Consider the following 56,245-nt stretch of genomic DNA (forward strand, 5'->3'; position numbering starts at 1 on the left):
GGCCGGGGGCGAATCCACCCGGACCGCCCAGAGCCGTGCCCGCGAATGGCTGAAGGATGTCCTCGAGATCCAGAACAGCGTGGGCAACTCGATCGAGTTCCTGGAGAACGTGAAGGTCGACCTGTTCCCCGACGAGGTCTACACCTTTACCCCCGGTGGCGACATCATGGTCCTGCCGCGCGACGCGACCCCGATCGACTTCGCCTACGCAGTGCACTCCGACGTCGGCAACCGCTGTGTGGCGGCCAAGATCGACCGTCAGCTGGCGCCGCTGTCGGTGCGCCTGCAAAGCGGCCAGACGGTGGAGATCGTCACCTCCCCCGGCGCGCGCCCCAACCCGGCCTGGTTGTCCTTCGTGGTCACCGGCAAGGCCCGTACCGGCATCCGCCACTGCCTGAAGTCGATGCAGTCCGAGGAGGCCCGCACCCTGGGCGAACGCCTGCTGGAGAAGGCGCTGGAGTCGCTGGACACCAGCCTGCCGCGGATCTCGCCGGCACGCCTGGACCAGATGCTGGACGCGATGCAGCTGAAGGACCTGGACGCACTGCTGGTCGACATCGGCCTGGGCAACCGCATGGCCTCGCTGGTCGCCCGCCAGATGGCCGGCAGGGACGCCCCCGAGCCCGCGGCCGACGAGGCACCCACCACCCTCGCGGTCAGCGGTACCGAGGGCCTGGTGCTGAACTACGCCCGGTGCTGCCACCCGATCCCGGGTGACCCGATCATCGGCCAGCTGAGCGCCGGCCGCGGCCTGGTGGTCCACCGGGAAAACTGCCGCAACGTCCTGCACGAAAGCCGCGACCGCAGCGACCGCACCATCACGCTGGAATGGTCGCACGAGCCATCCCTGCAGTTCACCGCCGCGGTGCGCACCCGCACGGCCAACCGCCGCGGGGCCCTGGCCGACATGGCTGCGGTCATCGCCGACCATGGCTCCAACATCGAGCACATCTCCTTCAACGAGCAGGATGGCCACTCCACCGCGATGACCTTCCTGCTGACCGTGCGCGATCGCCAGCACCTGGCCCAGATCATGCGCGGTCTGCGCCGCCTGCCCGACGTCCTGCGCATCTCGCGCCAGCGCGGCTGACGCCCGAGACCTCGGCCGAACCGTCCGCCCGCGGGCGGGCTTCTTGCAGTTGCCCCCGCCGCGACGGAACATCGGGCCATGATCCTCGACATCCTCAGGCAGACGCTGAGTGTCGCGTTGACGGCGGCGCCCTGGCTGCTGCTGGGCCTGCTCGCGGCCGGCGGCGTCAAGGCACTGATTCCGGAGGCTGCCCTGCAGCGCTGGCTGGGCGGCTCGGGCATTCCCGCCACCGCGCGGGCCGCCGTGGTCGGCGCCCCCCTGCCCCTTTGTTCCTGCGGGGCCATCCCGACCGCGCTGGCCCTGCACCGCGGCGGGGCCGGGCGGGGCCCCACCACCGCCTTCCTGATCGGCACGCCGGGCGTCGGCGTCGACTCGCTCGCCATCAGCTATGCCCTGCTGGGCCCCATGATGGCCGTTGCCCGGGCCCTGGGCGCCATTGTCACGGCCATCACCACAGGCCTGCTGGTGGGCCGCACCCGCGCCGCGACCGAGCGTCCGGACCCACCGCGGGGCGAACCGGACAGCTGCGGCGGATGCTGCGGGACCGCCGACGGCTGCGCCACACCCGAGGCCCCGGAGCGTTTGTCCGCACGTCTGCGCGCGGGCCTCGCCTATGCCTTTGGCGACGTGCTCGACGATATCCGCCTGTGGCTGGTGATCGGCCTGCTGGTCGCCGGCGCCCTGCTCGCCCTGGTCCCGCCGGCCACGCTGGCCGCCTGGGGATCGGGCCTGCCGGCCATGCTCGTAATGGCCGTCATCGGCATCCCCATGTACCTCTGCGCGACCGCCGCAACACCGATCGCCGTGGGCCTGATCGCGGCCGGGGTCTCCCCCGGCACCGTGCTGGTGTTCCTGCTGGCCGCACCGATCACCAGCCTGGCGACCCTGGGCGTGTTTCGCCGCGAACTGGGCACGCCGGCGCTATTGCTCTACCTGACCGGTATCGCGGTCACCACCATCGCGCTGGGGCTCGCCCTGGACGCCGGACTCGCCCACACCGGGGTCGACGTCGCCACGCAGATGGGCACCGCCGGCGAGATGCTGCCCGCCTGGCTCGAGTGGAGCACCCTGGTCATCCTGATCGTCCTGGCCACACCGGTCCTGCGCCGATGGCTGGACCGTCTGATCCCTCACCCACAACCCCGGAGCGCGTGATGTCCAATCGTTCCATCGGACTCGATGGCCCCCTGTATGACTACCTCCTGGAGCACTCGCTGCGCGAGCAGGAGATACTCGCCGAGCTGCGTGCCGAGACCGCGAACCTGCCCGAGGCCAACATGCAGATCGCCCCGGAGCAGGGCCAGTTCATGGCGCTACTGGCGCGGCTCATGGGGGCGCGGCGCTATCTGGAAATCGGGACCTTCACCGGCTACAGCGCGCTGGCCATCGCGCTGGCCCTGCCGGAGGACGGCACGGTCGTTACCCTGGACAAGAGCGCGCAGTGGACCACCACGGCCCGGCGCTACTGGGAACGCGCCGGGGTCAGCGGTCGCATCCGGCTCGAGCTGGGCGAGGCCGGCAACACGCTGCAGGCACTGGAGGCCGAAGGCGAGACCAGCCGCTTCGACCTGGCCTTCATCGACGCGGACAAGACCGGCTACCCCGACTACTTCGAGCACTGCCTGCGCCTGGTCCGTGCCGGCGGCCTGATCCTGGTCGACAACACCTTGTGGCATGGCAGCGTCGCCGACCCGGACGACACGCGCGAAGACACCCGCGCGATCCGCGCCTTCAACGATGCCCTACACCACGACGAACGCATCGACCTCTCGCTGGCCCCCATCGGCGACGGCCTGACCCTCGCCCGCCGCCGCTGAGCAAGACCCGGCTCTGGATTCACCACGGAGGACACAGAGAGCCCGGAGAAGGGACCGGTCAAGGTCAAGGTCAAGGTCAAGGTCAAGGTCAAGGACGATCTACAGGAAGACGTGAAGAGTGGAAGCCGGAATGGGTAGCCCAGGGACCACCAACGCATTGCTCATTCAGAATTTCTTCCCGTCTTCCCATCTTCCTGTAAATCGCTTTTCTGGGCTCGAAGATTGCCAAGGGCCTCGGGAAGCGTTACAGGCAGAGGCCGCTGTCGGCGAGGCCGCGGCGGCAGATGGCCCGGCGTTCCACCGTGCGCACCACCCAGCCCGCCTCCGTCTCGTCCAGCTCCAGCCGGAATTCGTAGGCCTCGACGGCATCATCACGCAGTCCGGTCAGACGGACCTCCGCGCGTTCCGGGCGCGGCTGGTCGATCTCCAGCCCCGCGTAGTCGACGGCCAGGCCGGATTTCCAGCCACTGGCCGCGAACCACTCCATCACCGCGGAACCCGGCATCACCCTCGGCTCAAGCGATGGCACCGCCTGGGCCTCGAAGGCCGTCGGCGCGGGTTCCCATCCTTCGGGCAACACCGCGGACGTGCCGTCATCGCCCGGATCCGGGGTCGACGTGGCGCAACCCGCCAGAAGCAGCGCCAGCACACCCCCTGCAACCTGCCTTCTCCAGTACATCACGTGGACTGCCTCGCAAATCATCCGCTCCCTGGAAACATACCGGAGCGCGAAACGTCCTACCATGAGAGATCAACATCATTGGTCTGCCGCCCCGCGGCACCCCGGAGGACCCGACATGAACCTGCTCGAACTGCGCCCCATCCTGCTCGCCGGGCTGTGCGGCCTGATGCTGGCCGCAAGCCCCCTGTATGCCGCCGATCACGACACCCACGCAGGGGACGAACCCACGGCCAGCGACGAATCGGATGCCGCCATGGAGGACGATGCCACCGCCAGCGAGATGGAGGAACTGCGCGAGTCCTGGGCCGAGACCCGCGAGGAACTCCAGGAGGAAGGCGAGGAGGCCGGCGAGGCCACCAGCTCCCGTACCCGCGAGACCCTGGACGCGATGGACCGCGAGCTGAGCCGCCTGGGCAACAACATCCGCGAGGGCTGGGACGACCTGAGCGACGCCACCCGCGAACGCCGCGAACGGGCCTATGACGGCCTGGTCGAGGAACGGGACCGCCTGGCCGAATGGTCGAGCGAGATGCGCGAGCGCTCCTCCGGCGCCTGGGGCGGGGTGCGCGATGGCGCCCGCGACGCCTGGGGCGGCATCCGTGACGGCTCGCGCAAGGCCTGGGGCTCGGTACGCGACGCCTTCCGCGGGGACGACACGCCGGCCGACGGTGCCGGCGAGCCGGACGTTCAGGACTGATGCCGGACCCGCGTACCCTCCGTGCCGGTTTCGCCGGCGCGGTGCTGCTTCTGTCCGCTGCCACGCTGGCGGGCTGCGACGGCTTCGGCGGGGCCTCCGGCACCCCCAACCACCTCGAACGCACCACCGACCCGGAGATCCTGCAGCGCGGGGAACGGCTCTACCAGGAGCACTGCATCGCCTGCCACGGGGCCCAGCGCGAGGGCGCCGAGAACTGGCGCCAGCGCAACCCGGACGGTACCCTGCCGCCGCCCCCGCTGGATGGCAGCGCCCACACCTGGCACCACCCCTACTGGCAGCTGAAGGACATGATCCGTTATGGCGCCGAGGCGCGCGGCGGCGCCATGCCCAGCTTCGAGGACACCCTGTCGGAGGAGGACGTCGAGGCGATCATCGCCTGGCTGCAGTCACACTGGCCGGACGAGATCTTCGAGGCCTGGAAACGCTACGACCGCAACCACCCCACCCAGGCAGACTGGGAGGAGGCCATGGGCGAACCCTGGGTCACCCATCCCGACGAATGATGCAGCGCGCATGCCGGGGCCCTACAATGCGCACGGAATGGCACGGGACTCGGAGGCGTCTTCCGGATGAGACGCCACCGCGCATACCGGCTGGCAAGGGACGCAGCGCACCATAACGGCCGGGAGTGGCCCATGCAGTACACCCAGACGCGCAGGCCTCGGACGCGCACAATTTGCCTCGCCCACGGGGGGTGCGCGTGAACCGACGCGCGCGCGACTTCGCGACGGATAGCGAACGCGACCGCCTGCAGACCCTGGTCGAGCAGGAACGCGCGGCTCGCCGCCGCGCCGAGGCGCTGGCCGAGACCCGCCTGCAGGACGTCTACGCCAAGCAGCAGCAGATCGAGCTGCTCAACACCATTGCCTCCACCGCGAACCAGTCCGACTCCATCGCGCATGTACTGCGCGCGGCGCTGGCCGCGATCGGACGCTACCTGGACTGGCCGGTGGGGCATGCCTATCTGGCCCGCCAGAACGAGCGCAGTGGCCACAGCCAACTGCACCCCACCGGCATCTGGCATCTCGCATCCGCGGAGCCCTTCACCGCCTTTCGCGACAGCACCGAGAACACGAGCTTCGGCCCCGGCGAGGGGCTGCCCGGCCGGGTGCTGGACCACGGCGAGCCCGCGTGGATCGAGGATCTCGCGGCGGACGACAACTTCCCGCGCGCGCCTCAGGCAACGGCCAGCGGCCTGCACTCCGGCTTCGCCTTCCCGGTCATGGTCGGCCACGAGGTGGCCTGTGTCCTCGAATTTTTCGCCACCGAGCCCACCACCACCGACCCCGACCTGCTCTGGCTGATGTGGCAGATCGGCGTGCAGCTCGGCCGCGTGATCGAGCGCAACCGCCACGAGGAACGCCTGCTCCACAACGCCTCCCACGACCAGCTGACCGGCCTCCCCAACCGGCGCCTGTTCCACGACCGGCTGGCGCACGCGATCGCCCGTGCCACGCGAGAGCCCTTCAACCTGTTCGCGGTGCTGTTCGTGGACATCGACCGCTTCAAGGTCGTCAACGACAGCCTGGGCCATCCGGCCGGCGACGAGCTGCTGGTACGCGTGGGCCAGCGCCTGCTGACCGCGCTGCGCCAGAACGACACGGTCTCGCGCCCCAAGGGGGACGAGACCAACCGCCCGGACGATACCCTTGCGCGGCTGGGTGGCGACGAGTTCACCATCCTGCTGGAGGGCCTGCACGAGCCGGTGGATGCCCTGCGCGTGGCCGAGCGCCTGCAGGCCGTGCTGCACGAGCCGTTCTCCATCGCCGGGCAGGACGTCTACGTCACCGTCAGCATCGGCATCGCGACCCGGCCCTACGGCCAGAGCTGCCCGGTCCAGGGACCCGGCCAGCCAGACGACCCGGCCCGTCCGGCCACACCGGATGACCTGATGCGCGAGGCGGACATGGCGATGTACCGCGCGAAGTCACTCGGCAAGGCCCGGTGCGAGTTCTGCGACCCGGGCATGCAGACGCAGGCCCTGCAAAGCCTGGCGCTGGAGACCGACCTGCGCCTGGCGGTGGAACGCGGCGACTTCCGCGTCCACTTCCAGCCCATCATGTCGCTCGGCGAGGAGCGGATCACCGGCTTCGAGGCCCTGGTACGCTGGGAGCGCAACGGGGAACTGGTGCCGCCCGATCATTTCATCCCGATCGCGGAGGACACCGGGCAGGTGCACCTGATCGACATGCAGGTCCTCTACACTGCCTGCCGCCAGCTGGTGGAGTGGAACGCGGACGGGGCGAGAACGCCCCTGACCATCAGCACCAACCTCTCCGCCCGTCAGCTCACCCGCCCGGAACTCGTGGGGGACGTGCAGACCATCCTGGAAGGCACCGGCGCCCCGGCCGCGCAGGTGCGCCTGGAGATTACCGAGACGGCCACCCTCGGCAACCTGGACGAACTGATCGAGACCCTGCACCGGCTGAAGGCCCTGGGCATCAGCCTGGCGATGGACGACTTCGGCACCGGCTACTCCTCGCTCAGCTACCTGCACCGCCTGCCACTGGATATCCTCAAGATCGACCGCAGCTTCGTGGCCGGCCTGGATCGCGACGAATACAGCCAGCGCCTGGTGCAGACCGTGATCCACATGGCCCGCAATCTCGGGCTCGAGGCCGTGGCCGAGGGCGTGGAAAGCCACACCCACGCCGCCACGCTGCGCGCCCTCGGCTGCTCGCTGGCGCAGGGCTATTACTACTCGCCCCCGGTGGACGCGACACAGGCAACCGCCCTGCTCGGCGGGAAACTGCCGGCCCGGCCCACCCACTGAGCCGGGGCTCCGGGAAACGCGCTCTGCCCGACCCACGCGCGTTCGGTCAGACGGCGCGCGGCAACACCCCGCGCCGGCGTGCCAGCACCTGGCGCACCACCAGCTTTTCCAGTTCCACGATCACGAACACCGCCAGGCCAAAGGCCAGGATGCGCGCCCAGTCGTCCGCGCCGATGGCGGTGGTCCCGAACAGGGTGTGCATTACGGGCACGTAGGTGAACGCCAGCTGCAGCAGCACCAGGACCCCGATGGCCAGCCACATCGCGCGCGAGCGGAACAGCTCGCCGCCCGGCAGCACCGGTTGATGGATCAGACGCAGATTCAGCAGGTAAAAGGCCTGCCCGGCCACCAGGGTATTGATCGCCACGGTACGCGCGACCTCGTCGGCCACCCCGGCCAGGGTCTCCATGTAGACGAAATGCCCGAAGGTCCCGGCCCACAGCAGCAACGCCACGAACGGGATGCGCCAGAGCAGGAACCCGGACAACAGGGGCGTGTCCGGCGCCCGTGGCGGGCGCTGCATAACACCCGGCTCGGCCTTCTCGAAGGCCAGCGCCATGGCCAGGGTCACCGAGGTCACCATGTTGACCCACAGCACCTGCACCGGGGTCAGCGGCAACGCCAGCCCCATCAGGATCGCCATCATGATGGTCAGCGACTGCCCGGCATTGGTCGGCAGCATATGCAGGATGGCCTTGCGGATGTTGTCGTAGACCGTCCGGCCCTCCTCCACCGCATGCGCGATGGAGGCGAAATTGTCGTCCGCCAGGACCATCTCGGAGGCCTCCTTGGCCGCCTCGGTCCCCTTGCCCCCCATGGCCACGCCAACATCCGCCCGCTTCAGCGCCGGGGCATCATTCACCCCGTCGCCGGTCATCGCCACGATACGCCCGCCCTGCTGCAGGGCACGCACCAGGCGCAGCTTGTGTTCCGGCGAGGTCCGCGCAAAGACGTCCGTACGCTCCGCGGCGTCGGCCAGCGCCGCCTCGTCCAGGGCATCCAGCTCGTGACCGGACCGCGCCTCGGCCTCGCGGCCCAGGCCCAGCTGCTCGCCGATCGCCCGGGCGGTCGCCAGGTGGTCGCCGGTGATCATCTTGACGTCGATCCCCGCCGCGCGGCACTCAGCCACCGCGCGGATCGCCTCGTCGCGTGGCGGGTCGATGATCCCCAGCAGGGCGAGCAGGGTAAAACCGCCAGCCTCGACATCATCGAAACGCAGCTCGCCGTGATCGGGTTCGGTGTCGCGCACGGCCACGGCCAGCAGGCGCTGACCGCGGGCCGCCACGGCCTCCATGGCGACGTGCCAGCGCTCGCCATCCAGCGCCTCGCGGGTCTCGCCATCTACCTGCTGCTCGCTGCAAAGCTCCAGCACGCGCTCGGGCGCCCCTTTCAGGAAGATGCGGGCGTGACCGTCGTGGTCGTGGTGCAGGGTCGCCATGTAGCGATGATCCGACTCGAACGGGATCACGTCGGTGCGCGGCAGGCGTTCGCCTTCCAGGCGCGGGTCCAGCCCGGCCTTTTGCGCCAGCGTAATCAGGGCGCCCTCGGTCGGGTCGCCCTCCATCACCCAGTCGCCATCCTTCTGGTAGAGCCGGGCGTCATTGCACAGCAGCCCCGCCCGCAGCACCTCGCGCAACAGCGGGTCCTCGTCCGGGTCCAGACCCCGTTCCTCCTCGGAGAACTGCCCCTGCGGCGCATAGCCCACGCCGCTGACGAGGATCTCCCGGGTGGCCGTGCGCAGCGTCTGCGCCGTCATCTCGTTACGGGTGAGCGTGCCGGTCTTGTCGGAACAGATGGCCGAGACCGACCCCAGGGTCTCGACCGCCGGCAGGCGCCGGATGATCGCATTGCGCCGCGCCATCTTCTGCACCCCGATGGCCAGAGCGATGGTCATGATGGCGGGCAGGCCCTCGGGGATGGTGGACACCGCCAGGCTCGCCGCCGCGAGGAACATCTCGTCCAGCGGATAGCTGCGCACCCAGTAACCGAAGGCGAAGGTCGCCGCCGCGATCACCACGATCACCGCGGCCAGCCAGCGGCCGAACTGTTCCATCTGCCGGACCAACGGCGTCTCCAGCCCCTCGACCTCGCCGAGCATGGTGGAGATGCGTCCGATCTCGGTATGCTCGCCGGTGGCCACGACAACGCCCGCACCGCGGCCAAAGGCCACCAGCGTCCCGGAGAAGGCCATGCCGCGCCGGTCCCCAAGGTCGACCTCCCGTTCCACCGTGGCGGTATCCTTCTCGACCGCCACCGACTCGCCGGTCAGGACCGCCTCTTCCAGGCGCAGGTTCTTGGTCTCGAACAGCCGCAGGTCGGCGGGCACCCGGTCACCGGCCTGCAGGTGCACGATATCGCCGGGCACCAGCTCCTCGGCCGGGATCTCGCGACGCTCGCCTGCGCGCGTTACCACCGCGCGCGGGGACAGCATGCGACGGATGGCATCCAGGGCCTTCTCCGCCTTGCCCTCCTGGACGAACCCGATCAGCGTATTGATCAGGACCACGGCCAGGATCACGCCGGTATCCACCCAGTGCCCGAGCAGCGCCGTCCCCAGCGCCGCGACCAGCAGGATGTAGATCAGTACGTTGTGGAAATGGCGCAGGAAGCGCCGGACGACGCCCGCCCGCTCCGGCGGACGCAACTGATTGGGGCCAAAGTGCGCCAGACGTTCCTCGGCCACGACCGCCGACAGCCCCTCGCGGGCGGAGCCCCAGTGCTCCAGCGCATCATCGGCGGACCGGCTGTGCCAGGCGGGGGTCTCCCGGTTGTCACCCGGATCGGTAGGGTCGGGGGTATCGGTCATGGGCAACGCCCTGCTGTGTCAACGTCGCCCTATCGTCGCCCGGCGCCCGGGGGCCGGCAAGGCCCCGGACGCCGGGCAACCCGCCGGATCAGAACTGCATGCCCACCTTGCCCATCACGCGCATGTTGTCGGCATCGGCGCGACGGCCGTCGAAGCGGTCGCTCTCGGTGAACTGGTAACGCGCCTCCAGCCCCAGAAACCACTGCCGGTCCAGCTGGTACTTCAGGCTGCCACCCAGCTGGGCCGCCCACAGGCCATTGCGGTCGTCATCCAGCTTGGCCCGCACGTAGCCGATGCCGGGACCAAAGCCCAGCGACAGCCGTTCGTTCGGCTCGAACATCCAGTGGCTGTTCACCTCGGCGCTGGTCATCTTGAGCGGGTCGTCGCTGTAACGGCTCACGCTCAGATGATGGCGCAGCACGCCGGTGGCCGGCTGGAACAACTGACAGTTGGCGCCGATCTCGACCCCGTAGGCACCATCGCTGCTGGCATCCGACAGGTCCGGCGAGACCACACCGCCCAGCAGTGCCACGCTGGGCTCCATGCCGCGATCCACCGCGCTGGCCTGGGCCACCGGCATGGCCGCCAGCGCCCCCAGGGCGAACATCACCATCGTCTTACGGTACTGCATCGGGCACCTCCTGATTCGAATGAATAAGAAAACTCTAATGGTAGACCAGCCTGACGCGATCTTCATCACATCAGGCAGGACCCGGCGCTCGAAATGGAATTTTTCCCGGCCCCGGTGCATCCCCTCTGCCGAACCACGATCGCCGGAAGGCTTCGGGGATCCCCGCAAAAATCGAGGGAACCCTCAAGGGCCCGAGGGCTCGAAGGGGTTGAGCCCGCACGTATCCAGCGTGCGTCGTTCGCTCCAACTGGCAACAAGAAGAACCATCCATTCAGAAAGCAAACGGAGGACCTCATGTCCGATCAACCGAATGCGAACCGTCGTAAGTTCCTGCGCCAGGCATCCGCTGCCGTGGCGGCCATCCCGGTCGTCAGCATGGTGGGCATCTCCTCGGCCAAGGCCGATACGAAAGCCGAAGACGGCCATGCCCACAACTACGTGAACGATGCGGCCGACGCCGACCACGCGGACTACTCCGAAGGCGAGAAGTGCAAGAACTGCGCCTTCTGGGGCGGAGGTGATGACCAGTGGGGTCAGTGCTTCCACGCCGACTTCCAGGGCGTTCAAGTGAACGCCGACGGCTGGTGCGACGAATACGTCGGAGCCTGATCCCGGCCCGCATATCCGGTCCGCGCCCGCGGGCCGGATACTCCCTCTCATGTCCCTCCCCGGCCATGGCTTGCATCCCCGCCACACAACCCCGCAAGCTAGACACCTGATTTCGTAGACCGGCTCCGGCGGGCTCCGCCCTGTGGCCGAAAGGAAACTGCGTGTCCGACCCATTGACCCGGCTGACCCGCATCCCCGCCGGTAAGGCACCCGCCAATGCCAGCGGTTGCCACTGATGGATCTCTCGCTCGCCGGATTCACCGTCCTGTACCTGGTCTATGGCCTGGCCTTCTTCTCCCTTGGCGTAGTCGCTTTCGTCCTGCCCCGCGGGGACGGATCCCTGCCGTTCGCCCGACATTTCTGGCTGCTGGGTCTGTTCGGCCTGATCCATGGCGCCTACGAATTCCTCCAGGCCGCGGGCTTGCACTATCCGGCGGCGCGCGACCCGTGGCTCAATGCCACCTGGCAACTGCTGTCCTACCTGCCACTTCTGGAGTTCGGACGCCGCGCCCTGCTCGCGAGTCCATCGCGCCTGCGCCTTGACGCCCTGTGGCTTTATCCGCTGATCGCCGTCGCGGTGCTCCTGCTCGTCGGTATGGCCGAGGACCCGGCGCGCGGGCTGGCCAATGGCGGGCGCTACCTGGTCGGCCTTCCGGGGGCCGTACTGTCCGGCCTGGCGTTCTTGCTTCTGCTGCGGGGGTCCCTCCAGCGCACCGCCGACGCCGACGATCATGCCAGCCAGTACCCGGCCCTGGCCGTCCTCGCCCTGGCCTTCCTCGGGTACGCCCTGATCACGCCGTTTCCGGGCACTGTCGACCCGGCTCTGCCCGAGTGGCTGCCGACCCATGCCGACTTCCTGGAGGCAAGCGGACTACCGGTGCAACTGCTCCGCATGTTCGCCGCCCTCCTCGCCGTCATCGGGATGATGACCCTGACCCGCTCGCTGGGCACCCAACAGGGCGACGACTTGCTGCGGGTACTCGACACCATCGACGGCTTCGTCTATCGCTGCCGCAACAACCCGAACTGGGACGTGATCAACGCCGAGGGCGCCCTGGAGGAGCTCACCGGCTACTCGCGCGAAAGGTTCTTCGCCGAACGCCTCAGCTTCAACGATCTGGTGCACCCTGAAGACCGCGACCGGGTCTGGCGCGAGGTATCCGAGGGATTGCAGCGGACCGGCCAGTACCAGATCCAGTGGCGCCTGATCGGACGCAATGGCGGGGAGCGCTGGGTGTTCGAGCGCGGCGCCGGGATCTTCGACGATCGCGGGCGCCTTAAGTACTTGCAGGGGCATGTTATCGATGCCGACGAACTGGTCACCACCGGCGAGACCCTGCGGGCCCGGACCGACGAACTGGAATCCTTTCGCTCGACCCTGGACCTGACTCTGGACGCGGTCTTCCTGTTCGACGTCGAGACCCTGCGCTTTATCTATGTCAATCAGGGCGCGGTGGACCAGACCGGCATCCCGCGCGAGGAACTGCTCGAACTCCACCCCTATGACATCAAGCCGGACTACCCCGAGCCGCGCTTTCGTCAGCTGATCGAGCCGCTGCGCCGCGGCGAGCGTGACCAGTTCCGCTTCGAGACCAGCCATCGCCATCGCGACGGCTTCGAGGTACCGGTCGAGATCTCCCTGCAACTGGTCGCCCCGCGCGGCGAGACCGCACGCTACGTGGCGATCTCGCACGACATCACCCAGCGCAAGCGCAACGAGGAGGCCCTGCTCCAGGCCCTGTCCGAACTGGAAGCCTCGCGCGACGAGCAAACGCGCCTGCTGGAACTGACCCGGCGGGAGCAGGGGCGCATGGCCGCGCTGCTCTCGGCGATGAGCATCGGCATCCTGTTCGAGGACCGCGAGGGCCGGGTGGAATACGTAAACCCGGCCTTCCGGCGCATGTGGGCCATCGGCAGCGAGGTGGAACTGGTGGGTCGTCCCTCGCGCGAGGTACTGGAACATTCCACCCACCGCTTCGCGCGGCCGGATCACGCCTCGCGCCACGTGCTGCACGTGCTGGATACCCACGAGATCAGCGAACGCTTCGAGGTCGACCTGTACGACGGGCGCATCCTCACCCAGGTCTCCTACCCCGTCCACGACACCGACGAGCGTTCCATCGGTCGACTGTGGCTGTACGAGGACGTGACCCACGAGCGCCAGACCGCCCAGCAACTGGTCTACCTCGCAGAACACGACGCGCTGACCGGCCTGTACAACCGCCATCACTTCCAGAATCGCCTGGAACACGTGATCCACAGCGAGCGGCGGCGCAACGGGCGCTTCGCCCTGCTGTACTTCGATCTCGACGAGTTCAAGACCATCAACGACACCTTCGGCCACCGGGCCGGGGATACCGTGCTGGTGCGCGCCGCCGGCGAGATCGCCGCGCTGGTACGCAGCCAGGACATCTTTGCCCGCCTGGGCGGCGACGAATTCGCGATCCTGGTGGATCGCGAGTCGGAGCAGGAGCCGATCGAACTGGCCGAACGCGTGGGCCGCGCGATCTCGGCGATCCCGTTCCGCTTCCGCGGCCAGAACTACCGGCTCACCGCCAGCATCGGCATCGCCCACTTTCCGGAGCATGGCGACAACGTCGAGGACCTGGTGGCCCACGCCGACACCGCGATGTACCAGGCGAAGGACCTGGGCAAGAACACCTGGGCGGTATTCGACCGCAGCCGCAATACCGCCGAGCACATGCTGGAACGGATGTCCTGGAGCCAGCGCATCGGCACCGCGCTGGAGCAGGGACACTTCGAGCTGCATTACCAGGGGATCTACGCGGTCGGCGATGGCCACCTGCACCACATGGAGGCCCTGGTACGCATGCGCGACCCGGCGTCCCCGGAGGAAATCGCCATGCCCGGCCAGTTCATCCCGATTGCCGAGAAGACCGGGCAGATCCTCGACATCGACCGCTGGGTGATCCGCGAGAGCATCCGCCGACTGGCCGGGGACCCGGCCATCCCCGGGATCGCGATCAACATCTCCGGCCGCAGCTTCGACGAGCCGGGACTGCCGCACTACATCGCCCACCAGCTGGAACAGCAGGGGGTCGAACCGCGACGGCTGATCATCGAACTGACCGAGACCGCGGCGGTCTCCGAGATGCAGGATGCCCAGCGCTTCATCGAGGCGTTGCAGCACACCGGCTGCACCGTCTGTCTGGACGACTTCGGATCCGGGTTCTCCACCTTCGCCTACCTCAAGTACCTGGGCGTGCAGATCCTGAAGATCGACGGCATGTTCGTGCGCGACCTGCCCAACAACCGCGACAATCAGGCCTTCATCCGCGCGATGGTCGACGTCGCCCGGGGCCTCGACAAGCAGACCGTCGCCGAATGCGTGGAAGACGGCCCGACCCTGGAGATGCTGGCCGAACTGGGCGTGGACATGGCCCAGGGCTACCACCTGCACCGCCCGTCACCGGAGCTCCCCACCGCCCGTACATGAACACTCCGATGGGGTGCGCACACCCCCTCAGTCATCCGTTATGGGCAGATACTCGTCGCGGCCCGCGGCCGGCTCCTCGAAGCGAAACCCCACCCCCGCAGGGGCGACCCGGAACACGCCCCGCGCGCGGACCCAGCCCTGATCCAGCACCGTGGCATCCACCCGTTCGAACAGCCGCTGCAGTGCGCGCGCGGTCGCGGCGCGGCGGGCGTAGTCCAGCCCGTGACGCCCCCAGGCCTCGCGCGCGCCCGCCGCGAGCCCCCAGCCCGTCGCCACGAACCCGGCAAGCCACAGCGCGCGCAGGACACCGTCACCCCACTGCGCGCGCAGTTGGGCCATGCCGGCGCGCGAGTCCGAGGCCGCCTCCACCGCCGTCACCAGGGACGCGGGCAGCAGTTCGCGCCAGTCGCCGCTTTCGAAGGCCCCCGGCAGCAGGTCCTCGTCGATGATCTGCACGAAGTCCGGCACCGGATCGGAGCCGGTACGTTCCGCCAGCTGAATCAGCGCCCCCGCCTCGTCGGTATAACCGGACAGGGCGAAGCCGCACAGGTGATGGTCGACGATGTCATGCACGAACACCGAGGTCGGGATACGCTCGCCGGTATACGGGGTCGCCGCGATCACGTCCGCGCCACGCCCCGGCAGATCCAGCTTCCAGCCACGCACCCCAAAGCCATCCTCCCAGGCATCCGCGTACTCCGCGGGAATGGATACGCCGGCGGCGTCAGTGGCCACATGCATGTCGGGAATTCGGGACATCGGCTTGTGCCCTCCTGGACGATTGCTCCTTGCACTTTACCGACCGGTCAACTAGTGTGCAAAGGCATGACAACGCCTCCGACCCCAACCCCGACCCACCGGGCCCGCGGCGACAGCCGCAACGCACTCCTGACGGCTGCGCGCGAACTGATCGTCGGTCGCAGCTACAGCGCCGTCGGCATCGCCGAGATCTGTGCCCATGCCGGCGTGCGCAAGGGCAGCCTGTACCACTTCTTCCCCGGCAAGGAGGCGCTCACCCTGGCGATGCTGGACGCCCTCTACGCGGACTTCGAGCGCGAGGTGCTGATCCCGGGGCTCGCCGGCGCCAACGGCCTGCACGCCCGGATCGAGGCGTTCGTCCATGCGATCCACGCCTTCGAGGCTCGCATGCAGGCGGAATCCGGCCAGTTGCCCGGCTGTCCCTTCGGCAACCTGGCCGTGGAGATGGGGACCCACAACCCGCCCCTGCGCCGGGCGATTCGGGGGCACCTGGACGCCGTCACCGCCCATTTCCGTTCCGTATTGGACGAGGCCGTTCAGGACGGCGAACTACCCGGCTATACCAACACCGAGGCGCTGGCCGAACAGTGGCTGGCCCTGATGGAAGGGATCCTGGTGATGGCCAAGGCCGACCAGGACCCGGCGACGGTCCTGCGCCTGGGCCCGGCGCTGGTCACACTCCTGACCCACTCGCCCCCGGAGGTACCCCATGCGCGATGAACGCTTCCCCCTGCACGACGCCGCCAGCGCCCCGGAGGCGCAAGCCGTATTTGACCGGGCCGAACAGACCTTCGGCATGGTCCCCAACCTGATCCGCAAGATGGCCAGCGCGCCGGCCCTGGCCGAGGCCTACCTGGCGCTCCACGACCTGCTGCAGAAGACGTCGCTGAGCCCCACCGAACAGGGCGTCCTGCTGCTGACCGTCAGCCGCTACCACGAATGCGACTACTGCATGGCCGCGCACAGCATGACCGGTCGCATGACCGGCGTACCCGACGACTTCATCGCCGCGCTGCGCGAGGACCGCGTGATCGACGACCCTCAGCTGGAGGCCCTGCGCCAGTTCACCCGCGCCATGCTCGAACAGCGCGGCTGGGTTGACGAGCCCACCCAGCAAGCCTTTCTGGACGCCGGGCACACTCCCGCGCAGATGCTGGAGGTCATCCTGGCGATCGGCCTGAAGACCCTGTCCAACTACACCAACCACATCGCCGGCACCCCGGTCGACGCGCCCATGGCCAGCGAACGCTGGAGCGCAACCGCGCGTTGACCGCGCATGCCGTAGCCGATGATGCGATTGCGGCATGCACCGCGCAGCGGCAAGGTAGGGCCTCTCTCCCGACCGCCAGCCCGCCTGCATGCCGCCACGCTCGCGCATCCTCCTGCTCTCCGCCTACCGGGCCGACAGTCACGCCGCCTGGGTCGACTGGCTGACCACGACCTTCGGTCAATTCGACTGGGAGGTGCTGGAACTGCCCGGGCGGCACTTCCGCTGGCGCATCCGCGGCAACCCGGTCTCCTGGCTGGACCGGCTCGCGGGCGTGGAGGCCGATGCGGTCATCGCCACCTCGATGGTAGACCTGGCCACCTTGCGCGGCCTGCATCCGTCACTCGCCCGGCCACCCACGCTGTACTACGTGCACGAAAACCAGTTCGCCTACCCGGTCGGCCGCGACCAGGTGGATTCCGTGGACCCCCAGATGGTGCAGATCTACGCGGCACTGGCGGCGGACTGCGTGGCCTTCAACTCCGCCTTCAACCGCGCCTCGTTCCTGGATGGCATGGACGCCCTGCTCTCGCGGATGCCGGATCATGTCCCTGAAGGCCTGCGCACCCGGCTGCAGGCACGCAGCGAGGTCCTGCCCGTCCCGGTCGCGCCACCCACCGCGGCGGACAACCCGCGCGATCCGCGCCTGATCCTGTGGAATCACCGCTGGGAGTACGACAAGGCGCCGGAGGTGTTCGTCGAGGCGCTGCTAAGGCTGCGGGAGGCCGGCGTGGACTTCCGGCTCGCCCTGCTGGGGGCGCGGCCCGCGCAACCCCCCGAGGCCCTGCAGCGACTGCGCGCCGCCCTCGGGGACCGCATCGTGGCGGATGACAAGCTGCCGCGCCGGGAATACGAAGACCTGCTGGGCCGCGCGGGCATCGTCGTCAGCACCGCCCTGCACGAGTTCCAGGGACTCGCGGTACTGGAGGCCACGGCCGCCGGGGCGACGCCACTGGTCCCGGATGCCCTGGCCTACCGCGAGCAATATCCAGACACTTGCCGCTATCCCGCCGGCGATGGCGCGGCCCTGACCGAGCGCCTGCGACATTGGCTGCAACAGGGAACGCCGCCGGCACCGGACGTGCGCGCCTGGCTGCCGGCTCGGCTGGAACCGCGCTGGCAGCAGGCGCTGGATGCACTGGTCTCGGGCAACGCCCGCCGGCCCGGGATCAGTCGCGCCTGACCACGATCCGGTCGGACGGGAGCTCGTCCTCGGCCACGAAGACCGGGCGGATCACGTCGCGGTAGTTGCGAATGCGCTGCACGTAGTACACCGGCTGGTAGCCGCGAGCGTAGCCGAAGCGCAGGTTCTGGTAGTAGCGCTCCTCGGTCAGCAGCGGCAGGGTCTCGCGCATGTCGGCCCAGCGATCCGGATCACGCCCCAGCTCGCGCGCCAGCCGGCGCGCATCCAGCAGGTGCCCGCGGCCGATGTTGTAGGCCGCCAGCGCCAGGTAGGTGCGGTCGGGCTCGTCAATGTCGTCGGGCAGCAGTTCGTGCTGGCGCTGCAGGTAGCGCGCCCCGCCGTCGATGCTCTGCACCGGGTCCAGGCGATCCACCCCCAGGGACTCGGCCGTGCGCTGCGTCAGCATCATCAGACCGCGCACACCGGTGGGGCTGCGGGCCTCCGGATCCCAGTGCGACTCCTGGTAGGCCAGGGCCGCCAGCAGATCGGCCGGCAGATCGGTGCGTTCGGCCGCCTCCTCGAAATACGGCCGGTACTGCGGCAGGCGGTCCTCGATGCGCCGGTTGAGCGCCCGCAGGTCGACAAAGTCGAACTGATCGATGTAGGCGTAGTAGCGCTCGTCCACGAGTTCGCGCAGTTCCCGGCCGCCATCACCTTGCATCCAGTCGCCCGCCAGTTCAGCCAGCGCCTCCTGGTCCGGCTGTACGTACCAGCCCAGGGTGCGCGGCTCGGACAGATCGAAGGCAATGTCGAGATGCGGGAAGGAGCGGCGGTTGTAGCGCACGATATGCGAGTCGGCCACGGTGCAGTCGATCTCCTGCCGGGCGACCTGCGCCATCAGCCGCTCGGTACCGATCTCGCGGACCTCGAACCCGGCCGCTTCCGGAAGCACTTGCTCCAGGGTCTCCACGTAGCTGCTGCCGGCCGAGACCACCAGATCCACCGAGCCCAGGTCGTCCGCCGATTCAGGCATGGCATCGAAGTCGCGATGGCAGACCACCTGCTCGGTGATCTCCATGTACTCCGGGCCGCGTCGGAAGCGCTCGTCCCGCGAGGCGAGATGGGTCAGCCCCGCCGCGGCCATATGCGCCTCGCCGGAGGCCAGCGTCTCGAGCACACCGGAGACCGATTCGGCCATGACCCACTCCACCTGCCAGCCATGCGCCTGGGCAAAGCCCTCGACCAGATCATGCTCCGTGCCCGCCGCTTCCAGATGCTGGTCAAAGTACCAGGTGGTGGGGGCATTGCGGGTCACTACGCGCAGCGTGCCGGTCTCCTCCACCGGCGCCAGCCGCTCGCCGGCGCTGGCATTCGAGACCATCGAGTCGGATTGCCCGTCCTCGGCGCCACAACCCGCGAGCAGCACCAGCAGCGCGGCGGGCAGCAGCGCGCGGCCCTGTCCGCGGGATGACGGGCGCCAGCCCGCGGCGGCGCGATCATTCGGTTCATGCATTCCGGTTTCCTTCCCGTCGACAGGCCGCGCGGATTGGCTGACCCCGTCCATGACGGATCCATGAATGTCCGATACAGAGACTAGGGTTTTGCGGAATGGTTCTCAAAAATACCCACGACGAAGGGGTTGCCATCCATTGCGGAGGCCACCGCTGATGGGCGGCCCAGCCGCGTGCCCTGTACAGTCGAAGCCTCCGTCACCGTGCGATTCGGGGAACGCAGCGACCTCGGCACACTCCAACACTCCGTTACCCGCAAGGAGCGCGACATCATGGCCGTCGAATCCCTTCTCCTCCTCCTGCTCATCGGCGGCATTGCCGGCTGGCTTGCCGGTCTGCTGGTGCACGGCTCCGGGCAGGGCATCCTGCTCAATATCGTGGTCGGCGTGATCGGGGCCTTCCTCGGCGGCTGGCTGTTCACCCAGCTCGGGGTCCAGGCCGGCGGGCTGATCGGCAGCCTCGCCGCCGCCACCGTCGGCGCCGTCCTTCTGCTGGGCCTGCTCCGGCTGATTCACAAGGCCTGACCGATGACCCAGATCCTTGGAATCATCCTGCTGGTCGGGGGCCTGATCGCCGCCATTGTGGGCCTGCAGGATGCCTTCGGCATGCGCGAGCGCGCGGCACGCCTGATCCTCGGTCGCTTTACCCGGCGCACCCTCGCGCTGCTGGTCGGCGGCGGCATGGCCGCGCTGGTGGGCCTGATCCTGGTGACCTGACAGAAAAACGTGATGCGGTTGGCATCATCTTCCCGGAATCGGTAGTGTCCGCTGCGGGGAGTCCGCGCCGCGCGCGCCAGACCGACCGCGGCCTCCCTCCAGAACAAAACAACCAGGGGGAGACCGCATGACCTTGAAGCCTTCGCGCCGTCTGGCGCTTGCCGCCACAGTCAGCACCGTCCTGTTCGCCGCGCCCACCACGCTGATGGCGGCCGGGTTCTACATCCAGGAACAGGGGGTCTCCGGTCTCGGACGCGCCTATGCCGGAGAGGCCGCCATCGCCTCCGATGCCAGCACCATCTATTTCAACCCGGCCGGCATGACCCGTCTGGAAAGCAACGAGGTGCAGGCCGGTGTGCACCTGCTGATCCCGAATGCGGAGGTCAACCAGCGCAACACCCAGATCCCCGGCCGCGACAGCGGAAACCCCTACGACCCGACTCCGGTCCCCAACCTGTACTGGGCGGAGCAGTACTCCGACCGCGTCTGGCTGGGCTTCGGCCTCAGCGCGCCCTTCGGCCTGAAGAACGAATACAACGACGACTTCTTCGCCCGCTACGACTCGCTGGAATCCGATCTGCGCGTGCTGAACCTGCAGCCCAGCATCGCCTTCGAGCTGACCGACCGGCTCTCCATCGGCGGCGGCCTCGACCTGCAGTACGCCGATGCCACGTTGCGCAGTGCCACTCCGGATCCAGCCGGTCTCGATCCGGATATCGACGGGGAATTCGAACTCGAGGGCGACAACTGGGACGTCGGCTTCAACATCGGAATGCTGTTCGACGTGACTGACGACACCCGCCTGGGTATCCATTACCGTGAAGGCGTCACTCACACCCTTCAAGGCACGGCAACCGCGACACTTTCCACGAACGACCCCCGCCGAGCAGTGGTTGGCGACACAATTGTGCAGGGCGGGCAAGCGGACCTGAAGCTGCCCGACATCGCCTCCATCGGCATCCGCCACCGCTTCAGCGAGCACTGGACCGGACTCGCGCAGTACACCTGGTTCAACTGGTCGAGCTTCGACGAGATCCGCATCGAACTCGCGACCGGCGATCAGGTGCTGGAACAGAACTACCGCAACAGCTACGCCCTGGCGGTCGGGGCCGAATACGAAATGAACCCGCGCTGGACCCTGCGCGGCGGCATCCAGTATGACCAGACCCCGACCCAGACCGACGGCCGCAGCACTCGCACTCCGGATGGCGACCGCACCTGGTTCTCCTTTGGCGCCAGCTATGCCAGCAGCGACCGCCTGACCTTCGACCTCGGCTACAGCTACATCCACATCGCCAGCGAGGATCTGGACATCACCCGCAGCTTCAACGGGACCGAAATCAACATGCAGGGCACCACCAAGGGCCACGTCCACGTGCTGTCGGCCGCCATGCGCTACCACTTCTAGGGAGACGCTGATTGAATCGCACGTCCGCGCTCAAGTCGCTTTTGCGTGCGAACAAGGCGCGGTGACTGCCGTGCAGTCATTCTGCACAAGGGAACCGCAACGCCGTGCGCGCGCAAAAGCGGCCGAGCCCCTGCTTTCAATGAGTTGCGGGGTTGGTGCCCCCTGTTCCCCGATCCTGCGTTGCGCCGTTTGCGGGTAGAACCACTACCCGCTGCACGACGCGCCTTGTCTCGGAAAACAGGGGGCACCAACGCGGACGTGCGATTCAATCAGCGTCTCCCTAGTACCGCCACCGATACCGGGGCCGGGCATTCGCCCGACCCTGGCGCTCACCGCGCAAGCTCCACGTCGCAGGCCGCCGCCAGCGCGCGGCGGTCGGCCTCGCTCAGGTCGCGCCGTCCGGCATTGGCCTCCCCCAGCATCGCATGCATCACGGCCGCCGGGTCGTCCACGTGATCGATCCCCAGGGCATGACCCAGCTCGTGCGCCAGCGTCAGGCGCAACTCATCGGCGTCACTCGCCTTGAACACGGTGATCGAGCGCCGCGCCCCGTGCTGCTCGTACACCGCCATGTCGAAGGCCCCGGTCGTACCGATCTCGCGGTTGAGCTCCGCGACCCGATCGTTGAACCCATCGATCTCGCGCTCCAGTGCCCGGATGTCGCGGTTGAGCTCGTCACGGCGCTGTTCCAGCGTGCGCCGGCGCTGATCGAGGTCGTCACCGGCGCGGTCCAGCGCCCGGCGCTGCCGCTCCAGACGTTCGCGGTTCCCCGCGCTGTGCGCCATGCGACCGGCATTCCAGGCGGCCACCGCCTGCTCGTATTCACGCTGGCGCGCCTGGAAATCCTCGAGATGACGCTGATAGCCCGCGGCATCCGCCGCCAGCGCCGAGTGGCGATGATCCAGGCGCTCCTCGCGCTCGGCGATCCCCCGCTGGAGGCGGTCCAGTTCCGCGCGGGCACGGTCCCGGCTCTCGGCTCCTGCCTGGCGCTCGTCGAACACCAGCCGCACCGGCATACCCTCGTCGTCACGCTGGCGGAAGAGCACGTCCGGCGTCTGCCCGTCCCACATCCGGACGGCCGCATCCAGGGCCGTCTGCACCGCGTCGCGCTCCAGGCGGAAGCGCGGATCCACGCCCGCCAGGTGCAGGGTGACCGGCACCTCGCAGCGCGGCGCGGCCAGGTGCGCGTGCCCGCCGGACGAGCCCGGCAACGGCCCCTCCTGCCACAGCACACCCCCCAGCGCGAGCGCGCCGACACCCCCGACCAGCCACAACGGCAATGCCATCGCGTTCCCTCCGAGTGAATCCTTGTAGAACCACTGATCAATGTTTCCTTAAGGTGCCAGTGCGCGGTCGCGGAGACCAGCGTTTGCCCCGTCATGGCGGGGCAGGCACCATTGAACGATCGCCTTACCCCGTTTCAGGAGACTGTCATGCTGCGCATCCTTTTCGCCGCCCTGCCCCTCGTGGCCCTGCCGCTGGCCGCCCAGGCCGACACCCCGAACATCCAGCCGGGCCTGTGGGAGAACCAGAACACCATGATCATGGAAGGCATGGCCGGGATGCCGGACCAGACCGAGACCACGACCGAGTGCGTCACCCAGGAAGAGATCGATCGCGGCGAGAACATCATCGAGGCGCCGGAGGGCTGCACGCTGGACCAGATGGACATGACCGCCGACCGCATGGACTACACCATGAGCTGCACCGACCCGCAGGGCGGCCAGATGCAGATGGAGGGCAGCATGCGCTTCATGGGCGATCGCGCCGAGGGCGAAATGACCAGCGAGATGGACACCCCGATGGGCCCGATGAACGTGCGCATGGAAATGCGCGGCCAACGCATCGGCGACTGCTGACCCCCCCTGTATTCACCACGAAGCACACGAAGACACGAAGAAGGGCCAGGTCAAGAGCCTGTCTACCACAGAGGTCACGGAGGACACAGAGAGATAAAGGGGGCATATAGGGCGGGCGGCTGACCCTGATCGCCGCTCGCCCTATTTCAGCTCAACGGGATGGCAGGCTGTTCCGGAGCAAGCGGGAAGCAGTTCCTGGTCCCGATCTGATCTCAACGGATCATTCCATTGCCCCTCCCCTTGAAGCCTTTCGGATTTCTCCGTGGTCTCTGTGCACTCCGTGGTCAATCCGACTTTGAATTTCTTCGTGCCTTCGTGTGCTTCGTGATAGCCACGCCCTGAAAGAGCTACGTCCTGCGCCAGAGGAGGATCTGGTTGTTGGCGGGGAGGTCAATGACCGCCTCGGGTGCGAGTCCGGCGGCGGTGGCGAGCGCGTCCAGGTCGGCGCGGTCGCGCACGCCCATGCCCGGGTCCTGCGCCCGCAGCATCTGGTCGAAGCGCGCGTTGGATTCGGCAGTGTGGGCGCCGTCGTGGGCGAACGGGCCATACAGGGCGAACAGCCCGTCCGGCGCCAGCACCCGAGCCACGCCGGCGAACAGCGCCTCGACCGCCGGCCAGTGCATGATGTGCACGGTGTTGGCGCTGTAGACGTATTCGAACGGCCTCTCCGGCCAGGGGTCCCGCAGCACGTCCAGTGGCCGTGCCGGCCGCAGGTTGGGCACGGCGGCATCGCGCCGCCAGGCCTCTACACCGGGCAGATTCTCGGCCACATCACTGGGATGCCAGTCCAGGTGGGGAAGCGCCGCGGCGAAGTGCACCGCGTGCTGCCCCGTTCCGGCGCCAATCTCCAGCACCCGACCGTGGGCAAGAAAGCGCTCGCGCAGCACCTCCAGGATCGGCGCGCGGTTCTGTTCCGCCGCCGGGGCATAGGGCTTGTCACTGGCCATCGTATCCATCCATCCGGAAAAGCAGGCCGGGTATTCTGGACGCCTCGCGAGCGCACTGCCATGATCGGGAGACACCTTTTCCCAGGCACCCTGCCGATGCCCCGCTCCCGGTTATCCCTGCCCCTCGTACTCGTCCTGCTGCTGGTTCTGGCCGGCGATGCCCTGGCGCGAGAGATGGCCACTGATCCGGATCGCCTGCTGCCGGTCGAGCTGGCCACCGTCGGGGTGGACGCCAACTCCGGCGCCCCCATCGCGTTGCTGCGCCACCCGGCCTCCGGCGAGGTGGTGCCCATCGTGATCGGCACCGATCAGGCCCGCGCGATCCTGCTCGCGATGCACGAGGTCCCGCTGTCGCGCCCGCAGACCCACGATCTGATGATCGACCTGCTGGAGCAACTGAACGCCCGCCTGGAGCGGGTGATCGTGGACGGCCTGGAAAACGGCACCTATCTCGGCTGGCTGGAGGTGCGTGTGGCCGGCGACGACGAGCCGCGGATGATCGACACCCGTCCCAGCGACGCGCTCGCCCTGGCCGTTCGCAGCGGGGCGGCGATCCACGTCGCCCCGGAGATCCTCGAGGCGGAGGTGCCCTTCGACTACACGCCGCCGGGCGAGGACGAGGTCGTCACCGCCCTGGGCATCACCGTAGTCGAGGCCCGCGACGACCTGCGCGAGGCCCTGCAACTGCCCGACGAACCCGGCGTTCTGGTCAGCCGCGCGACCGGGCGGGCCGCCACCGCGGGACTGAGCCACGGGGCCCTGATCCTGGAGGTGAACGGCCGCGTGCCCGCCACCCCGATGGACTTCCTCGAGGCGGTCTCGGCTACCGCCGATGGCGCGGAGGCCGAAATCCGCTTCTGGCTGGACGGCGACACCCGGACAATCACCCTGCCCACGGACGTCCCCGCTATCGAGGAGTCCGACGACGCCCTGACCGTCTGAGCCAAGTCGGAACGGACGTGGATCAGTCCCGCTGCGGTAACCGCGGGCGCAACCAGTCGAGCGTGGCGGTGGTCGCGGGATCGTGTGCAGCGGGTGTCGCCCCCGGCTCCAGATCCGCGAGGATCTGGCCGGCCAACTGCTTGCCCAGCTCCACCCCCCACTGGTCGAAGGCGTTGATACCCCACAGCGTGGCCAGCACGTAGATCTTGTGCTCGAACAGCGCGATCAGCGCGCCCAGCGTGGCCGGGTCCAGGCGTTCCAGCAGGATCAGCGTGCTCGGCCGGTTGCCGGGGAAGCTCCGGTGCGGCGCCAGGGCGTCGATCGCCTCCGGCGACTGTCCCGCCGCCGCCATCTCCGCGCGCACCGCGCCCTCGTCCTTGCCCGTCGCCAGCGCCTCCGCCTGCGCGACCAGGTTGGCCATCAGCAACGGATGCTGCGCCGGCAGGTCGTGCTCGGGGCGCGCCACGCCAATGAACTCGGCCGGGATGAAGCGCGTGCCCTGATGCAGCAGCTGGAAGAAGGCATGCTGGCCGTCGGTCCCCACCGCGCCCCAGACCACCGCACCGGTATCGTCCATCACCACCTGGCCGTCCAGCCCCACGCGCTTGCCCAGGCTCTCCATCTCCGCCTGCTGCAGGTACGGGGGCAGCAGCGACAGGCGTTCGTCGTAGGGCAGCACTGCGCGCGACTGCGCGCCCAGCAGATTCTGGTTCCACAGATCCACCAGCGCCATGCGTACCGCGGCGTTCTGCGCGATCGGCGCGCGCCGGACGTGCTCGTCCACGGCGTGCGCGCCGCCGAGGAAGGCACGAAAGCCGTCCATGCCCAGCAGCAGTGCCACCGGCAGCCCGATGGTGGACCACACGGAGTAGCGCCCACCGACCCAGTCCCAGAAACCGAACATGTTGTCCGGGTCGATGCCGAATTCGGTCACCCGCTCGCGCGCGGTGGACACCGCCACGAAGTGGCGCGCCACGGCCGAGTCGTCCGGTGCATGGCGCAGCAGCCAGGCGCGGGCCGCGCGGGCGTTGGTCAGGGTCTCCTGGGTGCCGAAGGTCTTGGAGGCGACGATGAACAGCGTGGTCTCCGGATCGGCCTCGCGCAGCACGGCGGAGAGGGCCGCGCCGTCCACGTTGGAGACGAACTGGACCGCCAGCGGCGCGCCTTCGGCCGTCGCCCGCGCATGCGGCGCCAGCGCCCGGCAAACCATGCGCGGCCCGAGGTCGGAACCGCCGATGCCAATGTTCACCACCCGCTGGATCGGACGTCCACTGTAGCCCCGGTGGGTACCGTCGTGGACCTGTTGCACGAAGGCCTCGACCCGGTCCAGCTGGGCATGCACCTGGGGCACGACATCGTGGCCATCCACCTCGCAGCGCGCCTCGCGCGGCAGACGCAGGGCGGTATGCAGCGCCGCCCGGCCCTCGGTGGTGTTGACCCGTTCGCCGGCGAACAGCGCGCGCAGCGCCTCCGGCACCTCGCAGGCCGCGGCCCGCTCGAAGAGCGCATCCCAGGCCGGGGCGTCCAGGCGCTGACGCGTCCAGTCCAGGCGCATGCCGGCGATTTCCTGCACATCCCGCTGCACCCGGTCGGGATCGCGCGCGAACAGATCGCGCAAGGTCTCGCCCTCCAGCCGGCGGGCCTCGACCCGCAGGGCACTCTCCATCCCCGTATCCCGTCCTGTCGTCATTCCATGCCCCCGCTTGTCCTGTTCCCCAGAGTGCCGCCCGGCCCCCTGCGTTACAATCCATAGAAACCATCCGGCGCCGCCGGTTCCGTTCCCGGGGAACTCTTCATGCGCATCCTGTTCGCCAGCAGCGAGGCCTACAGCCTGGTCAAGACCGGCGGGCTCGCCGATGTCAGTGCCAGCCTGCCCGCCGCCCTGCGCCGCCGACGCCAGGATGTGCGCCTGGTCCTGCCCGGTTATCCCGAGGCCTGCCGCAACCTGGTGGATGCCACCCCGCGCCCGGGTCCGGACAACGCCCCGTGGCAGCTCCTCGAGGGCCGCCTGCCCGGCACTCGCGTGCCGGTCTACCTGATCGACTGGCCGGAGTACTTCCAGCGCGCCGGCAATCCGTACAGCGCCAGCAACGGCATGGACTGGCCGGACAACGCCCAGCGCTTCGCCGGTTTCGCCCGCGCCATCGTCGCCCTCGCGCGCGACGAGGCTGGGCTGGACTGGACCCCGGAGCTGATCCACCTGAACGACTGGCAGACCGGCCTGGTGCCGCTGCTGCTGGACCCGGAGCGCACTGGCATCGAGCGCCCGCGGACCGTATTCACCATTCACAACCTGGCCTACCAGGGCCTGTTCCCGGCCAGCACACTGCAGGAGCTGAACCTGCCCGCGGACCTGTGGCACCCGGAGGCGCTGGAGTTTCACGACCAGCTGTCGTTCATGAAGACTGCCCTGGTCTTTGCCGACGCCATCACCACGGTCTCGCCGACCTATGCCCGCGAGATCCAGGAGCCAGCCTCCGGCATGGGCCTGGACGGCGTGCTGCGCGCCCGCGCCGCGGACCTGCACGGCATCCTCAACGGGGTCGACTACCGCGACTGGGACCCGGCGCGCGACCGCCATATTGCCGCGCGCTACAGCGCCGACGACCTCGCCGGCAAGGCCGCCAACAAGGCCGCGCTACAGACCCGCCTGGGCCTAGAACCGGACCCGGACATCCCGCTGCTGGGCCACGTCGGCCGCATGGTCGAGCAGAAAGGGGTAGACCTGCTGCATGCCGCCTGCACCCCGCTGCTGGAGGCCGGGCGCATCCAGCTGGCCCTGGTCGGCTCCGGCCAGAAGGACCTGGAACACGCCACCGGCGCCCTGGCGCGCGCCTATCCCGGCCGGGTCGGGGTGCACATCGGCTATGACGAGCCCCTGGCCCACCAGATCGAGGCCGGCGCCGACCTGTTCCTGATGCCCTCGCGCTTCGAACCCTGCGGTCTCAACCAGCTCTACAGCCTGCGCTACGGCACCCCGCCGGTGGTCCACGCGACCGGGGGCCTGGCGGACACCGTGGTCGACGCCACACCCGATCATCTGGACGCCGGCACGGCCACGGGATTCAGCTTCTCGCCGGACAGCGTGGCCGCCCTCGGCGGCGCGCTGGAGCGCGCCCTGGGGCTGTACGCCGCCCGCGGCGACGGCCGCTGGGAACAACTGATGCGCACCGGCATGGCCCGCGACTTCGGCTGGAACGCGAGCGCCGACGCCTATCTCGCCCTGTACCGCGAACAGCTCCCGCGCCGCAGCCGGCGTGCGAAGGCCGCATCTGCGCTATAATCGCGTCCTTTTCGCGACCTCCCGACCCCAACCGGCAAGCCCAGGCAGCGGCGATCGTCGTCCTGCGCGCACAGGCCCGATATGACTCGAAGCGATCAACACGACCGATTCCTGCCCAAGGACAAGGAACTGCGCGCCCGCGTGCGGCTGTTCGGGGAACTCCTGGGCAACGTGATCCACAAGCTGGAAGGCCAGGCGGTATTCGACGCGGTCGAAAAGCTGCGCCGCGGCTTTGTCAGCCTGCGCAAGAACGAGGACCCGGACCTGCGCCGCCAGCTGATGGCGGACATCACCCACTTCGACGCCGCGCTCACCGAGCGCGTGATCCGCGCCTTCAGCATCTACTTCAGCCTGGTCAACATTGCCGAGGAAGACCTGTTCTACCGCTGGCGCCGGGCCCAGGTCTCCAGCGGCGAACCGCTGTGGACCGGCTCCTTCGACCAGACCCTGCGCCAACTGCATGACGAGGGGGTCACCGCCGAGGAGCTGGAACGGCTGCTCAGCGAACTGCACTACCAGCCGGTCTTCACCGCCCACCCCACCGAGGCCCGTCGCCGGACCACGATGGAGAACCAGCGCCGCGTGTTCGAGACCGCCGACCGGCTGAACCAGCCCGGTCTGGGCGAGGAGGAACGCCGCCTCATCACCGAGGAACTGGAAACCCAGATCCAGATCCTCTGGCGCACCAACGAGGTACGGGTAAAGAAGCCGCAGGTCCAGGACGAGATCAAGTACGGTCTGTTCTACTTCGAGGAGAGCCTGTTCGAGGCCATCCCGCAGTCCTACCGCTTCCTGGAAAAGGCCATCCGCCGCATCTACGGCGTCCACCCGGACGGCAGCCTGCCGGTGCGGATCCCGGCCTTCCTGCACTTCGGTTCCTGGATCGGCGGGGACCGCGACGGCAACCCGAACGTGACCCCCGAGGTCACCGAACTGTCCTGTCGCCTGGCGATGGAGCAGGTCCTGCGCGAATACATCAAGCGGGTCAACCACCTGCGCAACGTGCTGACCCACTCGTCGTTCATGTGCCAGCCGTCGCAGGCCTTCCTCGACAGCCTGGACTCCGACGCCAACATCGCGAACGCGGTGTTCCAGGGGGCCTCCGACCGCTTCGAGAGCGAGCCCTACCGGCGCAAGCTCTACATCATGCGGTATCGCCTGCGCGAAACCCTGGACACGGTGGTCCGGCGGGTACATGGCGAGGCCGCGGTGCTTCCGACCAACAGCGCCTATGCCGACGCCCAGGCCTTCCTGAGCGACCTGAAGCTGATCCGCGACTCGCTGATCAGCCACGGCGACCGCAATATCGCCAGCGGCGCGCTGACCGATCTGATCCGCCTGGTCGAGACCTTCGGCTTCCACCTGCACCACCTGGACGTGCGCCAGGAATCCACCGTGCATACCGACGCGATCGCCGAGATCCTCGGCCAGCTGGCCCCGGACACCGACTACGCCGCCCTGGACGAGACCGGCCGCCAGCAGGCCCTGAGCGACCTGATCGCCGCCGAACAGTTGCCGGAACTGGACCGCGACGCCCTGGGCGAAGGCACCCGCGAAACCCTGCGCGTGTTCGAGGTCATCCAGGGCATGCGCCGCGAGGTCGGCCCGGATGGCATCGGGACCTACGTGATCTCCATGACCCACGCGGCCTCGCATGTGCTGGAGGTCCTGCTGCTGGGGCGCCTCGCGGGGCTGGCCGGAGACAACGAAGACGGCAACCCCTTCTGCCACCTGCGCATCTCGCCGCTGTTCGAGACCATCGAGGACCTCCTGCATGTCGAGGACGTCCTCGAGGGCCTGCTGTCCAACCCGGTCTACGCCCGCCTGCTGGCCGCCTCCGGCAACATCCAGGACGTGATGCTCGGCTATTCGGATTCCTGCAAGGACGGCGGCATCCTCGCCTCCAGCTGGAACCTCTACGAGGCGCAGAAGAAGATCGTCGGCATCACCGACCGCTTTGGCGTGCGCTGCCAGCTGTTCCATGGCCGCGGCGGCACCGTCGGCCGCGGCGGCGGCCCGACCCATGAATCCATCCTCGCCCAGCCCCCGGCCACCGTGCAGGGGCGCATCAAGTTCACCGAACAGGGCGAGGTGCTGTCGTACAAGTACTCCAACGTGGAGACCGCGGTCTATGAGCTGGGCATGGGCGCCACCGGTGTCATGCTCGCCTCGCGCAGCCTGATCCGGCCACCGCGCCAGGATCGCGACGACTACCGCGCCACCATGCAGGATCTCGCGCAATGCGGCGAGGATGCCTATCGCGAGCTGATCGACCGCACCGACGGTGTGCTCGACTACTTTTACGAGATCACCCCGGTGCAGGAGATCGGCTTCCTGAACATCGGCTCGCGCCCCTCGCACCGGCGCAAGACCGATCGCTCCAAGAGTTCGATCCGGGCGATCCCCTGGGTCTTCGGCTGGGCCCAGGCGCGCCACACCCTGCCCGCCTGGTACGGCATCGGCACCGCGCTGGAGCGCTGGCGTGGCGACGATCCCGAGCGCCTGGCCCAGCTCCAGCGCATGTACCAGGAGTGGCCGTTCTTCCGCTCGCTGCTGTCCAACTGCCAGATGGCGCTGACCAAGGCCGACATGCGCACCGCGGCCGAATACGCCCGCCTGTGCAGCGACCCGGAACTGGCCGAACGCATCTATGCCCGGGTCCGCGACGAGCACAGCCGCACCGTGACCGAGGTGTTGCGGGTCGCCCAGCTGGACGCCCTGATGGACGAGACCCCCCTGCTGGCGCGCTCGCTGCAACGGCGCAACCCGTACCTGGACCCGCTTAACAGCATCCAGATCCACCTGCTGCGCGAATCCCGCGAGTTCGACGCCGAGGCCGGAGACGATGCCGACAATCCCTGGCTGTCGCCCCTGCTGCGCTCGATCAACGCCATCGCCGCCGGCATGCGCAACACCGGCTGACCCTTACGGGAGCGCGAGCTGGCCGGTCCGATGGTCCGCGACCATCATCGCGTCAGGGAAACGCTGATCAATGTGCACATTGACCAGCGTTTCCCCTAGAATCCGGTCATGCGCCTGCTGCTCCTGATCGTTGCCATCGTCGCCGTGTTCCTCGCGGTGCGCACCCTGGTGCGCTCCAGCAGCAACCGCAAGCAGGTCTCCCGCGGGGAACGCCCCGAACGCCTCAAGGAAGGTGGCGCGGTGATCCGCTGCGCCTTCTGCGGCGTGCACGTGCCGGAGGCCGAGGCCTACCGCGACGGGGACCGCCTGTACTGCTCGCGCCAGCACGCCGAGGTCGACCGCAGCCGCTCGGACGCCGACACCCACAGCGAAGACGACTGATCCCCGCGCGCATGGACGGCCAGAACGGGGCGCACACGCCGATCGACGCCGACACCCGACGCTCCGCCTGGCTGTTCGCGCTCTACCGGGTCTTTGTCGCAGCGGTTCTGCTGCTGCTGGGCCTGTTCCCGGATACCCCGCTGGGACTGCATGCGGTCGCCCCCCAGTTCTATGTGGTGATCGCCACGGCCTACCTCGCCTTCGCGCTGGCCGCGGCCGGCTTTGCCCGGCGTTGCACCCGCAACCCGAACACCACCAGCCTCAGCCGCATCGCCCTGATCGGCGGCGCCGGGGACGGCATCGGCCTGATCGGGCTGCTGCTCGTCTCCGGTGGGGTCGGCACCGGGATCGGCCTCCTGCTGGTCCCGGCCCTGGTCGCCGCGGTACTGCTCTCCGGCGCGCGCTTCGCCCTGAGTCTGGCGGCCATCGCCACCCTCGCGCTGCTGCTGGCCGAGACGGTCAGCGCCCTGCTGCTACTCCACCCCGGCGAGAGCGCCATTACCCAGGCCGGGCTGCTGGGCGCCACCCTGTTCGCGGCCGGCCTGCTGGCACGCCACTTCGCCCGCCGGGCCGGCGAGACGCGCGCCCAGGTGGAACGCCAGGAGGCCGACCTGGCGAATCTGGCCGAGCTGAATGCCCAGATCATCGCGCGCATGGGTGCCGGGGTCATCGCGGTGGACCCGGATGGCTACATCCGTTCCATCAACGAGGCCGCCCGCCGCCTCCTGCCGCCACGGCCGGGGCGCCACCTGACGTCGCTGTCGCCCTCGGTGGCCCGCGTCATCCGCGAGTGGCAGCGCAGCGGCAGGCCCAGTACCAGCCAGCAGTTGCCGGGCGATCGCGACCAGCCGGCCCTGCGCATCCGCCTGGCCCCGCTGGGCGACCGCGGCGATCAGGGCACGCTGCTGATCCTGGAGGATGCCGCCGAGCTCCAGCGCCAGGCCCAGGCCAGCAAGCTTCAGGCCCTGGGCCGGCTGACCGCCAGCATCGCCCACGAGATCCGCAACCCGCTCGGTGCGATCAGCCACAGCGCTCAGCTGCTTGGCGAGTCACCGGACCTCGCGCCTCACGACCAGCGTCTGCTCGACATCATCAACAACCAGAGCAAGCGCGTAAACGAACTGATCTCCAATGTCCTCAGCCTGTCACGCCGGGACACCGGCGAGCGCGAACGCCTGAACCTGCAGGAGACCCTGGACCGCTTTGCCGAGGAGTTCTGCGGGGCCCTGCAACTGCCCCGCTCCACCCTGCATGCCCGGGTGGAACCGGGCGACTCCGAAATCCAGTTCGATCGCTCGCAGCTCAACCAGATCCTGTGGAACCTGTGCACCAACGCGCGCATCCACGGCGGTCACGACGAACCCGACAGTCCGCCCATCGTGTTGCGCGGGGGCGCCGGCCAGGTCGCCCGCGTGGTCAGCCTGGATGTCATCGATGCTGGTCCCGGGATCTCCACAGAACAGGAAAAGGACCTGTTTGAACCGTTCGTCTCCGGTCGCAGCGGCGGAACCGGGCTCGGCCTGTACATCTCGCGCATGCTGTGCGAAAACAACGGGGCCTCGCTGGAGTACATCCGGACGCCCACCGGCGGCTGCTTCCGGATCCTGTTCGCTCCCCTGGAAGACGAATCGCCAAAGGAACAAGGCGCATGAGTATCCGTCACGTGCTGGTCGTGGACGACGAGCCCGATATCTGCGAACTGCTCGAGATCACCCTGGCACGCATGGGCCTGGAAGCGACCACGGCCACCCGCCTGGAACCCGCCCGCGCCCTGCTCGCCGAACGCGACTTCGACCTCTGCCTGACCGACATGCGCCTGCCCGATGGCGACGGCCTCGAGCTGGTCCGCCACATCCAGTGCGAACGCCCGGAATTGCCGGTGGCCGTGATCACCGCCCACGGCAGCGTGGACACGGCGGTGCAGGCACTGAAACTGGGGGCCTTCGACTTCGTCAGCAAGCCGGTGGACCTGAAACAGCTACGCGAACTGATCGATGCCGCGCTGCGCCTGGAGACCCGTGGTCCCGGGCCGGAAGAAGGGCCCGATGACGCGACCACGCCGGCCCGCCCCGACGACAGTCCCCTGCTGGGCCATTCCGAACCCATGCAGCGCCTGCGAGCCACCATCCACAAGCTGGCCCGCAGCCAGGCGCCGGTGTTCATCTCCGGCGAATCCGGCTCCGGCAAGGAACTGGTCGCGCGCGAGATCCATCGCCTCGGGCCGCGCGCCGAGCGGCCGTTCGTCCCGGTCAACTGCGGCGCCATCCCCGGCGAGCTGATGGAGAGCGAGTTCTTCGGCCACCGCAAGGGCGCCTTTACCGGGGCAACCCAGGACCACACCGGCCTGTTCCAGTCCGCCGACGGCGGCACGCTGTTCCTCGACGAGGTTGCCGACCTGCCACTGCCGATGCAGGTCAAGCTGCTGCGCGCCATCCAGGAGCGAGCGATCAAGCCGGTCGGCGGCACCCGCGAGATCCCGGTGGACGTGCGCATCCTCAGCGCCACCCATCACGACCTCGAGAAGGCCGTACGCGAGGGGCGCTTTCGCCAGGACCTCTACTACCGACTGAACGTGATCGAGCTGAAGGTCCCCCCACTGCGCAACCGCCGCGGGGACATCGAGCGCCTGGCCGCGCGTATCCTGCGGCGCATCAGCGAGCAGTGGGAGATCGGCGACCTGGAACTGGCCCCCGATGCCCTCGCGGCCCTGCAGGGGCACGGCTTCCCGGGCAACGTCCGCGAACTGGAGAACATCCTGGAGCGCGCCGCCACCCTGTGCGAGGGTCGGCTGATCCACGCCGACAACATCGACCTTCCCGCCACTGGCCTGGGCACCGAACCCGTCATGGACCGCGCCCCGGACAGCCCGCCTGACCCCGACCACAGCGCCCGCAACGAGGCCGACCGCGCACTGGACGACCAGCTCGCCGCGCAGGAGCGCCAGGCCATCGCCACCGCACTGCAACAGACCGGCGGCAACCGTACGGCCGCCGCGCGCCTGCTCGGCCTCAGCTTCCGCCAGCTGCGCTACCGCCTGAAGAAACTCGGTATCGAGTAACGGTGGCGCGACCAGTCCGCCGCTACAGCAGATCCGCCCACTCGGTCAGGGCAAACCAGATCACGTAGCCGCCGTAGAGGATCAGAAAGATGATGCTGAGCACCGTGATCGGCCGAAACCCCTTGACGTCCACCTGGTAGGACACATCCTCCCCCTGCGCGCGGCGGCGGCGCACATCCATCCAGCGCGACACCCGCCACCAGACAAACAGCAGGATCAGGATCACGGTCAGGAACTTCAGCATCGCGGTTCGCTTCCTCGTCGGACGGCACTGAACGCGACACTACCCGAGAACGCCACCCTCCGCATTCTCTGATGACGGCCGCGCCTTTGCCCCGCAACCCTGGCGGGCAGAACGCTTGTGGGAGCCTGCTTGCAGGCGAAGCCCCCGCCAAACCCGGGCCTGCTACCCACGCCGCTTCGTATGCCGCGTGGCCGGCGCATTCCACGGATCCTCCGGCCAGGGGTGCTTCGGATAGCGCCCCTTCAGCTCGCGGCGCACCTCCGGATAGCCGTTCTCCCAGAAGCTGGCGAGATCCTGGGTGACCTGCACCGGACGCCGCGCCGGCGACAGCAGGTGCAGCACCAGCGCCACGCGGCCGCCCGCCACCCGGGGTGTCTCGTCCAGGCCGAACAGCTCCTGCAGCTTGACCGCCAGCACCGGCGGGTCCTGCGTGTAATCAATCCGGTGGGCGGAGCCGGAGGGGACCTCGATCCGCGCCGGTGCCTCCCGCTCCAGTTGCTGCTGGTGGTCCCAGTCCAGTCGCGCGCGCAGGATCGCCGCCAGATCCAGCCGCTCCAGGTCCCGACGCCGCGTGATCCCGGCCAGATACGGCCCCAGCCAGTCCTCGAGGGTCATCAGCAGCGCAGCGTCGCGCAGATCCGGAAAACCGGCCGCGGGCAGGGTCTCGTGCAGCAGCTGGATGCGCGCACGCAGCTGGGTCGCCGCGTCATCCCGGGGCAGCAGCGCAAGGCCCTCGCGGCGCAGCCGTTCGCACCAGCGCGGGATGGTGGCGGCGGGATCGTCCAGCACGACCATCTGCCGCTCCACCACCAGCGTGCCGATCCGCCGAACCCGCGCGTTTTCCAGCCGCGAGCCATCCTCCACCCAGTCGCAGCGCATCTCGCGGTGGAAGAGCTCCGGGGCCTCCTGCTCCAGTGCCGCCAGGTCCAGCATCACCGCACAGCGGATGCGGGCCTCGCGGTCGGCATCCGTGCAATCCACCGCGACCAGGTAGTCGGCATGCGCCAGACGCTCGCGCTCCGGCAGCCACGCGCCGCGGCCGTTCCCCATCACGAAGCGCCCGGCCACCTCGCCGCGGCGACGCGCGATACGCTCCGGCCAGGCCAGCGCCGCCAGCACGCCCAGCGCCGTGCTTTCGTCCAGTGCCGCCTCCGTACCCGCGGGGCGCTCCCCGACTCGTGCCAGCGCCTGTTCCAGACGCCGCAGGCCGGATTGCCAGACCCGGCTACCCGAGCGCCGCGCGTGCTCCAGGCGCGCACCCAGCTCCAGCGGCGCCTCCGGCCCGGCCACACCCGGTTCTTCCACGGCCACCGCCAGTTCGCAGGCCAGGCGCGCAAGCCCCCGCTCCCGGCCCCGCAACAGCATGTGGGCCAGGCGCGGGTGCGTCGGCAGGCGCAGCAGGGCACGGCCGTGCCCGGTCATCCGCCCGTCGGCATCCACCGCACCCAGTTCCGCGAGTACGGCCTGCGCGGAGGCCAAGCCCTGCGCGGGCGGCGGCTCCAGCCAGTCGAGCTCGGCCACCGCCTCGCCCCAACCGGCCAGCTCCAGGGCCAACGGCAGCAGGTCCACCTGCTGCATCCCCGGGGTCGCGTAGTCCGGGCGCGCGACCTCGTCGACCCGCGACCACAGGCGGATCGCTACGCCGGGCTCGGTGCGACCGGCACGCCCGGCCCGCTGTTCGGCGGCGGCCTTCGAGGCCGGGAGCGTCACCAGCCGCGAGAGCCCGGTCGCCGCATCGAAGCGCGGCTCGCGGGAGAGCCCCGCGTCGATCACCACGCGCACGCCCTCGATGGTCAGGCTGGTCTCGGCGATGTCGGTCGCCAGCACCACCTTGCGCTCGCCCGCGGGCGCCGGGCGCACGGCCCGGGCCTGCTCCTGCGCCGGCAGCCGGCCGAACAGCGGCGCGATCTGCGCCGGGCCGGCAGGGGTATCCATCTCCTCGCCCAGCCGCGTGGCCACCTCGCGGATCTCGCGCTCGCCGGGCAGGAAGACCAGGATCGAGCCCGTCTCCGCCGCCAGCGCGTCCCGCACCGCCTGCGCCACGCCGTCGGCCAGCGGCGCATCCTTCGCCGTCGGGACATAACGGACCTCGACCGGAAACTGCCGCCCGCGCGCGCGCAGCACCGGCACGGCATCCCCCTCCGGACCGGCCAGCAGCCGCGCCACGGCCTCGTCGTCGAGGGTCGCCGACATCACCACGATGCGCAGCTCCGGGCGCAGCAGCCGACGCACCTGCAAGGCAAAGGCCAGCGCCAGCTCGGCCTCGGGCCGGCGCAGGTGGAATTCGTCGAAGACCACGGTGCCGACACCTTCCAGCAGCGGGTCGCCCTGGATGCGCCGCAGGAACAGGCCATCGGTGACCAGCTCCACCCGGGTGCGATCCGAGACCTTCTGCTCGTCGCGCACGCGGTAGCCGACCGTCTGCCCGGCCGCTTCACCGAGCTGCCCGGCCATGTAGGTCGCCGCCATGCGGGCGGCCAGCCGGCGCGGCTGCAGCACGATCACGCGATCCTCGGGGCTGGAGGCGGCCAGATGCAGCGGGACGCGGGTGGTCTTGCCGGCACCGGGTTCGGCCACCAGCACGGCGGCACCGCGCGTCTGCAGCGCGGCATCCAGGGGGGTTAGCAGATCTTCCAGCGCCCGGGCCTGCGGCGCCTCATTCAACTCTGTGGCCATCTACAGCGGTCAGTTCTCGGTAACCCGCGTGCCGGCCCGCACCCGGTCCCCCGGGCGGGTGACGACACGCTCGCCCGCCTCCAGGCCCTCAAGGATCTGTGTGGCGAAACCCGAGCGACGCCCCACCTCGACCCGGCGCGGCTCGGCACGGCCGTCCTCGACCACGAACACCGACCACTCGCCGCGGTCCCGGAACAGCGCACTGGTCGGGACCTGCAGCACGTTGTCCCCTTCCCACAGCAGGAACTCGGCCTCCACGCGGTAGCCCACCGCCAGTCCGGCCATGCGTGCCTCCACCGCGTCCAGGTCGACGATCACCGGCACGCGCTGCTCGTCCACGCCCAGCGCGGAGATCCTGGTAAAGCCGAACGGCTGCACCCGGCGTACGGTGCCCTCGAGCTCCGCATCGCGGCCCCAGTCGGTCAGGCGCACGCGCATGCCCGGCACCACGCGCACCGCGTCCATCGACAGCAGGTCCACCTGGACCTCGAGATCGTCGAGATCGCCCACGACCAGCACCGGCTCGCCGGCCCCGATCGTGCCCTCGCAGCAGCGATAGCGCTCCAGCACCACCCCCGAGGCCGGCGAGCGCACGGACAGGGTCTCGGCCTCGGATTCCGGCATCTGGCCGCTGGCGATCTCCAGCACGATCCGGGCCCCCTCGATCTCGCTGCGCGCGACCTCCACCGCGGACTCGCCGGCGCGCACCGCCGAGCGCGCGCGGTCACGCGCGGTCTCCATACGCTCCACCTCGGTGGCCGAGACCGCCCCGCGCTCGAACAGCTCCTGGTGCCGGCGGTACTCGGACTCGGCGAAGCGCGCCTCGGCCCGCAGGTTCTCGAGATTCGCCTCGGCGCTCTGGAGGCGCGACCGCGCGGCCGCCAGGTTCTCGCGCGCCTGCTCGCGCGAGCGCACATCCAGTGCCGGGGTCGGCAGGGGCTCCATACGGAACAGCGTATCGCCGAGCTCGACTGCGTCGCCCTCTTCCAGCTCGACGCGATGCAGGAAGCCGGCGATCGGCGCCGACACGGTAAAGGTGTCGCGCAGCCGCGTGCGGCCTTCCTCGCGTACGGTCTCCTCGAACGGGCCGGCCTCGACCGTGGTCAGCGACACCGGAACCGGCTGCGGGCGCAGCGCCCAGACCAGCGCGGCCACCCCCGCCAGCACGATCAGCCCAACCGTAATTCGCTTTTTCATCGCCATAGCGTCAGTCTCGCAAATCCCGCCATCCGGCGCTTCCCCATCACCCGGTGTGGCGCAGATCGCGCTGGACGCATATCGGTTATCACCTGACTTACCGTTCATCTCAACCGTTGTGAGGCTGGTCCTGGTTCGTCCCCCGGTGTTTACGGTGCCTTCGGTCCACATACTGCCCGGCGCTGACTCGCCAGCGCGCCCCGAGGTCCTTTCTTGCTTGCCCAAGAAAGGACCCAAAGAAGGGCACCCGGATTTCGCCCGGGAACCTCGCTCCGGACGCGCTGGGCCGGCGGCGCTGAACTCGCTACGCCTTCGGCTTCGCTCAGACATCCAGCGCCTTCTCCCGACCCATCACGCCCTCCGCGAGGGGCTCCATACGGGGGAGGAAGGTCAAAACAGGAGCTAGTCCAACATTCCTGTCTGACCCTATGCATTGCCGCCTGAAAGCCCCCGGCGCCCGCTGGCGGGCGCGGCACGCAACGGCCAAAGGCCGTGCGTGCCCAAGATGTCCGAAGACCCAGCCTTCACCTACTGGCAAGACCGTCGGGACCACCGTTGTCTTGACCTTGACCCCCCCGTTGTCGTCGCGCCGAGTGGAGAGGGTTTTCGCGGGATCAGAGGCGCTGGATGTCTGAGCGGAGCCGAAGGCGTAGCGAGTTCAGCGCCGCCCGCGAAAACCCTCGGAGCGAGGGAAACCCCGGCCCGCACAGCGGGCCGGGGTCGCGGCAGTCGGGCGTGTTTCTTGGTTACTTCTTTGCACGAGCAAAGAAGTAACTCGCGGCGCGCTGGCGAGTCAGCGCTCGGCAGGCAGCGGACCGGAACCACCGTAAACACCGGATGCCGAACCAGGGCCAGCCACAAAGAGGCGGGCAATAGCGACCGCTACTCCGCCGCCTTCAGGGCCTGCACGCGGTCAAGCTGCTGCAGGCGCCGCCACGCAAGGAAGGCGGTCAGACTGGCCGCGACCAGGATGCCGAGGGCGGCGAAACCGTAGGCCTGCGGCGTGATCACCAGCGGCACGCGGAACAGGTCCATCGCAAAGGCCTGGTTCAGCAGCCAGGCGAAGCCCGTTCCGGTCAGCCAGGCGACCGGGATCGCGGCAAGGGTCAGCACCGCGATCTCGCCCAGCAGGATCCAGCTGACCTGGCCGCGCGAGTAGCCCAGCACCTCCAGCGTGGCCAGGTCGCGGGCGCGCTCGGCATAGGTGATGCGTGCGTTGTTGTAGGTCACGGCAAAGGCGATGGACACGGCCAGCGCGACGAACACCATCGCGAACACGATGACGGTCTCGCCGATGTACTGGCGGATGTTGCGCTCGGCCTCGGCGATCAGTCCGACGCTGGCGACCCGCGGGCGGTCGGACAGGCTGCGGAACAGCGCATCCTCCTGTGCGCGGTCGGTCAGCAGCCAGGCACCGGAGACCGCCGGACCCTCGCCGATCAGGCGGTTCAGCGCCGGGCGGTACATATAGGCGCCGACACCGATGGGTTCCTCTACCACACCGGCCAGCGGCACCGTGACCGTGCGGCGACGGCCTTCCAGGATCTCTACCTCCACCGGGTCGCCCACGCGCAGCCCGAGCTGTTCGGCCAGGTAGTCGGTCAGCAGGATGCCCTCGTCGGGCAGTCGGCCGCGCCCGCCGCCCATCGGCAGTTGCCGCAGGCGCGGCTCGGCATCCAGGCCCAGCAGGCGCACGCGCTCCTCGCGGTTCACGCCGATCAGCCGCACCGGTACCGCGCGGAAGGCCTCCACCGCCAGTACGCCCGGCTCGTGACGCAGCTCGCCGGCCGCGCGCGCCGGCACCGGGTCGGTGAACTGCAGGTCGATGTCCATCTGCAGCACCTGCCCGTACTGGGTGTCCAGCATCTGGGTCACCGCGTTCAGTTGGTAGGCGCCCATCAGCAGCAGACCGCCGGACAGACCGATGCCGATCACCGACAGCACGGACTTGAGCCGGTGGCGCGCGAGGTTGCGCAGGATGATCCGGGTCGGCTGGTCGAACGCGCCCCAGGCAGCCGAGCGCTCCAGCCAGCCGCGGTGAAAACGCTCCGGGGCCGGCGGGCGCATGGCCTCGGCCGGTTGCATGCGCACCGCCTGCCAGACCGCGCGGAAGGTGCCGAGCATGGCCGCGCCCATGGCCACGCCCACGGCCAGCACCATCACCCAGCCCTGCAGACGAAAGCTCATCTCGGGGAAGCGGAAGTACTCCGCGTAGATCCCGGCCAGCCCCTGCGCGGCCCAGGCCCCGAATGCGAGGCCCAGCGCACAGCCCACCAGCACGATGCCGCCGGTCAGCAGGGCATAGTGCCCGGCGATCGCGCCGTTGCCGTAGCCGAAGGCCTTGAGCACGGCGATCGGCTCGCGCTGGGAGCGGATGATGCGACCGACGACGACGTTCAGCAGAAAGGCCGCGACGGCCAGGAAGATGGTCGGCAGGATCGCCGCCTGCGCCCGAAGCTGGGTCAGCTCCTCGGACAGAAAACGATGCGAGAACTGGTCGTCGCGGCCATAGGCCCCCATGCCGCCGTAGCGCGCCAGTTCCCGGTCCATCGCCTCGATCACGGGGGCCGGATCCGCGCCTGCCTCCAGGCTCACGGCCACCGAGTTGAATGCTCCCTCCATGCCGTAGGCGGCGGCCAGCGCGCGGCGGTTCATCCACAGGATGCCGTAGCGCTCGTAGTCCGGCAGCAGGTCGGTGGGGCTGATCTGATAGACAAACTCCGGCGACAGCGCGATGCCGCTGATCTGCAGATCGGTCAGGCGCCCGTCGATAATCGCGCGCAGGGAGTCGCCGGCCCGCAGCTCGTGGGCCTCCGCGAAGGCCTCGCTGACGACCGCCTCGCGCTCGCGACCGGCCTCCGGCAGCCGCCCCTCGCGCAGGTAGAGCCGGTTCAGCAGTGGCTCGCCTCCGTCGGGTATGGAGAGCACGGTGCCCCGGATGGGATCGTCAAAATCGGCGACCTCCAGGCGCACCGGGGCCCGCACCCGGGTCTCGATCTGGTTGATCCCCGGCGTATCCCGAAAGCGTTCCACCGCGCTCTCCGGCGCGCGCTTGATCTCCGCGAACACGTCGGCGAACTGGTATTCCGAGTAGAAGCGGTCCTTGGTGATCGTGAGAGCATCGAGGCTGGTCACGGCGATCACCAGCGTCATCACGCCGCTGGCGATCACCAGCGCGATCGCGGCCGCCTGCCCCTTCAGGTGGCCGAGATCACGCAGGATCTTGCGGTTCAGGGCGCGCATGGTCGGCCGCGGTCGCTACCAGTGGAGCTCGGCCGGGGACTGGCGCGTGGCATTTTCGTGGATCTCGCTCACGCGCCCATCGCTCAGGTGGATCACCCGGTCCGCCATCTCGCCGATCACCGCGTTGTGGGTGATGATCGCCACCGTCGTGTCCAAGCGCTCGTTGATGTGCTGCAAGGCCTCCAGCACGCGGATGCCGGTCTTCGAGTCCAGCGCACCGGTCGGCTCGTCGCACAGCAACACCGCCGGTTGCTTGGCGATCGCGCGGGCGATGGCCACGCGCTGCTGCTCGCCGCCGGAGAGCTGGGAGGGGAAGTGGTCCATGCGGTCCTCCAGCCCGACCAGCGCCAACGCCTCCTCCGGTGGCATCGGGTCGCGCGAGATCTCGGTGACGATCGCCACGTTCTCGCGTGCGGTCAGGCTGGCGATCAGGTTGTAGAACTGGAACACGAAGCCGACATGGTCACGGCGAAAGGTCGTCAGAGTGCGCTCGGAGGCCTGCGCCAGGTCCTGGTCGCGGTAGCGCACCTCGCCCTCGGTCGCGGTATCCAGCCCGCCCATGATGTTCAGGAGCGTCGACTTGCCGGAGCCCGAGGCCCCCAGCATCACCACCAGCTCGCCGGTGTACAGCTCCAGGTCCACCCCGCGCAGGGCGTGAATGGTCACCTCGCCCATGCGGTAGACCTTGGTCACCCCCGCCGCACGGAAGATCACCTCCCGTGTGGCCACGGGGGCCGGGGAGGCGCTCATGCGGGGGCGGCCACCACGTGCGTGGTCGGCAGCGCCGCGGCCCCCGGCTCGGGCGCGCTTGGCAGGATGCCGCCCTCGCCGTCCAGGCTCATGGACCACAGGCTCAGCAGCAACAGCAGGATGATCAGGATCGGGATCAGTACGCGTGGTTTCATCGGACAGGCCCTCGCTCGCGGCAATAGCTCCATGCTGCCACAAAGCCCCCGTCACGGCGCTGCCCCGCTCCCGTCATCGCGAGTCGCGAAGCGACGTGGCGATCTCCATCCGAAGCCGCCTGTTCCTGCGTACAGACAACTTTGGCCGATTGCCACGTCGCCTTCGGCTCCTCGCAATGACGGGAGCGAGAGCTTCGCGACTCGCGATGACGGTGGTACGAACGACGTCGCGCGAGTACCCGATTTGTTGTTTTGCGCCCAAATATTTACCCTATGCGCACCGTCCGGCCTGTTGCGGGCGCGCAGCGAACCCCGAAATCGCGCGCCGCCAGGCCGCTGTGCCGTCTTTTTCGGACGCCACGCCAACCCGTTTCAACAACGCAAGGAGTCAACATGTCCGCTCTGATCTGTGGGTCCATGGCCTACGACACCATCATGGTGTTCCCCGACCGCTTCAAGAACCACATCCTCCCGGACAAGGTGCACATGCTGAACGTGTCTTTCCTGGTCCCGGACATGCGTCGCGAGTTCGGCGGCTGCGCCGGCAACATCGCCTACAACATGAAGCTGCTGGGCGCGGACCCGACCGTGATGGCCACCGTGGGAGGCGACTTCGCCCCCTACGCCGACTGGATGGACAAGCACGGTATCTCGCGCAAGTTCGTAAAGGAGCTGCGGGACACCTACACCGGTCAGGCCTTCATCACCACCGACCAGGACGACAACCAGATCACCGCCTTCCACCCGGGCGCGATGGGCTTCTCGCACCAGCAGAAGGTGACCGACGCCGACGGCATCAAGGTCGGTATCGTCTCCCCGGACGGCCGTGACGGCATGATCGAGCACGCCCAGCAGTTCGCCGACGCCGGCATCCCGTTCATGTTCGACCCGGGCCAGGGTCTGCCGATGTTCGACGGCGACGACCTGAAGCGCTTCATGGAGAACGCCACCTATGCCGCGTTCAATGACTACGAGGCGCAGCTGACCGCCGATCGCACCGGCATGAGCATGGAGCAGCTGGCGGAGATGGTCGACGCGATGATCGTCACCCGTGGCGGCGACGGCTCCGACATCTACACCGGCGGCAAGAAGATCACCATCCCGTCGGTCGAGCCGGCCGCAATCAAGGACCCGACCGGCTGTGGCGACTCCTACCGCGCCGGCATCCTGTTCGGCCTGGAAAAGGGCTACGACTGGGAGACCACCGGCCGCATCGCCTCGCTGATCGGCTCGATCAAGATCGCCCACTCCGGCACCCAGAACCACCACTTCACCGCCGACGAGTTCGCCGACAAGTTCGAAAAGGCCTTCGGCTACCGCTACTAAGCGACCTCACGCCGCCCCGGGCACCCGCCCGGGAACGCAAAAGGCCCGGCCCGAGTTTCCTCGGCCGGGCCTTTTTTGTGGATGGCATCCGCTCCGCCCCCTGCCCCCGTGGGAGCGTGCTTGCACGCGAAGCCCCTGCCTGCGCCCGACTCTGGCAGGGCTTCGCCGGCGAGCCGGCTCCCACAAGACATTCCTACAAGGCTATTCGCCGTAATGCGTACGCGCCCGGATCACGATCACCAATAACTGCTCGTCCCGAATCGTGTACAGCAGACGGTCCTTGTAGCTGATCCTCAGGGAGTAGTATCCGCGCAGATCACCAACCAGCGCCTTGCCACAGTACGGGTCGACCGCCACCCGGTTGCGCAGGATCTGCTTCACCTTGTCACGCAGCTTCGGCGTCAGACGCCGCAAGTCCTTCTCGGCTTGACGGGTGAACCGAATAGTCCAGGTCACTGCTTCTCCCCGAACACCTCCTCGAATCCCAGCGTATCGCCCTCATCCGCCTCGCGGCGGCCCTGCTCGAATTCCTGCCGAAAGCCGGGTTCCGAGAGCAGTTCCAGGGTCTCGATCAGGCTGGCGTACTCGTCTTCCGACATCAGCACCGCATCGCCGTTGCGATGCCGGATGTGGTAGATCGCGTGCTGTTCGTTCACGCCCTTGATCAGGTCAAACAGACCCTTGCGGGCCTCGGTAGCGGTCAGCGTCGTCATCGCCAGTTACCCGAAACGTACATAAAGTGGTACATATCGTGCGCCCGCCGCCCCACCCGGTCAAGACCGAACCGTCACAAGCAGGATAGGGCCCCTGTGGGAGCGTGCTTGCACGCGAATGCCCCTGCCCGCTTCCGACTCTGGAAGGGGCTTCGCCGGCGAGCCGGCTCCCACAAGACATTCCTACAAGGCCTCAGCCCCGCTGATAGGTACCCACCAGGCGATTCATGCCGATCACGTGGGGCTCGGCGTGTTCCAGGAACTGCCACAGGGTCAACCCCGGCGGTAGCTGCAGGTCGGCGTCCAACGCCAGCAGCCAGAAGAAGTAGTGATGCTTGCCGTGGCCCTCGGGCGGCATCGGCCCGCCATAGCCGGTGCGACCAAAATCCGTCTGGCCCGTCGCGCCCAGATCGGTTGCCTCGGACAGGCCATCCAGATCCGGCGGCAGGTTGTACAGCACCCAGTGCACAAAGCCATAAGTGCCCGGCTGGATCAGCGGCGCATCCGGGTCGTGGCAGATCACCGCCAGCGACTGGGTACCCTGCGGCACGCCGTGCCACTGCAGCGCCGGCGAGGTGTCCTCGCCCTCCCCGCTATGGCGTTTGGGGATCGGCTGGCCGGGGCCGAACGCGGAACTCGACAGCTGCATCTCGGACAGTGCAAAACCCATGACTGGCTCCTTTTGAGTGACCTGCCCGCACGGTAACGCCTACAGCCGCATCCCTCCAAGCCGTCACGCGACCATCTCCGCTTGCAGACCGGCGCCGGCATGCGGATCATCCCGGCATGCGCAAACTTCTGCAGAAATGGCTGGCCCCACGCGACCCGCTGGAGTCCGCCGCCCAGGCGGTGGACCACGGCCGCAGCGGCATCGAGACCGTACTGGGCCTCCCGCACCGGCTGTCGGTACCGCTGCTGCGCCGCCACTTCGGCGACGATGCCGAACCCTCCGACGAAGCTTTCCGCGAGACCGGCCGCGATGGACACTGGAGGCTGCCGCCGCCCGCCCCCGAGTTCGAGGTGCACCTGTTCGGCGATACCGAAGGCCGCCTGACGCTGGGCACCATCCGCGGGCGCGGCCCGTACACCGGGCTGGTAGTCTTCAGCGAATGGTCACCGGATCACCCGGCCCACGTCTGGCAGCTGCGGGTGGAAGAACCTGCCGGCGAAGCCGCCCAGGCCCTGCACGATCACCTCCTGGACCCGAACCGCTCCCCCGAATAGCCCCCATCGCCGCACACCACCCCCTGTAGGAGCCTGCTTGCAGGCGAAGCCCCGGCCAGAGTCGGACGCCGGCAGGGGCGTCCGCCTGCAAGCAAACCCCTGCCGTGAGACCCATTCGTTGGAACCAAGCCTCTACGCTGGAAAAATCCCGTCACACCCCCAACATATCCTCAAGGAAAACCGGTAACAGCAGCTCCGCGAAGCGATCGGCGCGTTCCCCCCAACACCCCAGACAGGCACGGCGGCCACCATGACGCGAAAGCCCCAGTCCATCTCCCTGGTCCTTGGCAGCGGCGGCGCCCGCGGCCTGGCGCAGATCGGCGTGATCCGCTGGCTGGAGGAACACTCGGACTACCAGATCCGCTCCATCGCGGGCGCTTCCATGGGCGCGGTCGTCGGCGGCATCTACGCGGCCGGCCAGCTGGACGCCTACGAGGACTGGGTGAAGACCTTGCGCCGCCAGGATGTCTGGCGGCTGCTGGATTTCTCCTTTCGCGGCGCTGGCCTGATTCGCGGCGACCGCCTGATCGAGAAGCTGCGCGCCATGCTCGGCGACACCGACATCGAACAGCTGCCGATCTCGTTTACCGCCGTGGCCACCGACATCGAGCGCGAACGCGAGGTCTGGCTGAATACCGGTTCCCTGTTCGACGCCATCCGGGCGTCCATTGCCATCCCCACCGTGTTCACCCCGGTGCGCCACAAGGGGCGGCTGCTGGTGGATGGTGGCCTGCTGAACCCGGTCCCGATCGCGCCGACCCTGAACGACGACACCGACATCACCCTGGCGGTCAGCCTGAATGGCCGCGTCGGCGAAGAACTGATCCGCCCCGAACGCACCGGGACTTCCGACTCGCACGTGGGCGCACCAGATAGCCGGGGCCTGCTGAATCACCGCCTGGCCGAGGCCCTGCCCGACCGGGTCGGCACCTGGCTGCAGGACTGGCAGGACAAGCTGGGCCTGGGCGAGACCGACCCCAGTCTGAGCCGCGAACAGGAGGCCCGCGCACTGGGGCTGATCGACATCGTCTCCCACTCCATCGAGGCCATGCAGGGCACCATCGCGCGCTTTCGTATCGCCGCCTACAACCCGGAGCACCTGATCGAGGTCCCGGTCAACGCCTGCGGCGTGTTCGACTTCCACCGCGCCGCCGAGATGATCGACCTCGGCTATGCACTCGCCGAGCGCAAGCTGGGCGACCAAAGGCCGTAAGCCCATACCCCCTGTGGGAGGCCAGCCCTCTGGCCGATCCAGCGCCGGCACAACCCATCGGCCAGAGGGCTGGCCTCCTACAGCGGAAAAGAGGGAACGGCCTGCTCAGTGCTTGAAATGCACGAACAGCCGGCCGTGGTTCTTCGAGTCCTTCTCCACACGGTGGTAGCGGGCCTTGATCTCCGGCTGCTGCAGGAAACGCAGCACGCGCTTCTTCAACTGCCCGCTGCCCTTGCCGTGGATAATCTCTACCGTCTTGATGCGCTTATCGCAGGCCTGCTCGATCGCACCGTTCAGCTCGGCGTCGATCCGGCGGCCATTGCGAAAGCACTCGTGCAGATCGACCGATAACCGCGACATCGCAACAAAGCCGGGCTCAGTTCACCGTCACCACGATGCAGCGGGCAAGCTGCTGCACCTTGTGCGACACGCTGCCGGACAGCAGCCCCTGCAGGCCGCCCAGCCCGCGCGAACCCATCACCACCATGTCCACGTCGTGGTACTCGGCCTGCTGCAGGATCACCTTGGCCGGAGAGCCATCCTCGATATGGTGCTCGATGTCGGTCACGCCCAGTTCGGTGAAGTATTCGTGCGCCTGCTCCACCAGCTTCTTCGCGATATCCCGCAGCACCTTCGGCGGCACCGCGGAGCCGACCGCCGCGCCACCCATCGCCAGGGGCGGATCATCCGGGTCCGGAAGATCGGAAAGCCTTCGGATATGCGGCGGCACCTCGCCCTGCAGCAGCACGCTGGCCAGCACCACCCGGGCGTGATACTTGGCCGCCAGGTCCGCGGCCACCTCCACCGCGCGCCACGCATTGGCAGAACCATCCACTGGCACCAACATGGTCTTCAATTCCATACCGCACTCCTTGGAAACGCCGCCAGGGAAACACTGATTAAGGTACACACTTGCGCTTCTCCCCCGTGGGACCCGGCCCGCTCCGGGCCGTTCAGTCGCCGACCAGACTGCCAGACTCGCCCCCCGCGCGCACCCCATTCCAGCCCCCTATACTGGGGACAACAATCCGTTCGGAATTCGCGATGACCCGCCTGTTCGAAAAGACCTACCTCAAGCCCGGCGCCGCCCCCGGCCATGGGGTCCACGCCACCGAACACCCGCACACGGGCGACGCGGTCGTCTCCGCCTGGCACTACCACCACGAACAGCTCGTCGAACTCGACCCGCAGCGCACCCTGCGCGAGGGCGCACAACCGCACGAGGGTGGCCTGGTCTGGCTGCACCTGCAGGGCGCGCCCAGTCCGCGTCAGCTGCACGATCTGGGCGAGGCCTTCGACCTGCACCCGCTGGCGCTGGAAGATGTACGCCACCAGGGCCAGCGCCCCAAGGTGGACTTCTTCGAGGAGCAGTTGGTCGCCATCCTGCGCCAGCCGCGCCATCACAACGGCAACATCGAACTCGACCAGGTCAATGTGTTCGTGGTGAATACCCGCCTGGTCATCAGTATTCACAGCGGCGAGCATGAGCCCTTCGGCCCGGTCCGCGAACGCATGCGCGGCGCCAACCGCAACTTCAATCGCCTGGGGGCCGCCTACCTCGCCTATGCCCTGATGGACACCGTCATCGACCAGGCCTTCCCGGTACTGGAGCACATCAGCGAGCGCCTGGAAACGCTGGAGGAAACCGTCCTCGAACAACCCGACCGCCAAACCCTCAACGAGATCCATATCCTGCGCCGCGAACTCCTCGTGCTGCGCCGCCAGCTCTGGCCCACGCGCGACGTAATCGCCCGTCTGATGCGCGACGACATGGAGCCTTTCACCCCGGAGCTCTTCCCGTACCTGCGCGACGCCCACGACCACACGATCCAGATCATGGATCTGCTGGAGTCCTACCGCGAGATGGCCGCCACCCTGATCGAGGCCTATATGTCCGCGATCAACCAGCGCTCCAACGACGTGATGCGCGTACTCACCATCATCGCCACCATCTTCATCCCGCTGACCTTCCTGGTCGGCATCTACGGCATGAACTTCGACAACCCGGACAGCCCCTGGTCCATGCCCGAGCTCTACACCTACTACGGCTACCCCGTACTGCTCGGCTTTATGCTCGCCGTCGTCCTCGGCATGCTCTACCTCTTCCGCCGCCGCGGCTGGCTATAACGTCCCCGCCCCCAACATCGCAGCGCCGCTCTCCCCTTCCCGTCATCGCGAGGCCGCAAAGCGGCCGTGGCGATCTCCAGACCGAAACCCCGACGCGCGAACTGCCAAAAGCGATTCACAGGAAGCCATGAAGATCGGAAGGCATAACACAGGATCTTTGTTCGTTCCGCCGGAAGCCTGCCCCTGCCCTTCCGAGCATGGCCGCGCCCCAAGCGACAACCTGTTGAGAGATCACAGCTAGCACCGCGGAGCCGCGATTACGTCCAGCCGCAGACTCCGTTACGATGCCGGCAACGCAGCGGCACCGACCGAACGGAGGATCCATGGACGTCCCATCGAGCGGCACACCGGAACTGGACGAACTGACCGCCCGGGTGGAGGCCTTCGTCGCGGAACGTGACTGGGCCCAGTTCCACTCGCCCAAGAATCTGTCGATGGCGCTGGCGGGCGAGGTCGGCGAACTGATCGAACACTTCCAGTGGCTGACCCAGGAACAGTCGCGACACCTGTCCCCCGAGACCCACGAGGCGGTACGCCAGGAGATCGCGGACGTCCAGATCTACCTCCTGCTGCTGGCCCGCAAGCTCGATATCGACCTGCTGCAAGCGGCCCGCGACAAGCTGGAGATCAACATCCGCAAATACCCGGTGCACAAGGCCCGCGGCAACGCCCGCAAATACTCGGACCTGTAATCCACAGGCCGGGCCAACGATCCATTTCAGATCGCGGAAAGTATCTCCCTGGCAGGAGTCTCCACGGTTCTCTTGGCCTCAGCAAAGCCGGGGTGGGCACAGGCCTTCGGAGTGCGGGCCCTGCGGTGAGCCAGACCCGATCGCTTGCGGACTCCGACCAGAACGGGTTTCAAGCCGGGTGTTCGAACGTGAAAGAAGCCAGCCGGGCGGGGTGCCCGGCTTGGCGAGGGAGTGGGGCTTACCAGTCAGGGGCCCCTTCGTCGTCATCTTCGTCTTCGTCGTCGTCATCATCCATGGGGCCGGCGCCCGCCTCGGCACCTCCGCCCATGCTGCCGCCACCACCCGCGCCGGCTCCGCCTTGCGGCGCACCGCCGCCGGCGCCCGCGCCACCTTCGGGCGCACCCGCACCGCCTTCAGCGCCAGCACCGGCTTCAGGGGCTCCGGTATCGGCGCCCGCGCCGGCATCTCCACCCGTCTGGGCCTGCGCGGCACCGAGGCCGCCCAGCGCAAACATGGAACCCAGGACCATCGCGATCGCAGTTTTCTGGAAAGTCGACATCATGCGTTTCTCCTTCAGGATTGAATCGAATCGCAGTCAATCGATCAGGGCCGTACTGGCGTTCAATTGACTGCACTGAAGGAACAGCAAGCGGAATGCCAGAACGACATCCGGCAACGAAGGTCTCGTTTCTGCCAAACGCCGTGATCCACTTCTCGCACAGGCGCGTACACGCCATCCACCCGCAATGACGCAAAACGACACATGGGCTGGAACGACCCGGTCAGGACGCTACACCGCCGTTCTGGAGCACGAGATCACGCGTCCGCCAGAGTGGGCCGCTGACCGGAGTTTCTGCTGCAGGTCGCCTTCCGCAGCAAACCCTCGATCATGCCGGCCGGAGCCCGGGACGACCTGCGGATGGCCGCAGCCCCCGCGGGAGCTCGCGATGACGGCCAGTGAAGCACCGTGATCGCGAGGAGCGCAGCGACGTGGCGATCTCCCGGGACAGCCCGGGCGCCGGATCCGGCGGGCGTCAGGGCCTGCGCCGAGAGCTTCCACCCTGCGCAACAAAAAAAGCGCCCGGGAAAACCCCGGGCGCCTCTGGATCTGAACCGGGCGAACCGCCCGGCTCGGGCCGTGCTTACTGCTGGAACTGCTCCAGGTCGAAGCGGTCGGCGTTCATCACCTTGGTCCAGGCCGTGATGAAGTCCTTCACGAACTTCTCCTGGTTGTCGTCCTGGGCGTACACCTCGGCGTAGCTGCGCAGGATGGAGTTGGAACCAAACACCAGGTCGATGCGGCTGGCGGTCCACTTCACCTGATCATTCTGGCGATCGCGCACCTCGTACACGCCGTTACCCGCGTGCTGCCAGGCGTAGGCCATGTCGGTCAGGTTGACGAAGAAGTCGTTCGTCAGCTGCCCTTCGCGGTCGGTGAACACGCCATGCTTGCTGCCACCATGGTTGGTACCCAGCACGCGCATGCCGCCGATCAGCACGGTCATCTCCGGCGCGGTCAGGCCCATCAGCTGGGCGCGGTCGAGCAGCATCTCTTCCGGCTTGACCACGTAATCCTTCTTCAGCCAGTTGCGGAAGCCATCGGCCAGCGGCTCCAGCGGTTCGAAGGAGTCGGCGTCGGTCATCTCGGCGCTGGCGTCACCCCGGCCCGGGATGAACGGCACCAGGACATCGTGACCGGTCGCCCGGGCCGCCTGCTCGATGCCCACGCTGCCGCCCAGCACGATCAGGTCGGCCACGCTGGCGCCGGTCTCGGCGGAGAGCTGCTCGTAGACCTTGAGCACTCGGGCCAGGCGCTCGGGCTCGTTGCCTTCCCAGTCCTTCTGCGGCGCCAGGCGGATGCGGGCGCCGTTGGCACCACCGCGCATATCGGAGCCACGGAAGGTACGGGCGCTGTCCCAGGCGGTCGCGACCATCTCGGCAATGCCGAGACCGCTCTCGGCAATCTTCTGCTTGGTGGCCTCCACGGAATAGTCCGTGTTGCCGGCCGGCACCGGATCCTGCCAGATCAGATCCTCCTGCGGGGCATCCGGCCCGATGTAACGGGTCTTCGGGCCCATATCGCGGTGGATCAGCTTGAACCAGGCGCGGGCGAAGCAGTCCTGGAAGTACTCGGGATCCTTGCGGAACGCATCCATGTACTTGCGGTAGACCGGGTCCATCTTCATCGCCATGTCCGCGTCGGTCATGATCGGGTTATGGCGGATGGAGGGGTCCGTGGCGTCGACCGGCTTGTCCTCCTCCTTCATGTCCACCGGTTCCCACTGCCAGGCCCCGGCCGGGCTCTTCTTGAGCTCCCACTCGTGGTCGAGCAGGGCCTCGAAATAGCCCATGTCGAACTGGGTCGGGTTCTTGGTCCAGGCCCCCTCGATGCCGGAGGTGATGGCGTTGGTGGCCTTGCCCTGCATGTTGGGGTTGTTCCAGCCGAAGCCCTGCTCCTCGACATCGGCCGCTTCCGGTTCCGGCCCCAGCGCGCCGGCATCGCCGTTGCCGTGGCACTTGCCCACGGTATGGCCACCGGCCGTCAGCGCCGCGGTCTCCTCGTCGTTCATCGCCATGCGGGCGAAGGTCTCGCGCACCTGCTCGCCGGTCTTCAGCGGATCGGGCTTGCCGTTGACCCCTTCCGGGTTCACATAGATCAGGCCCATCTGGACGGCCGCCAGCGGGTTCTCCATGGTGTCGGGCTTCTCGACGTCGCCGTAGCGCTCGTCGGACGGTGCCAGCCACTCCTTCTCCGCCCCCCAGTAGGTGTCCTTCTCGGGGTGCCAGATGTCCTCGCGTCCGAAGGAAAAGCCGAAGGTCTTCAGACCCATGTTCTCGTAGGCCACATTACCGGCCAGGATGATCAGGTCGGCCCAGCTGATCTTGTTGCCGTACTTCTTCTTGAGCGGCCACAGCAGGCGGCGCGCCTTGTCGAGGCTGGCGTTGTCCGGCCAGCTGTTGATCGGCGCGAAGCGCTGGTTGCCGGTGCCACCACCACCCCGGCCATCGGCGATCCGGTAGGTGCCCGCCGCGTGCCAGGACATGCGGATCATCAGGCCGCCGTAGTGTCCCCAGTCGGCCGGCCACCACGCCTGGCTCTCGGTCAGCAGCGCGTGCATGTCCTTCTTGAGGGCCTCGAAGTCGAGCTTCTTCACCTCTTCCCGGTAGTCGAAGTCCTCGCCCATCGGGTTCGTCTTGCGGTCATGCTGGTGCAGGATGTCCAGATTCAGCGATTCCGGCCACCAGTCCATCACCGAGTGACCCGCGGCCGTCTCGCCGCCGTGCATGACCGGGCACTTGCCCATGTTCTGATGCTCACCCATATCCTTCTCCTTGTTCGCTGCGTAGAGCGTGTTCGTGTTCGGGAAGCCACTATCCTTTCGTGATGGCCGGCTTCCGTGGGGGACCGCACGCCTTCTCCGCCTCTTCCCGGCTGCAGCCGGAGAACGGCGTGCTGTTTGTGTACCCCTGAAGGTAGGCCGCCCGAGTCATTGGTGCCAGTTGAGATTCACCATGATCGCGATAGCCCGACACTATCTCTCCACGGGCGAATGCACGGCGCGTGCGGCTACAGGATGCTCTCGATCGCGCGGCGCAGCTCGGCGGAGCCGGGGCCCGCCTGGCTGGGGAAATGCGCGACCACCCGACCCTCCCGGTCCACCACATACTTGTAGAAGTTCCAGCGCGGGGCGTCGGCCTGGCGCGCCAGCTCGCGGAAGATCGGATGGGCATCCGCGCCGCGCACGCCAATCGGCCTGAACATGTCGAAGGTGACGCCAAAGTTCTCGAAGCACACCCGGGCGGTCTCGGCCTCGTCGTCGGCCTCCTGATTGAAGTCATGGGAAGGGAAGCCGACCACCTTCAGCCCCCGGTCCCGGTAGTCGCGGTGCAACTGTTCCAGACCGCCGAACTGGTCGGTGTAACCGCAATGGCTGGCCGTGTTGATGATCAGCAGCGGATGCCCCTGGAAACGTTCCTGCAGGTTGATCACTTCAGACGAATGCAGGCGACCCAGCTCGTGATGGAACAGGGCTTCGGTATTCGGCTCCGTGGCGCTTGCACAGGCCATCGGCAGCACCAGCAACAGGGAGGCGAACAGGGGCGCGAAACGGGACATGACACATCTCCACGGGGCCTCCACGGTCAGACCACCGGCGTGCCTTCGGGTTCTGCGGAAGGCCGGTTGGTCACGGCCAGGCCGGGATCGCGATGCCGTCGCACAGCCGCCGGGCCGAAGCGCCTGTCCGCGCCGGCCATGGCCTTGCGGGCATGTCGTGCGTACCCTTGTGGGCAACCATCAACAAGGGCTTCCGCCGATGATTGTCTACGCCCGCCCGCTCCTGCTGCTTGCCGTCATCCTGCCGCTGGCGACTGGCTGCACCGCCGTGAAGGTTGCCGGCACTGCCGGGAGCGCCGCTGTCAGTGTCACCACCGGAACCGTAAAGGCCACCGGCAAGACCGCCGGGGCGGTGGGACGCGCCGTCACCCCGGGCGGCAAGCAGGACGATGACGACGCCGATTGAAGTGGCCGGGGTCGGCCGCCCGCAGCGAACGGAACTGAAACGCGGTTCCTGACCGGAAGGGCCGCGCCGGACGGCTTTCATTCCCCGGCGTCCGTGCGGCCTCGTTCGCACGGCAGCCCGGCCCGCCACCAGGCGAACATGCCACCCTGAAGCTGACGGGCATCGTAGCCGTGCGCCCGCAGCTTGCGTACGGCCGGGATACTGCGGTGTGCACTGAGGCAGATGGCCACCACGGGGCGTCCGCGATCCAGCTCCAGGCCGGACAGCGCCGCCTCGGAGAACCGCGTGATCGGGAGATGGCGGGCACCCGGGATGCGGCTCCGACGGTGCTCGACCCCGGTACGCACATCCAGCAACTGCACCTCGGCGTTTTCCAGCGCCCGCGCCAGGTCCTCCGGACTCATCTCCGGCACGCGGCCGAACGGTCGCCACTGGCTCCAATCCATCGCGATCACCTCCTGTCCGGATGCCTGTACCCACCCCGAGCATAGCCCCACCCACCCCCGCGAAACCCCTTGGCCCCATCCCGCGAAAGACAAAAAGCATGCCCCACCCCTTTGTGGGAGCCTGCTCGCAGGCGAAGCCCCTGCCAAAGCTGGCTGCGGCCCGGGACAGCTCATCATCCCGGCTGGGGGGATAGCACTACCGATTCGGGTATTAGCGGGGACTGGTCTGCAGCCTGTCGCGGGCCGCCTGCAGCAGATCGATATCGAGCTTTCGGGCCAGCAACAGGAGGTAGATCTGGACGTCCGCGATCTCCTGGCGCGCCGCCTCGTGGGTCTCGGCGGACAGGTGGCTGGACTGTTCCTGAGTCAGCCACTGGAAGTGTTCGATCAGTTCGCCGACCTCGCCCGCCAGTGCCATGGAAAGGTTCTTGGGCGAATTGAACCGTACCCGGTCGCGCGCCTCGACGAACGACTCCAGTTGCCGGGCGAGTTCCTCCAGCCCCTGTGCGCCGTCCGATTCCCCTTTCATCGCGCCCCCTTGATATCGATCGCCGCCCGGGTCGCATCGTACCCTCAACCAACGCCAGGCGTACCGCCCCATACAGCGGTGGCCCCGCGATTCCAGGCGTTGTTCACGAGTGCTCGCCGGCTACCGGCATAATCGGCCTTCAGCAACCGGGACTGCCCGCGGAACAAGGAACATCGCCCGATGGCGAGTGTAAAAAGTACCTGTTACGAGTGCGACGCCAACTGCGCGATCGACGTGACCCTGGACAACGCTGGCGAGCCGGTGAAGATCGACGGCCCCGACTGTCCGCGCTGCTACGTCCAGCTGGATCGGCGCAACCATCCCGAACGTCTGCTGTACCCGCTGCGGCGCACCGGACCGCGCGGCAGCGGCGAGTTCGAGCGCATCTCCTGGGACGAGGCGCTGGACACCATCGCCGAGCGCCTGCG

The 56,245-nt window shown here is 68.3% G+C and carries 52 protein-coding genes and 1 pseudogene (2 of these 53 only partly in view); 28 read left to right on the forward strand and 25 right to left on the reverse strand.

Annotation, left to right across the window (positions count from 1 at the left end; genetic code table 11):
* The 3 genes from spoT to D105_RS0107385 form a co-directional block, all read left to right on the forward strand.
* Positions 1–1,090, forward strand: partial view of a bifunctional GTP diphosphokinase/guanosine-3',5'-bis pyrophosphate 3'-pyrophosphohydrolase gene (gene spoT, locus D105_RS0107375; protein ID WP_026280443.1) — the 3' portion only. It extends 1,085 nt beyond the left edge of the window; the window shows 1,090 of its 2,175 coding nt (coding positions 1,086–2,175); its start codon lies beyond the left edge, outside the window; the stop codon is at positions 1,088–1,090.
* 78 nt (positions 1,091–1,168) lie between these two features.
* Positions 1,169–2,245 carry an SO_0444 family Cu/Zn efflux transporter gene (locus D105_RS0107380; RefSeq protein ID WP_018878026.1) on the forward strand — a complete coding sequence of 359 codons (1,077 nt, stop codon included), beginning with the start codon at positions 1,169–1,171 and terminating at the stop codon, positions 2,243–2,245.
* A complete protein-coding gene (locus D105_RS0107385) occupies positions 2,245–2,907 on the forward strand; it encodes an O-methyltransferase (RefSeq protein WP_018878027.1) in 663 nt (220 codons plus the stop codon). The genes D105_RS0107380 and D105_RS0107385 overlap by 1 nt, the downstream gene beginning before the upstream one ends.
* Positions 2,908–3,151: 244 nt before the next feature.
* Here the strand turns inward: D105_RS0107385 and D105_RS15375 are convergent, their stop codons facing one another.
* Positions 3,152–3,556 carry a hypothetical protein gene (locus D105_RS15375; RefSeq protein WP_018878028.1) on the reverse strand — a complete coding sequence of 135 codons (405 nt, stop codon included), beginning with the start codon at positions 3,554–3,556 and terminating at the stop codon, positions 3,152–3,154.
* A gap of 148 nt (positions 3,557–3,704) precedes the next feature.
* Between D105_RS15375 and D105_RS0107395 the strand changes: the two genes are divergently transcribed.
* The 3 genes from D105_RS0107395 (at position 3,705) to D105_RS0107405 (ending at position 7,080) form a co-directional block, all read left to right on the forward strand.
* The gene (locus D105_RS0107395) at positions 3,705–4,286 is read left to right on the forward strand and encodes a hypothetical protein (protein WP_018878029.1); all 582 of its coding nucleotides are present in this window, start codon (positions 3,705–3,707) and stop codon (positions 4,284–4,286) included.
* Positions 4,286–4,810, forward strand: a complete 525-nt coding sequence (locus D105_RS0107400) for a cytochrome c (protein WP_018878030.1) — start codon at positions 4,286–4,288, stop codon at positions 4,808–4,810. The genes D105_RS0107395 and D105_RS0107400 overlap by 1 nt, the downstream gene beginning before the upstream one ends.
* A 191-nt stretch (positions 4,811–5,001) precedes the next feature.
* On the forward strand, positions 5,002–7,080 hold the full coding sequence (locus D105_RS0107405) for a bifunctional diguanylate cyclase/phosphodiesterase (RefSeq protein ID WP_196801065.1): 2,079 nt from the start codon (positions 5,002–5,004) through the stop codon (positions 7,078–7,080).
* A 46-nt stretch (positions 7,081–7,126) separates the two neighbouring features.
* Here the strand turns inward: D105_RS0107405 and D105_RS0107410 are convergent, their stop codons facing one another.
* Together D105_RS0107410 and D105_RS0107415 are read right to left on the reverse strand one after the other, a co-directional pair.
* Entirely contained in the window at positions 7,127–9,886 is a 2,760-nt protein-coding gene (locus D105_RS0107410; RefSeq protein WP_018878032.1) for a cation-transporting P-type ATPase, read from the reverse strand.
* Between the two features lie 88 nt (positions 9,887–9,974).
* Positions 9,975–10,517, reverse strand: a complete 543-nt coding sequence (locus tag D105_RS0107415) for an outer membrane beta-barrel protein (RefSeq protein ID WP_018875589.1) — start codon at positions 10,515–10,517, stop codon at positions 9,975–9,977.
* Positions 10,518–10,811: 294 nt separating this feature from the next.
* Between D105_RS0107415 and D105_RS0107420 the strand changes: the two genes are divergently transcribed.
* Both D105_RS0107420 and D105_RS0107425 read left to right on the forward strand, forming a co-directional pair.
* Positions 10,812–11,126, forward strand: a complete 315-nt coding sequence (locus tag D105_RS0107420; RefSeq protein WP_018867881.1) for a high-potential iron-sulfur protein — start codon at positions 10,812–10,814, stop codon at positions 11,124–11,126.
* A 235-nt stretch (positions 11,127–11,361) separates the two neighbouring features.
* Entirely contained in the window at positions 11,362–14,583 is a 3,222-nt protein-coding gene (locus tag D105_RS0107425; protein WP_018878033.1) for an EAL domain-containing protein, read from the forward strand.
* Between the two features lie 27 nt (positions 14,584–14,610).
* On the opposite strand, the gene D105_RS0107430 is transcribed toward D105_RS0107425, so the two are convergent.
* On the reverse strand, positions 14,611–15,324 hold the full coding sequence (locus tag D105_RS0107430) for a hypothetical protein (RefSeq protein WP_018878034.1): 714 nt from the start codon (positions 15,322–15,324) through the stop codon (positions 14,611–14,613).
* An 84-nt stretch (positions 15,325–15,408) separates the two neighbouring features.
* Between D105_RS0107430 and D105_RS0107435 the strand changes: the two genes are divergently transcribed.
* From D105_RS0107435 to D105_RS0107445, 3 genes are all read left to right on the forward strand, one after another.
* Complete coding sequence (locus D105_RS0107435; protein WP_018878035.1) at positions 15,409–16,062, forward strand: TetR/AcrR family transcriptional regulator; 654 nt, start codon at positions 15,409–15,411, stop codon at positions 16,060–16,062.
* Complete coding sequence (locus D105_RS0107440) at positions 16,052–16,612, forward strand: carboxymuconolactone decarboxylase family protein (RefSeq protein WP_018878036.1); 561 nt, start codon at positions 16,052–16,054, stop codon at positions 16,610–16,612. The genes D105_RS0107435 and D105_RS0107440 overlap by 11 nt, the downstream gene beginning before the upstream one ends.
* 88 nt (positions 16,613–16,700) lie before the next feature.
* A complete protein-coding gene (locus D105_RS0107445; protein WP_018878037.1) occupies positions 16,701–17,792 on the forward strand; it encodes a DUF3524 domain-containing protein in 1,092 nt (363 codons plus the stop codon).
* Here the strand turns inward: D105_RS0107445 and mltF are convergent.
* Positions 17,779–19,245 (reverse strand): membrane-bound lytic murein transglycosylase MltF, encoded by a 1,467-nt coding sequence (gene mltF / locus D105_RS0107450; RefSeq protein WP_018878038.1) that lies wholly within the window; start codon positions 19,243–19,245, stop codon positions 17,779–17,781. The two genes, D105_RS0107445 and mltF, sit on opposite strands and share 14 nt — an antisense overlap.
* A 270-nt stretch (positions 19,246–19,515) precedes the next feature.
* Between mltF and D105_RS0107455 the strand changes: the two genes are divergently transcribed.
* The 3 genes from D105_RS0107455 (at position 19,516) to D105_RS0107465 (ending at position 21,367) form a co-directional block, all read left to right on the forward strand.
* Positions 19,516–19,767, forward strand: a complete 252-nt coding sequence (locus D105_RS0107455; RefSeq protein ID WP_018872303.1) for a GlsB/YeaQ/YmgE family stress response membrane protein — start codon at positions 19,516–19,518, stop codon at positions 19,765–19,767.
* Between the two features lie 3 nt (positions 19,768–19,770).
* Positions 19,771–19,959, forward strand: a complete 189-nt coding sequence (locus tag D105_RS0107460; protein WP_018878039.1) for a DUF3185 family protein — start codon at positions 19,771–19,773, stop codon at positions 19,957–19,959.
* Positions 19,960–20,086: 127 nt separating this feature from the next.
* Positions 20,087–21,367, forward strand: coding sequence for an OmpP1/FadL family transporter (locus tag D105_RS0107465; protein ID WP_018878040.1), 1,281 nt, complete (start codon positions 20,087–20,089; stop codon positions 21,365–21,367).
* Positions 21,368–21,696: 329 nt separating this feature from the next.
* Here D105_RS0107465 and D105_RS0107470 read toward each other — a convergent pair whose 3' ends face one another.
* On the reverse strand, positions 21,697–22,653 hold the full coding sequence (locus D105_RS0107470) for a matrixin family metalloprotease (RefSeq protein ID WP_038032816.1): 957 nt from the start codon (positions 22,651–22,653) through the stop codon (positions 21,697–21,699).
* A gap of 147 nt (positions 22,654–22,800) precedes the next feature.
* On the opposite strand from D105_RS0107470, the gene D105_RS0107475 reads away from it, so the two are divergent.
* Positions 22,801–23,226, forward strand: coding sequence for a DUF3617 domain-containing protein (locus D105_RS0107475; RefSeq protein WP_018875580.1), 426 nt, complete (start codon positions 22,801–22,803; stop codon positions 23,224–23,226).
* 347 nt (positions 23,227–23,573) lie between these two features.
* On the opposite strand, the gene D105_RS0107480 is transcribed toward D105_RS0107475, so the two are convergent.
* Positions 23,574–24,173 (reverse strand): DUF938 domain-containing protein, encoded by a 600-nt coding sequence (locus D105_RS0107480; RefSeq protein ID WP_018875579.1) that lies wholly within the window; start codon positions 24,171–24,173, stop codon positions 23,574–23,576.
* A 96-nt stretch (positions 24,174–24,269) separates the two neighbouring features.
* Here D105_RS0107480 and D105_RS0107485 point away from each other — a divergent pair, with 96 nt between their 5' ends.
* Positions 24,270–25,115 carry a bifunctional nuclease domain-containing protein gene (locus D105_RS0107485; protein WP_018878042.1) on the forward strand — a complete coding sequence of 282 codons (846 nt, stop codon included), beginning with the start codon at positions 24,270–24,272 and terminating at the stop codon, positions 25,113–25,115.
* Positions 25,116–25,137: 22 nt separating this feature from the next.
* Here the strand turns inward: D105_RS0107485 and pgi are convergent, their stop codons facing one another.
* Complete coding sequence (gene pgi / locus D105_RS0107490) at positions 25,138–26,781, reverse strand: glucose-6-phosphate isomerase (protein WP_018878043.1); 1,644 nt, start codon at positions 26,779–26,781, stop codon at positions 25,138–25,140.
* A 129-nt stretch (positions 26,782–26,910) separates the two neighbouring features.
* Here pgi and glgA point away from each other — a divergent pair, with 129 nt between their 5' ends.
* From glgA to D105_RS0107515, 5 genes are all read left to right on the forward strand, one after another.
* Complete coding sequence (gene glgA / locus D105_RS0107495) at positions 26,911–28,398, forward strand: glycogen synthase GlgA (RefSeq protein ID WP_018878044.1); 1,488 nt, start codon at positions 26,911–26,913, stop codon at positions 28,396–28,398.
* An 81-nt stretch (positions 28,399–28,479) separates the two neighbouring features.
* Entirely contained in the window at positions 28,480–31,320 is a 2,841-nt protein-coding gene (gene ppc, locus D105_RS0107500) for a phosphoenolpyruvate carboxylase (protein WP_018867897.1), read from the forward strand.
* 108 nt (positions 31,321–31,428) lie between these two features.
* The gene (locus tag D105_RS0107505; protein ID WP_018867898.1) at positions 31,429–31,701 is read left to right on the forward strand and encodes a PP0621 family protein; all 273 of its coding nucleotides are present in this window, start codon (positions 31,429–31,431) and stop codon (positions 31,699–31,701) included.
* Positions 31,702–31,712: 11 nt separating this feature from the next.
* A complete protein-coding gene (locus tag D105_RS0107510) occupies positions 31,713–33,353 on the forward strand; it encodes a PAS domain-containing sensor histidine kinase (protein ID WP_018878045.1) in 1,641 nt (546 codons plus the stop codon).
* Complete coding sequence (locus tag D105_RS0107515; RefSeq protein WP_018878046.1) at positions 33,350–34,759, forward strand: sigma-54 dependent transcriptional regulator; 1,410 nt, start codon at positions 33,350–33,352, stop codon at positions 34,757–34,759. Before D105_RS0107510 ends, D105_RS0107515 begins: the two co-directional genes overlap by 4 nt.
* A 22-nt stretch (positions 34,760–34,781) precedes the next feature.
* On the opposite strand, the gene D105_RS0107520 is transcribed toward D105_RS0107515, so the two are convergent.
* The 7 genes and pseudogenes from D105_RS0107520 to D105_RS15195 all read right to left on the reverse strand — a co-directional run bounded on the left by D105_RS0107520 (position 34,782) and on the right by D105_RS15195 (position 43,024).
* A complete protein-coding gene (locus tag D105_RS0107520; protein ID WP_018867901.1) occupies positions 34,782–35,003 on the reverse strand; it encodes a hypothetical protein in 222 nt (73 codons plus the stop codon).
* Positions 35,004–35,165: 162 nt separating this feature from the next.
* On the reverse strand, positions 35,166–37,679 hold the full coding sequence (hrpB, locus tag D105_RS0107525; RefSeq protein ID WP_018878047.1) for an ATP-dependent helicase HrpB: 2,514 nt from the start codon (positions 37,677–37,679) through the stop codon (positions 35,166–35,168).
* A gap of 9 nt (positions 37,680–37,688) precedes the next feature.
* The gene (locus D105_RS0107530; protein WP_018878048.1) at positions 37,689–38,882 is read right to left on the reverse strand and encodes an efflux RND transporter periplasmic adaptor subunit; all 1,194 of its coding nucleotides are present in this window, start codon (positions 38,880–38,882) and stop codon (positions 37,689–37,691) included.
* A 316-nt stretch (positions 38,883–39,198) separates the two neighbouring features.
* Positions 39,199–39,404: pseudogene (locus tag D105_RS15380) on the reverse strand (hypothetical protein).
* Between the two features lie 354 nt (positions 39,405–39,758).
* Positions 39,759–42,119: an ABC transporter permease gene (locus D105_RS0107535; RefSeq protein ID WP_018878049.1), complete on the reverse strand. Its 2,361-nt coding sequence runs from the start codon at positions 42,117–42,119 to the stop codon at positions 39,759–39,761.
* A gap of 15 nt (positions 42,120–42,134) precedes the next feature.
* A complete protein-coding gene (locus D105_RS0107540; RefSeq protein ID WP_018879781.1) occupies positions 42,135–42,869 on the reverse strand; it encodes an ABC transporter ATP-binding protein in 735 nt (244 codons plus the stop codon).
* Positions 42,866–43,024 carry a hypothetical protein gene (locus D105_RS15195; protein ID WP_018867950.1) on the reverse strand — a complete coding sequence of 53 codons (159 nt, stop codon included), beginning with the start codon at positions 43,022–43,024 and terminating at the stop codon, positions 42,866–42,868. The genes D105_RS0107540 and D105_RS15195 overlap by 4 nt, the downstream gene beginning before the upstream one ends.
* 393 nt (positions 43,025–43,417) lie before the next feature.
* On the opposite strand from D105_RS15195, the gene D105_RS0107550 reads away from it, so the two are divergent.
* Entirely contained in the window at positions 43,418–44,350 is a 933-nt protein-coding gene (locus D105_RS0107550; protein WP_018878051.1) for a carbohydrate kinase family protein, read from the forward strand.
* A 201-nt stretch (positions 44,351–44,551) separates the two neighbouring features.
* On the opposite strand, the gene D105_RS0107555 is transcribed toward D105_RS0107550, so the two are convergent.
* From D105_RS0107555 to D105_RS0107565, 3 genes are all read right to left on the reverse strand, one after another.
* Complete coding sequence (locus D105_RS0107555) at positions 44,552–44,806, reverse strand: type II toxin-antitoxin system mRNA interferase toxin, RelE/StbE family (RefSeq protein ID WP_017940358.1); 255 nt, start codon at positions 44,804–44,806, stop codon at positions 44,552–44,554.
* Entirely contained in the window at positions 44,803–45,063 is a 261-nt protein-coding gene (locus D105_RS0107560) for a type II toxin-antitoxin system Phd/YefM family antitoxin (protein ID WP_018146344.1), read from the reverse strand. The genes D105_RS0107555 and D105_RS0107560 overlap by 4 nt, the downstream gene beginning before the upstream one ends.
* 193 nt (positions 45,064–45,256) lie before the next feature.
* Positions 45,257–45,733: a YbhB/YbcL family Raf kinase inhibitor-like protein gene (locus tag D105_RS0107565; RefSeq protein ID WP_018878052.1), complete on the reverse strand. Its 477-nt coding sequence runs from the start codon at positions 45,731–45,733 to the stop codon at positions 45,257–45,259.
* Positions 45,734–45,849: 116 nt separating this feature from the next.
* On the opposite strand from D105_RS0107565, the gene D105_RS0107570 reads away from it, so the two are divergent.
* On the forward strand, positions 45,850–46,287 hold the full coding sequence (locus D105_RS0107570; RefSeq protein WP_018867946.1) for a hypothetical protein: 438 nt from the start codon (positions 45,850–45,852) through the stop codon (positions 46,285–46,287).
* A 250-nt stretch (positions 46,288–46,537) separates the two neighbouring features.
* A complete protein-coding gene (locus D105_RS0107575) occupies positions 46,538–47,500 on the forward strand; it encodes a patatin-like phospholipase family protein (RefSeq protein WP_018876422.1) in 963 nt (320 codons plus the stop codon).
* Positions 47,501–47,605: 105 nt separating this feature from the next.
* On the opposite strand, the gene D105_RS0107580 is transcribed toward D105_RS0107575, so the two are convergent.
* Together D105_RS0107580 and D105_RS0107585 are read right to left on the reverse strand one after the other, a co-directional pair.
* On the reverse strand, positions 47,606–47,860 hold the full coding sequence (locus D105_RS0107580) for a Smr/MutS family protein (protein WP_018867944.1): 255 nt from the start codon (positions 47,858–47,860) through the stop codon (positions 47,606–47,608).
* 16 nt (positions 47,861–47,876) lie between these two features.
* Positions 47,877–48,362: a universal stress protein gene (locus tag D105_RS0107585; RefSeq protein ID WP_018878053.1), complete on the reverse strand. Its 486-nt coding sequence runs from the start codon at positions 48,360–48,362 to the stop codon at positions 47,877–47,879.
* A gap of 182 nt (positions 48,363–48,544) precedes the next feature.
* Between D105_RS0107585 and corA the strand changes: the two genes are divergently transcribed.
* Positions 48,545–49,627, forward strand: a complete 1,083-nt coding sequence (gene corA / locus D105_RS0107590) for a magnesium/cobalt transporter CorA (RefSeq protein ID WP_018867942.1) — start codon at positions 48,545–48,547, stop codon at positions 49,625–49,627.
* Between the two features lie 323 nt (positions 49,628–49,950).
* Complete coding sequence (locus D105_RS0107595; protein WP_018867941.1) at positions 49,951–50,319, forward strand: nucleotide pyrophosphohydrolase; 369 nt, start codon at positions 49,951–49,953, stop codon at positions 50,317–50,319.
* 238 nt (positions 50,320–50,557) lie between these two features.
* On the opposite strand, the gene D105_RS15385 is transcribed toward D105_RS0107595, so the two are convergent.
* From D105_RS15385 to D105_RS0107610, 3 genes are all read right to left on the reverse strand, one after another.
* Positions 50,558–50,881 carry a hypothetical protein gene (locus D105_RS15385; RefSeq protein WP_018867940.1) on the reverse strand — a complete coding sequence of 108 codons (324 nt, stop codon included), beginning with the start codon at positions 50,879–50,881 and terminating at the stop codon, positions 50,558–50,560.
* A 580-nt stretch (positions 50,882–51,461) separates the two neighbouring features.
* A complete protein-coding gene (gene katG, locus D105_RS0107605) occupies positions 51,462–53,642 on the reverse strand; it encodes a catalase/peroxidase HPI (protein ID WP_018878056.1) in 2,181 nt (726 codons plus the stop codon).
* 245 nt (positions 53,643–53,887) lie between these two features.
* Positions 53,888–54,436 carry a glutathione peroxidase gene (locus D105_RS0107610; protein WP_018878057.1) on the reverse strand — a complete coding sequence of 183 codons (549 nt, stop codon included), beginning with the start codon at positions 54,434–54,436 and terminating at the stop codon, positions 53,888–53,890.
* Between the two features lie 199 nt (positions 54,437–54,635).
* Between D105_RS0107610 and D105_RS0107615 the strand changes: the two genes are divergently transcribed.
* Positions 54,636–54,842: a hypothetical protein gene (locus D105_RS0107615; protein WP_018876426.1), complete on the forward strand. Its 207-nt coding sequence runs from the start codon at positions 54,636–54,638 to the stop codon at positions 54,840–54,842.
* A gap of 77 nt (positions 54,843–54,919) precedes the next feature.
* Here the strand turns inward: D105_RS0107615 and D105_RS0107620 are convergent, their stop codons facing one another.
* Entirely contained in the window at positions 54,920–55,288 is a 369-nt protein-coding gene (locus D105_RS0107620; protein ID WP_018878058.1) for a rhodanese-like domain-containing protein, read from the reverse strand.
* A 211-nt stretch (positions 55,289–55,499) separates the two neighbouring features.
* A complete protein-coding gene (locus D105_RS0107625) occupies positions 55,500–55,817 on the reverse strand; it encodes a nucleotide pyrophosphohydrolase (RefSeq protein WP_018878059.1) in 318 nt (105 codons plus the stop codon).
* Between the two features lie 180 nt (positions 55,818–55,997).
* Here D105_RS0107625 and D105_RS0107630 point away from each other — a divergent pair, with 180 nt between their 5' ends.
* Positions 55,998–56,245 carry the 5' portion of a molybdopterin-dependent oxidoreductase gene (locus tag D105_RS0107630; protein ID WP_018878060.1) on the forward strand. Its footprint extends 1,864 nt past the window's final position, so 248 of the gene's 2,112 nt are visible here — the first part of the coding sequence; the start codon lies at positions 55,998–56,000; its stop codon lies beyond the right edge, outside the window.

The organism is Thioalkalivibrio sp. ALE28 (genome assembly GCF_000377425.1).
GTDB lineage: Bacteria > Pseudomonadota > Gammaproteobacteria > Ectothiorhodospirales > Ectothiorhodospiraceae > Thioalkalivibrio.

Coding starts and splice junctions, on each gene's coding strand:
- D105_RS0107425 (WP_018878033.1), top strand. CDS start 11,362: ATGGATCTCTCGCTCGCCGGATTCACCGTCCTGTACCTGGTCTATGGC.
- D105_RS0107470 (WP_038032816.1), bottom strand. CDS start 22,653: ATGGCATTGCCGTTGTGGCTGGTCGGGGGTGTCGGCGCGCTCGCGCTG.
- D105_RS0107560 (WP_018146344.1), bottom strand. CDS start 45,063: ATGACGACGCTGACCGCTACCGAGGCCCGCAAGGGTCTGTTTGACCTG.
- D105_RS0107540 (WP_018879781.1), bottom strand. CDS start 42,869: ATGAGCGCCTCCCCGGCCCCCGTGGCCACACGGGAGGTGATCTTCCGT.
- D105_RS0107430 (WP_018878034.1), bottom strand. CDS start 15,324: ATGCATGTGGCCACTGACGCCGCCGGCGTATCCATTCCCGCGGAGTAC.
- D105_RS0107530 (WP_018878048.1), bottom strand. CDS start 38,882: ATGGCGATGAAAAAGCGAATTACGGTTGGGCTGATCGTGCTGGCGGGG.
- D105_RS0107570 (WP_018867946.1), top strand. CDS start 45,850: ATGCGCAAACTTCTGCAGAAATGGCTGGCCCCACGCGACCCGCTGGAG.
- D105_RS0107440 (WP_018878036.1), top strand. CDS start 16,052: ATGCGCGATGAACGCTTCCCCCTGCACGACGCCGCCAGCGCCCCGGAG.
- D105_RS0107615 (WP_018876426.1), top strand. CDS start 54,636: ATGATTGTCTACGCCCGCCCGCTCCTGCTGCTTGCCGTCATCCTGCCG.
- D105_RS0107575 (WP_018876422.1), top strand. CDS start 46,538: ATGACGCGAAAGCCCCAGTCCATCTCCCTGGTCCTTGGCAGCGGCGGC.
- pgi (WP_018878043.1), bottom strand. CDS start 26,781: ATGGAGAGTGCCCTGCGGGTCGAGGCCCGCCGGCTGGAGGGCGAGACC.
- D105_RS0107620 (WP_018878058.1), bottom strand. CDS start 55,288: ATGGATTGGAGCCAGTGGCGACCGTTCGGCCGCGTGCCGGAGATGAGT.
- D105_RS0107475 (WP_018875580.1), top strand. CDS start 22,801: ATGCTGCGCATCCTTTTCGCCGCCCTGCCCCTCGTGGCCCTGCCGCTG.
- D105_RS0107400 (WP_018878030.1), top strand. CDS start 4,286: ATGCCGGACCCGCGTACCCTCCGTGCCGGTTTCGCCGGCGCGGTGCTG.
- ppc (WP_018867897.1), top strand. CDS start 28,480: ATGACTCGAAGCGATCAACACGACCGATTCCTGCCCAAGGACAAGGAA.
- D105_RS0107580 (WP_018867944.1), bottom strand. CDS start 47,860: ATGTCGCGGTTATCGGTCGATCTGCACGAGTGCTTTCGCAATGGCCGC.
- D105_RS0107585 (WP_018878053.1), bottom strand. CDS start 48,362: ATGGAATTGAAGACCATGTTGGTGCCAGTGGATGGTTCTGCCAATGCG.
- D105_RS0107505 (WP_018867898.1), top strand. CDS start 31,429: ATGCGCCTGCTGCTCCTGATCGTTGCCATCGTCGCCGTGTTCCTCGCG.
- D105_RS0107520 (WP_018867901.1), bottom strand. CDS start 35,003: ATGCTGAAGTTCCTGACCGTGATCCTGATCCTGCTGTTTGTCTGGTGG.
- D105_RS0107410 (WP_018878032.1), bottom strand. CDS start 9,886: ATGACCGATACCCCCGACCCTACCGATCCGGGTGACAACCGGGAGACC.
- D105_RS0107395 (WP_018878029.1), top strand. CDS start 3,705: ATGAACCTGCTCGAACTGCGCCCCATCCTGCTCGCCGGGCTGTGCGGC.
- D105_RS0107415 (WP_018875589.1), bottom strand. CDS start 10,517: ATGCAGTACCGTAAGACGATGGTGATGTTCGCCCTGGGGGCGCTGGCG.
- D105_RS0107610 (WP_018878057.1), bottom strand. CDS start 54,436: ATGTCCCGTTTCGCGCCCCTGTTCGCCTCCCTGTTGCTGGTGCTGCCG.
- D105_RS0107595 (WP_018867941.1), top strand. CDS start 49,951: ATGGACGTCCCATCGAGCGGCACACCGGAACTGGACGAACTGACCGCC.
- D105_RS0107480 (WP_018875579.1), bottom strand. CDS start 24,173: ATGGCCAGTGACAAGCCCTATGCCCCGGCGGCGGAACAGAACCGCGCG.
- corA (WP_018867942.1), top strand. CDS start 48,545: ATGACCCGCCTGTTCGAAAAGACCTACCTCAAGCCCGGCGCCGCCCCC.
- D105_RS0107435 (WP_018878035.1), top strand. CDS start 15,409: ATGACAACGCCTCCGACCCCAACCCCGACCCACCGGGCCCGCGGCGAC.
- D105_RS0107460 (WP_018878039.1), top strand. CDS start 19,771: ATGACCCAGATCCTTGGAATCATCCTGCTGGTCGGGGGCCTGATCGCC.
- D105_RS0107380 (WP_018878026.1), top strand. CDS start 1,169: ATGATCCTCGACATCCTCAGGCAGACGCTGAGTGTCGCGTTGACGGCG.
- mltF (WP_018878038.1), bottom strand. CDS start 19,245: ATGCATGAACCGAATGATCGCGCCGCCGCGGGCTGGCGCCCGTCATCC.
- D105_RS15195 (WP_018867950.1), bottom strand. CDS start 43,024: ATGAAACCACGCGTACTGATCCCGATCCTGATCATCCTGCTGTTGCTG.
- D105_RS0107465 (WP_018878040.1), top strand. CDS start 20,087: ATGACCTTGAAGCCTTCGCGCCGTCTGGCGCTTGCCGCCACAGTCAGC.
- D105_RS0107565 (WP_018878052.1), bottom strand. CDS start 45,733: ATGGGTTTTGCACTGTCCGAGATGCAGCTGTCGAGTTCCGCGTTCGGC.
- D105_RS0107510 (WP_018878045.1), top strand. CDS start 31,713: ATGGACGGCCAGAACGGGGCGCACACGCCGATCGACGCCGACACCCGA.
- D105_RS0107535 (WP_018878049.1), bottom strand. CDS start 42,119: ATGCGCGCCCTGAACCGCAAGATCCTGCGTGATCTCGGCCACCTGAAG.
- hrpB (WP_018878047.1), bottom strand. CDS start 37,679: ATGGCCACAGAGTTGAATGAGGCGCCGCAGGCCCGGGCGCTGGAAGAT.
- D105_RS0107385 (WP_018878027.1), top strand. CDS start 2,245: ATGTCCAATCGTTCCATCGGACTCGATGGCCCCCTGTATGACTACCTC.
- D105_RS0107485 (WP_018878042.1), top strand. CDS start 24,270: ATGCCCCGCTCCCGGTTATCCCTGCCCCTCGTACTCGTCCTGCTGCTG.
- D105_RS0107515 (WP_018878046.1), top strand. CDS start 33,350: ATGAGTATCCGTCACGTGCTGGTCGTGGACGACGAGCCCGATATCTGC.
- D105_RS0107420 (WP_018867881.1), top strand. CDS start 10,812: ATGTCCGATCAACCGAATGCGAACCGTCGTAAGTTCCTGCGCCAGGCA.
- glgA (WP_018878044.1), top strand. CDS start 26,911: ATGCGCATCCTGTTCGCCAGCAGCGAGGCCTACAGCCTGGTCAAGACC.
- D105_RS15385 (WP_018867940.1), bottom strand. CDS start 50,881: ATGATGTCGACTTTCCAGAAAACTGCGATCGCGATGGTCCTGGGTTCC.
- katG (WP_018878056.1), bottom strand. CDS start 53,642: ATGGGTGAGCATCAGAACATGGGCAAGTGCCCGGTCATGCACGGCGGC.
- D105_RS0107445 (WP_018878037.1), top strand. CDS start 16,701: ATGCCGCCACGCTCGCGCATCCTCCTGCTCTCCGCCTACCGGGCCGAC.
- D105_RS0107625 (WP_018878059.1), bottom strand. CDS start 55,817: ATGAAAGGGGAATCGGACGGCGCACAGGGGCTGGAGGAACTCGCCCGG.
- D105_RS0107550 (WP_018878051.1), top strand. CDS start 43,418: ATGTCCGCTCTGATCTGTGGGTCCATGGCCTACGACACCATCATGGTG.
- D105_RS0107455 (WP_018872303.1), top strand. CDS start 19,516: ATGGCCGTCGAATCCCTTCTCCTCCTCCTGCTCATCGGCGGCATTGCC.